Source organism: Streptococcus oralis, from assembly GCF_001075875.1.
Lineage (GTDB): Bacteria > Bacillota > Bacilli > Lactobacillales > Streptococcaceae > Streptococcus > Streptococcus oralis_I.
In genome coordinates this window covers 1-40,935 of the sequence record NZ_JUOS01000072.1, presented here as the reverse complement: position 1 = coordinate 40,935, position 40,935 = coordinate 1, and the positions used below count along the sequence as shown (strand labels likewise).

Sequence of the window (40,935 nt, the reverse complement as noted above, 5' to 3'; positions counted from 1 at the left end):
TTGGTAGTAGCGCATGACTGTTAATCATGATGTCGTAGGTTCGAGTCCTACTGGCGGAGTCGGATGAAAGGAACACTAATTTGGTGTTCCTTTTTTTGATTCTTTGTCCGATGTAATGAGGGGGGAGGCATACCTAACATACGGATAGATAATGATTTGTGTCCGAAAATAAAACTAAGGAAATTGTATTGCATTAGTATTAGCCTAATAAGAACAACAAAATAGGCTCCATAATATCCATAGGGGGTTGATTCTCTATAACTATTATAGAGCTTTTTATTAATTTGTATCCCCTAACATTTTCATTAAAAAGTCCGTGATTTCTTGTGGACTTTCTTTTTTTCCGTGGGCAATCCAGGTTTGACAGACTCCAAAGAGAGCATTTGTTAGGTAGACGCTACTGTATTCTAATTCTACTTCATTTAGTTTGAGTTGCATAAAACGTTTTTGAAGGTCTGTGCTCAGTAGGATGTGAAGTTTATTTCTCAAGAAATTTTGAATTTCCTTGGTTCCATTTTCAGATAAAAGAGCTGCTAGAAGTGGTTCTGATTCTAAGTATTCAAATACTTCTAGAATGGCATCTCGTTTGTGATTAGCATGTTTTTGAAAGATATATTCGAAGGTATGAAATAGTTTACTTTGGTAATGTTCAATCATATCGTATTTATCTTTGTAATGAGTATAGAAACTGGAGCGGCTAATTCCAGCTTTTTGTGCTAATTTAACAGTTGTAATCTGATCGAATGGTTGTTCCATCAATAATTCTACCATAGCATTTTCGATAATGCGCTTGGTTTTTAATCGTTTATTACTCTCTTGCATGTTCCCTCCAGATGAACATTTTTAGACAATGTGTTTAAAAATAGATTTTTTATCTTGTCTTTTTATTTTTTTTATGTATAATCTATTATATCAAAAATTTAGACAAGTAGTTTAAAAAAGGAGACAATATGTTTAAAGAATGGAAAGCAATCTTTAAAAAACCGACATTTATTATTGTCATGATAGGAATTTCCTTAATTCCAGCTCTTTACAATATCATTTTCTTATCATCAATGTGGGATCCATACGGTAAACTTTCGGAGTTACCTGTAGCAATTGTTAATAAGGATCAAGCTGCTACTTATAACGATGAAAAACTCACTATTGGTGAAGACATGGTGTCTAATTTAAAAGATAGTGATAGTCTGGATTTTCATTTTGTAGATGAAGGTGAGGGAGAAAGAGGACTGCGGGATGGAGATTATTACATGGTTGTAACGTTGCCAAGTAATCTTTCTGAGAAAGCTTCTTCTATCCTTACAAATCATCCTGAACAGATGACGATTGACTATCAGACATCAAGTGGTCATAGTTTTATTGCAAGCAAGATGAGTGATTCTGCCATGATACAAATCAAACAGACTGTGGCTACTAAAGTTACTCAATCTTATACCAAAGCTTTATTTGATAAGATGGGGGATTTAAAACTTGGTTTATCTCAAGCGGCAAATGCAAGTTTACAGTTGGCTGATGGTTCGAATCAACTTTCGGATGGGAGTCAAACCTTAACAACCAATCTTCAAACCCTAGCTCAATCGAGTCTCACATTTTCTAATGGTGCTGATCAATTATCTACAGGTTTAGGAACCTATACAGCTGGTGTAAATCAGTTAAATCTTGGTCTTGGTAATTTTAATACTGGTTTAAATCAATATACCAGCGCTATTTCACAAATTGATAATGGATTAAACCAACTGAATTCACAGACACCGGCACTGGTATCAGGATTGACTCAACTTGATGCAGGCACACAAGCCTATACAGGTGGTGTTTCTCAACTCAATTCAGGATTAAATCAATTTTCACTTGGTATTGATACTTATACAAATGGAGTTCAAAGTCTATCATCAGGTGCAAATCAGATTTCTACAAAATCAGAGACTCTACGTACAGGATTAACACAACTTAATCAAGGTATTCAAGAACTTTCTACTCAATTAGATGGTGCAAACCAACAAAAAGATCAGATTAAACAATTAGCAACTAGTTTAGAGCAATTTAATCAAGCTATTCAAAATATTCAAAATATTCAAACAGCAGATAGTGGAGAGATAACACAAGTAACAAACCAGCTTTCTAGTAGTCTATCAACGATTGCAAATTCAGCACAAAGCATCATTACTTCAAATCAAGCTGAAAAAGAAACTACTTTATCAGCTATTCAATCTACGAGTGCTTATCAAAGCTTAACTCCTGAACAACAGGCAGAGATAACTTCTGTGGTTTCTAATCCATCATCTTCTGCCAGTGAGTCAGCACGAACAATTTTAACTACAGTTCAAACGTTACAATCTTCTTTAGAAAATGTAACCACTCAAACAGATAGTCTAACTCAATTAAAGAATCACTCAAGTCAATTATTACCAACTGCTTCTTCAACATTGACAAGTTTGTCAAGCGGATTAACACAGGTTCAAACAGCAATTGACGGTCAGTTATTGCCAGCTAGTCAAACTCTTGCATCTGGTATTGACAGCTATACAAAATCTGTAGACCAAGTAGCTTTAGGAGCAAGTCAGTTGAGTTCGAAAAATTCGAACTTGACAGGAAGTTTCAATAAGTTGCTACAAGGCTCTAATCAGTTGACAGAAAAATCTTCTACATTGACAGGTGCTACTGCTAAATTAGCAGCGAATGGTCCAGAATTAGCAACAGGAATTGATAAACTTGCATCAGGTGTCAACCAAGTAAACAATAAAACATCAGGTTTAACTGCTGGATTTAATCAATTACAAGCGGGTTCTCAACAATTAGCTGATAAATCAGACCAGCTAGTTTCAGGAGCAAATCAACTGGCTAATGGTTCTGAAAAAATAGCTAGTGGAGCAGATCAACTTGCTCAAGGATCTGAAATTTTACAATTAGGACTTGGAAAATTAAGTGATGGTTCAAGTCAATTAAATCAAGGTTTGACAGAGGCTGAGGGGCAATTGCAACAGGCTTCAACTGAACCAACAAATGCAGACTTACTGGCTGCTCCCTTAAGTCTTTCAAAAACTGATACGGACCAAGTAGCAGTTAATGGAATTGCCATGGCTCCGTATATGATATCAGTTGCTCTTTTTGTTGCTGCTATTTCAACTAATATGATTTTTGCTAAATTGCCTTCTGGGCGCCATCCAGAAAGTCGCTGGGCTTGGTTTAAGTCTCGCTTTGAAATTAACGGTATCATTGCTGGTTTGGCAGGAGTATTAGTTTATGGTGGAGTACATTTAATTGGACTTACTGCAGTACATGAATTCAAAACCTTAGCTTTGATCATTTTAACCAGCCTTGCTTTCATGGCGATGGTAACAGCATTGACGACCTGGAATTCTCGCCTAGGCGCCTTCTTCTCTTTAATTTTATTACTCCTTCAATTAGCATCAAGTGCAGGAACTTATCCTTTAGCTTTGACGAATCAATTCTTTAAAACTATTAATCCATGGTTACCTATGAGTTATTCAGTTTCAGGTTTACGACAAACCATTTCTATGACAGGTAATATTCATAGTCAGATTATTTTCCTTATCTTTACAGTAATGATTTTTGTTGCTTTAGGAATGCTAGCCTATCAACCTAAAAAAGCTGAAGAGGACTAAAAACTATCGACCAATTCGGTCGATAGTTTTTTTATCTAGAATATTTTTTTCTTTGAATATCATAAAAAATAAAGACAATAATAGCAATAAGAGAACAACTTGCACCACCAACAAATCCTTTTGGTAAAAAGGAAAGGGTAATAGTTCCTTCACCTTCAGGAACATCAATTTTCATAAATCCAGTTTGTGCCTGTTGAATTTGTAATTTTTTACCATTTTGGTAAGCAGACCATCCTCGGTCGTAAGGAATTGTGAAAAAGATCGATGCCTCATTCTTTATCTTATAATTTACAGTGACTTTATTTTTATAAGAGCTCACTTCTACTGGATTTTCTTTTATTTTGCGTATAGCATCCGTATATTTCTTAGTATCTAAGCGATAGAAAGTTGGAGATTCAAATGATACTTGAGCATTTCCTGGGAACTTAATCTGGATATCAAAAGTTTGTTTATGTTCTGCATATCCAAGATTAAAAAATGTAAAAACATTATCTGTGGTAAAGGATTTTTTTTCACCATTGACAATGATGTCAACTTGCTTTTTCTTATCATTTGAAAAATTTAGCTTGGTCATGGAAAGGTAAACCTGACTATTATCAGGTACTTCAATGCTGTAGCTGATAGTTGCATCTTCAGTATCAGTTCTGTTTAGATTGACAACGTTGTCATCAGAGTCTGTATAATGATTTATCGGATAAAAGTACTCTTCATTTAAGCCGGCAATTTGATTTAAAAATTGAGTTTGGTTATCAAGAGTATGGTCATTAAAAGTGACATCTTTGTAAAGAGACTGTGTAGCAAAAGCAATTGGGAGAGCGAATTGATTTTTATAAAGGGTTAGATTATCTTTTTGATAGCTTGGATGAAAACCATATTTATCTGGATAGGTTTCAGAAATATTGTAGCTGATTCCAAATAAACTATCTGCAATGATAGTATTATTTGCATAACGAAGATTAAGGTTGGTACCTGAAGATTTAAAACCCAACTTATCTAACGTTGTACTTGCAGAACGATTACGAACAGATGAAAATTGTGAGATGCCATTGTAGTTAAATTTCATGCTATCGTTTCCAGTTTGAGTTTGTAACTTTTCAGTTCGTGTAAATGTATCTGGCTGCTGTTTGGTATACTCCAAAATAGCTTCCATACTTGGAATATCTTTATTATAGGTACTACGAGAAGCAAATCCCCATTCTTTCGTAATTCCATTTAATTGAGATGAAGCATTAAAACTAACTTCACTTACTGTAAAGATCAAAATAAGAATTGAAAAGATTTTTAGAGAAATCATTTTTCGGATAAGTGCTAATAACAATAGTAAGTATACCACTAAGAACTCAATCGTTAAGAGTATATTTAATTTAGTTAGAAATGAATAATGATTTTTAAAATAAATGGTTGTCAGATAGCCAAATAAAAGGAAGGTTATTGAGAATAAAATATTCCATAATTTGATATCTTTAAATCTATCTAAAACTTCCGCAGATATATAAATCAAAAGAGTAGAGAAAATCCACGCATAGCGATGAAGAAACATATTTGGCGCGTGCATTCCTTGCCAAAATAGATCTAAGGCTTCTAGATAAAAACTAGCAATGATGATAATGAGTAGAGTTGCATAGCATAGTTTCACGTGAAACTTAATTGATTTTAATGTAAAGAATACAATTGTTAAGATAAAAGGAAGGAGGCCTACAAAAATCATTGGGATGGAACCATATTTAGTTGTATCGAAAGCACCAATGAATTGTTTAGCAAACAGATCTAGATACCAACTGGCATCTGTTTTTATTTTTGTAATAGCGGTTAATTTTTCACCATGAGTTCTTAAATCAAACAAGGTTGGGAGTGTCATGATGAAACTTGTTAAACCAGCGAGTAAGGATGTTAGGAAAAAATCAAGGAAAGAATACTTGCGACTTTTAAAATCCCAGGAAAGTTGGCAAAAATACCAAACTACCAAAAACAGGGCAGTCATATAACCAAAATAGTAATTTTGGATAAATAAAATTGACAAACTTGTAAAGTATAGAATACGTTTTTTTTCCGTTATGAGTAGATGTAAACCAGTTAAAATTAAGGGAATTAAAATAAAAACATCTAACCAGGTTTTAATCTCAAGTTGACTAACTGTAAAGCTCATTAAAGCATATGAGGTAGATAGAGCTAATCGAAGTGGGGCTGGTATATTTTTAAATAGTTTACTCAAGCTAAAAAAGGTTGACAGACCTATCAAGCCAAATTTCAACAAGGTTGAAAGATAAACTGCATCTGGCATGCTTGACACATCAAAAAAATAAACAAGAGGAGATAGAAAACTACCAAGGTAATAACTGGACAAGGCATAAAAATTGAGACCTAGACCGCTGGTAAAAGTATAAAATAGACTATCACTCCCATGTAAAATATTACGAAGATTAAGATCGAAAATAACATATTGATGAAATCCATCCCCTAATAAAGGTGAAGTATCACTATTCCAGTAGATACCTTGAGAAAGATAGACTCCGAACATAATCACTAGGGGAATGATGAAAGAAATAAGATAGGTCCAATAGTTTCTGAAAAATGTTTTCATGTTACCTCATAGAATGTTAGAAAACTCAGTTGGTTAATCCAACTGAGTTTTAAAGTATTATTTAGTCTTTCCAAAGTTCTTTGACTTTTGCTTGTACTTCAGCATTTTCTAAGAATTCATCATAGGTTTCATCGATACGGTCGATTACACCGTTTTTAGATAGGATAATAATGTGGTTAGCCAATGTTTGAATGAACTCATGGTCATGGCTGGCAAAGATGATAGATTCTTTGAAGTTTTTCAATCCATCGTTCAAACTTGAAATAGATTCCAAATCTAAGTGATTAGTAGGATCGTCAAGTACTAGAACATTTGATTTCAAAAGCATGAGTTTCGATAGCATCACGCGCACTTTTTCTCCACCTGACAAGACATTTACAGGTTTGTTAACCTCATCTCCAGAGAAGAGCATACGACCAAGGAAACCACGCAAGAAGGTATTGTCATCTTCTTCTTTACTTGCGAATTGACGGAGCCAGTCAAGAATAGATTCACCCCCAGCAAAATCAGCTGAATTGTCTTTTGGTAAGTAAGAACGACTAGTTGTAACTCCCCACTTGACAGTTCCTTCATAGTCGATATCACCCATAATAGCACGGATGAGAGCAGTTGTTTGGATATCGTTTTGTCCGATAAGAGCTGTCTTGTCACCTGGACGCAAGATAAAGCTGATGTTGTCAAGAATAGTTTCGCCATCAATCTTGACAGATAGATTTTCTACTGTCAAGAGATCGTTACCGATTTCTCGTTCAGCTTTAAAGTTGATAAATGGATATTTACGACTAGATGGCACAATTTCTTCAAGTTCAATCTTATCAAGCATTTTCTTACGTGATGTTGCTTGTCTTGATTTAGAAGCATTAGCAGAGAATCGAGCAACGAATTCTTGGAGTTGCTTAATTTTTTCTTCTGCTTTTGCATTACGGTCTGCTAGCAATTTAGCAGCAAGCTCAGAAGATTCTTTCCAGAAATCGTAGTTTCCGACATAGAGTTTAATTTTTCCAAAGTCAAGGTCGGCCATGTGAGTACATACTTTGTTTAAGAAGTGACGGTCATGGGATACGACAATAACGGTGTTATCAAAGTCAATCAAGAAATCTTCTAACCAAGTAATAGATTGGATATCAAGACCGTTGGTTGGCTCGTCTAGAAGAAGAACATCTGGTTTACCAAACAAGGCTTTAGCAAGGAGAACTTTCACTTTATCTCCATTTGCTAGTTCACTCATATTTTGGTAATGAAGATCTTCAGGGATATTCAAGTTTTGCAAGAGTTGTGAAGCTTCACTCTCAGCTTCCCAACCACCTAGTTCAGCAAATTCTCCTTCAAGCTCAGCTGCACGAACTCCATCTTCATCAGTAAAGTCTGCTTTCATATAGATAGCATCTTTTTCTTTCATGATGTTGTATAGTTTTTCATTACCCATGATAACAACATCAATAACACGTTCATCCTCATAGTCAAAGTGATTTTGACGAAGCACAGAAAGACGTTCATCAGGTCCAAGAGAAACATGACCAGTTGTAGGTTCGATATCACCAGCTAAGATTTTTAAAAATGTTGATTTACCTGCACCGTTAGCACCAATTAAACCATAGGTGTTTCCTTCTGTAAATTTGATGTTGACCTCATCAAAAAGTTTGCGATCACTAAAACGTAGTGAAACATCAGATACTGTTAGCAATTTTTTTCTCCTATTATATGTAATACTCTAATTCTACTAGAAAATCAGCAAATATTCAAATTTTTATCTGTCAATTATTTGTAAATAATGTTTACAGATAGTTTACAGTTAAGGAGTTAAAATCGTAATTATTTGATAAAAAAAATTACCTGTCTTTTTATCAAAAAAATGCTATAATTGAAAGGACCATATCAAAGGAGAATAAGATGAATAAACCCATTATTTTAACAGGAGATCGTCCAACGGGGAAATTACATATTGGGCACTACGTTGGTAGCTTAAAAAATCGTGTCTTATTACAGCAAGAAGATAAATATGACATGTTTGTTTTTTTGGCTGACCAGCAAGCTTTAACTGACCATGCAAAAGATCCACAAACTATTGTAGAGTCTATTGGGAATGTTGCTTTGGACTATCTTGCAGTGGGATTGGATCCTAACAAATCAACGATTTTCATTCAAAGTCAAATTCCAGAATTGGCAGAGTTGTCTATGTATTACATGAATCTAGTGTCTTTGGCTCGTCTGGAGCGTAATCCTACTGTAAAGACAGAAATTGCTCAGAAAGGATTTGGAGAAAGTATTCCAACTGGATTTTTAGTTTATCCAATTGCTCAAGCAGCAGATATCACAGCTTTTAAGGCTAACTATGTTCCTGTAGGTACAGACCAAAAACCGATGATTGAACAAACGCGTGAGATTGTACGTTCATTCAACCATGCCTATAATTGTGATGTTTTAGTAGAACCGGAAGGAATTTATCCTGAAAATGAAGGAGCAGGTCGCTTACCTGGTCTTGATGGAAATGCCAAAATGTCTAAATCGCTTAATAATGGTATCTACTTGTCAGATGATGCAGATACTTTGCGTAAGAAAGTAATGAGTATGTATACAGATCCAGATCACATTCGTGTCGAGGATCCAGGTAAGATTGAAGGAAATATGGTTTTCCATTATTTAGATGTTTTCGGACGTCCTGAAGATGCTCAAGAAATTGCTGACATGAAAGAGCATTATCAACGTGGAGGTTTAGGTGATGTAAAGACTAAACGTTATCTACTGGAAATCCTAGAACGTGAACTTGGTCCAATCCGTGAACGTCGCCTTGAATATGCCAAAGATATGGGTGAAGTGTATAATATGCTTCAAAAAGGTAGTGAAAAAGCTCGAGAAGTTGCTGGCCAAACGCTATCAGAAGTAAAATCAGCAATGGGTCTAAATTACTTTCATTAATAGATAAAATACGAACTCTAAAACTATCTCTTCTTTAAAGTTAAAGGGATAGTTTTTTTACAGTATCTATTATCAATATAATTGACAAATTTTCATAGAATGGTATGATAGATACAATACAAAAAGCGTCAAGCTCAAAAAGAAAGAAAAGAGGAAACTTCAATGTCTAATTGGGACACTAAATTTTTGAAAAAAGGTTTTACCTTTGATGATGTATTGCTTATTCCAGCAGAGAGTCATGTATTGCCTAATGATGCGGATTTAACAACAAAATTGGCAGATAATTTGACTTTAAATATCCCAATTATTACAGCAGCCATGGATACTGTAACAGAAAGCCAAATGGCTATTGCTATTGCGCGTGCAGGTGGTCTTGGTGTTATCCATAAAAATATGTCTATTGAGCAGCAGGCAGATGAAGTTCGTAAGGTAAAACGTTCTGAAAATGGTGTTATCATTGATCCATTCTTCTTGACTCCAGAGCATACAATTGCAGAAGCAGATGAACTCATGGGACGTTACCGTATCAGTGGTGTTCCAGTGGTTGAAACTCTTGAAAATCGTAAATTGGTTGGTATTTTAACAAACCGAGACCTTCGTTTTATTTCAGATTACAATCAACCAATCTCAAATCATATGACCAGCGAGAATCTTGTTACTGCTCCTGTTGGAACAGATCTTGAAACAGCTGAGAGCATTCTTCAGGAACACCGTATTGAAAAACTTCCTTTGGTTGATGAAGATGGTCGACTTTCTGGCTTGATTACGATTAAAGACATTGAAAAAGTAATCGAATTTCCAAATGCTGCAAAAGATGAGTTCGGTCGTCTTCTAGTTGCTGGTGCGGTAGGTGTAACTTCTGATACTTTTGAACGTGCTGAAGCACTTTTTGAAGCGGGAGCAGATGCAATTGTCATCGATACAGCACATGGACACTCAGCGGGTGTACTTCGTAAAATCGCTGAAATCCGTGCTCATTTCCCAGACCGTACACTAATTGCTGGGAACATCGCTACTGCTGAAGGTGCGCGTGCCCTTTATGATGCAGGTGTTGACGTTGTTAAAGTCGGTATTGGCCCAGGTTCAATCTGTACAACTCGTGTTATTGCTGGTGTAGGAGTTCCCCAGGTAACAGCAATTTACGATGCAGCAGCAGTTGCTCGTGAATATGGCAAAACAATTATCGCTGATGGTGGAATCAAGTATTCTGGAGATATTGTAAAAGCCCTAGCTGCTGGAGGAAACGCAGTTATGCTTGGATCAATGTTTGCAGGAACAGATGAAGCTCCAGGAGAAACTGAAATCTTCCAAGGACGTAAGTTCAAGACATACCGTGGTATGGGTTCAATCGCTGCTATGAAGAAGGGTTCAAGTGACCGTTACTTCCAAGGCTCAGTCAATGAAGCAAACAAACTTGTTCCAGAAGGAATTGAAGGACGTGTTGCATATAAAGGAGCAGCAGCTGATATCGTATTCCAAATGATTGGTGGTATCCGATCTGGTATGGGTTACTGTGGCGCAGCTAACCTTAAAGAATTGCATGACAATGCTCAATTTATCGAAATGTCAGGTGCCGGTCTAAAAGAAAGCCATCCACACGATGTGCAAATTACAAATGAAGCACCAAACTACTCAATGTAATAAAAAATCTCCTGTAAAACAGGAGATTTTTTATTGTTTACGCCAATGTAAATATCAGTTTACAGATAATTGACCATTCTTTACAGTAAATATACTGAGATTATCAGGTAAGTTTTGAAGATGCTCTAAACTAGTTGTTGTAATAAAGGTTTGAATATTTTGAGATATAGTTTCTAATAATTTAAGTTGACGAGTATTGTCAAGTTCACTCATAACATCGTCAAGTAAAAGTATAGGCGATTCTTTTGTAATGCTCTCCATTAATTCGATTTCAGCTAGTTTAATAGAAAGAACAAGGCTACGATGTTGTCCTTGACTTCCAAAGCTTGCGTCCATTCCATTGATTAAGAAAATCATATCATCCCGATGAGGACCAACTCCAGTATTCTTTTTAAATAAATCTCTTGATTTACTTTTTTGAAGTGCTGCATAGAAAGATTCTGCTAGTTTTTCCTTGTCAGTGAAATTTACAGATGGTTGATAACGAATTGACAATTCTTCTAATTGGTCCGAAATATCAAAGTGTTTTTTACGACCAAAAGATTCCATTTTTTTTATAAATTCTTCTCTGTGGACCATCACCCGACAACCGTAGTCTACTAGCTGGTCATCTAGAACAGATAAAAATGTTTCGTCAATCTGATTTGCTGACTTTAAGTAGGTATTTCTTTGTTTAAGCACATGATTGTAGCTTGACAAATCTGACAAGTATATGGGTTTGATTTGTCCTAGTTCCATATCTATAAACTTACGTCGGATAGCTGGTGCTCCTTTGACAAGTTGTAAATCTTCGGGTGCAAATAGAACAACATTCATGTGTCCAATATAGTCAGATAGCCGAGCTTGCTTTAAGTGATTGACCTTAGTAATACGACCTTTTGTGGTCAAGTCAATCTCAAGTGGTACAGTAGCCGTTCGTTTTTGAAGAATTCCAGAAACTTGAAGCTGCTCTTCTTCAAATCGGATTAAATTCTTGTCTGTCTTTGTCCGATGACTTCTAGTTAAAGCTAAAAAGTAAATACTTTCCAGAAGATTGGTTTTTCCTTGAGCATTTCGACCCACAAATACATTTAATTTAGGATTAAATTCAATTTCGGTATCCTGATAGTTTCTAAATTGCTTGATGGATAAGTTTTTTAGCCACATACTTATCTACCTGGGAAACGTGGTGCACTTTTTGTTTTAGCTTTCGGGGTCTTTTTTGTTGGCTTTTTTTTGACCGTCTTATTCATTTCTTTGATAAGTTTAGCCACACGTTCTTTCTCAAGTTTTTCTTGGAGATATTCTTCCTGTTCTTCTAAGCTCGGTTGCGTCAGAATGATTTGGATTTTCATATCAGGAATGTCGATGGAGTCCCCGATTCTTACTTTTTTCCCACGACGATTTTCCAATTCGCCATTAAAGTAGACAAGATGGTCAGCTAAAAAGGATTTAATGGCTCCGCCACTGTGTATAATACCAAGTTCTTTCAAGAGAGCTTGGAGAGTGATAAATTCTTCAAATAATTTGTATTCCATAGTTCACCTCAATCTTTGGTATTATACCATATTTTACCTTGAAATGGCAGAGATAAATTCGTTAGAAATGAAAGCGATTTTAATTCTAAAAGGGGTAAAGAGAACAAGAAAAATTTCTCTTTTCATGGTATAATAGAACTCTATGTAGAAGGAGGTAAGCGATGGAGTTAGTACCTGGAATTGCAGTGCATTTTATCCAATCAAAAAAATTTAAAACTAATAAAATTACTGTGCGTTTCACAGCTCCATTGTCTTTGGATTCAATTTCAAGTCGCATGTTAAGTGCCAGTATGCTTGAAACTGCCAACCAAAGTTATCCAACTGCTCAACTGTTTCGAAAACGTTTAGCAACCTTGTATGGAACTGATTTGTCAGCGCACGCCTATCGAAGAGGACAAAGTCATCTTGTGGATTTGAGTATTTCCTATGTGCGTGATGAATTTTTAAGTAAGAAAAACGTATTAACTTCTCAAATTTTAGAATTATTGCACCAGGTTCTGTTTACACCATTGTCGGATGAGGATGGATTTGAGAAAAATGCTTTTGACATCGAGAAAAAACAGATCTTATCAAGGCTAGAATCAGAATTGGAAGACCCATTCTTCTTTGCACATAAAGAGTTAGATCAATTGTTTTTCCAAGAAGAATCAATGCAGCTAGTTCCTAAAGATTTGATTTCTAGAATTTCAGAAGAGACTCCAGAAACATGTTTTTCAAGCTATCATAAAATGTTAAAAGAAGACCAAATAGATATTTTCTTCTTGGGTGATTTTAATGAAATTGAAGTTTTAGAGTTTTTACATAAATTTCCTTTAATAGGTCGTAAATCAGCTGTAAACATTCAATATCAGCAACCCTATTCTAATATTCTTAGAGAAGGTATTGTTAGAAAGAGATTAGGACAGTCTGTTTTAGAGATGGGCTACCATAGTTCAGTGGCATACGGTGATGAAGCACAGATGGCAGTGCTTCTTGTCAATGGTCTTTTAGGAGCCTTTCCTCATTCGAAACTGTTTACCCAAGTGCGAGAAAAGGAAGGTCTGGCCTATACTGTATCGAGTCATTTGGATCTTTTTAGTGGATTTTTACGATTGTTTGCTGGAATCGATCGGCAAAATCGAAATAAAGTAAGAAAATTGATGAATCATCAGTTGCTTGATATAAAAAATGGCAAGTTTACAGATAAGGAAATTGATCAGACCAAACAAATGATTCGTCGATCCTTACTACTAGCTCAGGATAATCAAGATTCTATTGTCGATAAATATTATCTGTCAACTTTTTTTGGGAAAGCGAATCTTGATACAAAAACTTTAATCGATAAGCTTGAACAAATTGATAGAGAAGCCATTTGTGAAGCAGCAAATAGTTTTAAGTTGCAGGCTATTTATTTTATGGAAGGAGCAGAATGACCAGACCTACTTTTCAAAAGAAATATTATCCTGCTGTAAAAGAAACTTTGTATCAAACTAGATTAGAAAATGGTTTGACAGTTACTTTACTACCTAAAAAGGATTTTAACGAGGTTTATGGAGTTGTGAGTGTCCAAGTCGGTTCTATTGACACAAGGTTTACAGTAGATGATAAGGGCTTGCAACAATATCCTCAAGGGATCGCTCATTTCTTAGAGCATAAGCTTTTTGAAAGAGAAGATTCTGGAGATGTTATGGCAGCTTTTACAGAGCTAGGGGCTGAAAGTAATGCCTTTACGAGCTTTACAAATACTAGCTATCTTTTCTCGACTTCTGAAAATGTTCTAGAGTGCTTAGATTTGCTTGAAGAACTTGTCACTACTTTCAATATGACTGAAGAATCAGTGGAGCGCGAAAAGGACATCATTCAGCAGGAAAGAGAAATGTATCAGGATGATCCGGATTCTTGTCTATTTTTCAATACTCTCGCAAATCTCTATCCAGAAAGTCCTTTAGCTTCAGATATTGTTGGCAGTGAAAACTCTATTGATACTATTTGTTTGGAGGATTTAGAAGAGAACTTTAAAGAGTTTTACATACCTGTCAATAGTAATATCTTTTTAGTGGGGAATTTTGATTTTGAACTGCTTGAAGATTATTTTGCTAAGAAATCTCATCCTCAAGAAAAAAAACATGAGTTTAAGAGAGAAAAAATACCTTTACATCCTGTAAAGACTACTGAAAGTATACGGATGGACGTGGCTTCTCCAAAATTAGCGATTGGTATTAGAGGAAATAAAGATATTGGAAATCTAGATCAGTATCGTTATCATCTTTTATTGAAATTGTTGTTTACAATGATGTTTGGTTGGACTTCACAAAGATTTCAAAAATTATATGAGACAGGTAAACTGGATGCTTCCCTGTCTCTAGAAATAGAAGTTGATCCTCGTTTCCATTTTGTGATATTAACAATGGATACAAAGGAACCTGTGGCACTTTCTCATCAATTTCGTAAAGCTATTCGCAATTTTATGAAAGATGAAGATGTAACTGAGGATCACTTGGATATTGTAAAAACTGAGATGTATGGAGAATTTCTTCATAGTATGGATTCCCTAGAATACATTGCCACTCAGTATCACCCAACTGAGACAGGCTTGACCCTGTTTGACCTTCCTAAACTTTTGCAGGAAATTACTTTAGAAGATGTTCTAGAAGCAGGACATGATTTGATAGATAATAGCGATATGGTTGATTGTACAATTTTCCCGATATAATCGCTAGAAAATACACTAGAAAGAAGGAATGTTAAGTATGAGAAAAAAAACAATTGGTGAGGTCTTACGTCTTGCAAGAATTAACCAAGGACTGAGCTTAGAAGAATTGCACAGAAAGACAGATATTCAGCTGGATTTGTTGGAGGCAATGGAGTCAGATGATTTTGACAAACTACCGAGTACTTTTTATGCTCGTTCATTTTTGAGAAAGTATGCTTGGGCTGTTGAATTAGATGAAAATATCGTTCTAGATGCCTATGATTCGGGAAGTATGATTACTTATGAAGAAGTTGATGTAGATGAGATTGAACTTTCAGGACGTAGACGGTCTAATCGAAAGAAAAATTCATTTCTCCCGCTATTTTACTTTGTTCTTTTTTCTTTATCAATTTTAATTTTTGTAACCTACTATGTGTGGAATTATATTCAAACCCAACCAACTGCGTCTTCTGCAGCAACTTATAGTGTTGTGAGTTCAACAAGTAGCTCTAGTAGTGTAGCATCAAGTAGTAGTCAAGCTACTAGTTCATCAAGTTCGAGCGAGGCAACTACTTTGACTGTTTCAGGTCAGGGAGATGCTTTATCAGTGGAATATAAGACATCTAAAGATTCTGCGGAGCTTCAATTATCTGTTACAGATGCAACAAGCTGGATTAGTGTTTCGGATACTGATTTAGCAGGAGGAGTGACTCTTGAACCTAATAATAAAATAGCTAAAACAACCATTTCTAAAGGATCTCCAGTAACCATAACATTGGGTGTTGTTAAAGGAGTGTCAGTGAAAATTGATAATAAGGAAATTGACACTTCAAAATTAACTGGTCAAACTGGTTGGATTACTCTAACATTAAGTTCAAACTAAAGGAAGGATAACATGAAAAAAGAGAATATTCCTAATATGCTTACGCTTGGTAGAATTTTATTTATTCCGATTTTTATTCTCCTTCTATCAGTTGGACCATCTCCACTGTTACATAAAATAGCAGCAGTTATTTTTGCTATTGCCAGTATCACTGATTATCTAGATGGTTATTTAGCTAGAAAATGGCAAGTGGTTAGTAATTTCGGAAAGTTTGCAGATCCAATGGCTGATAAATTATTGGTCATGTCAGCCTTTATCATGTTGGTCGGTCTAAAGATGGCACCAGCTTGGGTGGTAGCAGTTATTATCTGCCGTGAACTTGCAGTCACTGGTTTGCGCTTGCTCTTAGTTGAAACAGGGGGTACCGTTCTAGCTGCTGCTATGCCTGGAAAAATCAAGACATTTAGTCAGATGTTTGCGATAATATTCTTGCTACTTCACTGGAATGTGCTTGGTCAGATAACTCTTTATATTGCCTTGTTCTTCACAGTTTATTCTGGTTATGATTATTTCAAGGGAAGCGCATATTTGTTTAAAGGAACCTTTCGTTAGATATGGAATCGATTATTGAGATAAAATACCTGTCTTTTAGATATCAGGCAGATCAAGAACATTATGATGTTCATAATATTTCGTTTCACGTGAAACGTGGAGAATGGTTGTCAATCGTTGGTCATAATGGTAGTGGAAAATCAACGACAGTTCGCTTGATTGATGGTTTGCTCGAGGCTGAATCCGGAGAAATTTGGATAGACGGTGATTGCCTAACTCCAGAAAATGTCTGGGAAAAAAGACGTAAGATTGGTATGGTCTTTCAAAATCCTGATAACCAATTCGTAGGAGCAACTGTTGAAGACGACGTTGCTTTTGGACTGGAAAATCAAGGAATCCCACTTGAAGAGATGAAGAAACGCGTTTCTGAAGCTTTATCATTAGTTGGGATGGCTGAATTTGCTAAAAAGGAACCAGCTCGCTTGTCAGGAGGTCAGAAACAGAGGGTAGCTATTGCAGGTGTTGTTGCTCTGCGACCAGATATTTTAATCTTGGATGAGGCTACAAGTATGTTGGACCCTGAGGGACGATTAGAGTTGATTAAGATAGTCCAGAAGATTCGCCATGACCATCAGATGACAGTCATCTCCATTACGCATGATTTGGATGAGGTGTCCATGAGTGATAGAGTTTTGGTGATGAAAAAAGGAGAAGTCGAGTCAACTAGCACTCCTAGAGAGTTATTTTCTAGATCAGATTTAGATCAAATTGGCTTAGATCAACCCTTTGTCAACCAATTAAAACAATCACTGCGTGATAATGGCTTAAAATTACCAGAGCACTACCTGACCGAGGAGGAGCTCGAGGAGGCTTTATGGGAATTATTCTAGACAATGTTAGTTATACATATCAGGAAGGGACACCCTTTGCTTCAGCTGCTTTGTCAGATGTCAGTTTGACCATAGAAGATGGTTCCTATACTGCTATTATTGGGCATACAGGAAGTGGGAAATCAACAATTTTGCAGCTTTTAAATGGTTTGCTAGTTCCCACAGAGGGAAGTGTTCGTGTCTTTGATGCTTTGATTACATCAACATCTGTTAATAAGCAAATTCGTCAAATTCGTAAACAAGTTGGGTTGGTGTTTCAGTTTGCAGAGAATCAAATTTTTGAGGAAACTGTCCTAAAAGATGTGGCTTTTGGCCCTCAAAATTTTGGAGTTTCTGTAGAAGAGGCAGAAGCTATTGCGCGTGAAAAACTAGCTTTAGTAGGAATCGATGAATCACTCTTTGAACGAAGTCCATTTGAACTCTCAGGTGGACAAATGAGACGGGTTGCTATTGCTGGAATTTTGGCAATGGAGCCTAGCATTTTGGTCTTAGATGAGCCAACAGCTGGTTTGGACCCAATTGGTCGAAAAGAGTTGATGACCTTGTTTAAAAAGCTTCATCAAGATGGCATAACAATTGTTTTAGTAACCCACCTTATGGATGATGTGGCCGAATTTGCTGACCAAGTTTATGTGATGGAAAAAGGGAAACTAGTTAAGGGTGGGAAACCAAGTCTTGTCTTTCAAAATGTCGAATTTATGGAAAAAATCCAATTGGGTGTTCCTAAAATCACACGATTTGCTCAAAGGCTAGTTGACAGAGGAATTTCTTTCGAACAATTGCCGATAACGATAGAGGAGTTTAAGGAGTTTATCAATGGATAATATGATTTTAGGTCGATACATACCAGGAAATTCGATTATTCATCGTCTAGATCCTCGTAGTAAGTTAGTAGCAATGATTTTATTGATCATCATCGCCTTTTGGGCCAATAATCCAATTACAAATCTCATACTCTTCATTGCAACAGGCATATTTGTCGTTTTATCAGAAGTTCCCTTATCTTTTTTTATAAAAGGTTTGCGATCTATGTTTTTTCTGATTGCTTTTACAACCCTTTTTCAACTGTTCTTTATCTCTGGTGGTCACGTCTTGTTCGAGATGGGATTTATAAAAATCACAAGCTATGGTATTGAGCAGGCAGGAATTATTTTTTGTCGCTTTGTGTTGATTATTTTTTTCTCAACCTTGCTAACCTTGACGACTATGCCACTAAGTTTGGCAACAGCAGTTGAATCCTTGCTTGGACCTTTAAAAAGATTTAAAGTTCCAGTTCATGAGATTGGGCTCATGTTGTCTATGAGTTTGCGATTTGTACCAACCTTGATGGATGATACGATTCGCATTATGAATGCTCAAAAGGCGCGTGGTGTTGATTTTGGAGAAGGAAATGTAATCCAAAAAGTTAAGGCTATGATTCCTATTCTGATTCCTTTATTTGCTACGAGTTTGAAACGAGCGGATTCTCTTGCTACAGCCATGGAAGCTAGAGGCTATCAAGGCGGGAATGGACGCAGTCAGTATCGACAGTTAAATTGGATGAACAGAGACAGTATAGCGCTATTATTTGTTTGTGTATTGGGTGCAATTCTATTTTTGCTAAAATCTTAGAATGTAATATAAGGTAGAGGTATGAACCGTTTTAAAAAATCAAAATATATCATTGTTCTATTTGTCGTTGTATTAGTAGTATCCGTTTTTTTAGTGACAACACAATCAAGTGCAGTTGTAACAAAAGCTGGAGATGGAATTTCATTAGTCGATAGAATAGTGCAAAAGCCTTTTCAATGGCTTTCTTCCGTAAAATCTGATTTAGGTCGTTTGACCAGAACCTATAACGAGAATGAAACTCTCAAAAAAGAACTCTATCAGATGAAGAAGGAAACGAATGAAGCAGACAGTCTGAAGGAAGAAAATGAGCAACTACGCCAGTTATTGGATATGAAGTCAAAATTGAATGCAACCAAGTTAATTGCTTCTGACGTCATCATGAGAACTCCTGCAACCTGGAAACAAGAGTTGACAATTGATGCAGGTTCTCAACAAGGCGTGACAAGCAATATGCTTGTTATAGCTGGTGGGGGACTGATTGGAAGCGTGGGAAAGGTTGAAGATAACTCTACTGTGGTCAACTTATTGACCAACGCGGAAAATACGGAGAAAATATCCGTTAAAATCCAACACAGTTCTACTAGTATATATGGCATTATCATTGGGTACGACAAAGAAAAAGACTTGCTTAAAATAAGCCAGTTAAATAGTAGTAGTGATATCAGTCAAGGAGACAAGGTAGTAACAGGAGGTCTGGGTAACTTTAAAACAACAGATATTCCCGTAGGAGAGGTTGTATCAGTTACCCATAGTAGTGATTATCTAACAAGAGAAGTTATGGTCAAACTCAATGCTGATCCAATGAACCTAAAAGTCGTAGAATTAGTGGGGAATCCATCATGAGACTGTTGAAGCAGATAGGGATGTTTTTACTCTTGCCTATAGTTGTCTTAATAGACAGTCATTTAGGGCAATTTGTAAATAGTTTTTTTCCACATTTTCAAATTGTGAGCCACTTTATCTTCATCTTCTTGTTGTTTGAAACTATTGAAGTATCGGAGTATCTATTTTTAGTTTATTGCTTATTTATTGGTCTTATATACGATATTTATTTTTTCCATTTAGTAGGTATTGCTAGTCTTCTTTTTGTGATTATTGGTGCAATTATTTATAAAAATAATGCGCTCATTTTATCAAATAGATGGACTAGACTATTAGCTATTTTAATGATGACTTTCTCTTTTGAATTTGGCAGTTTTCTTCTAGCGCAAATGATTGGCTTAACTGCTGAAAGTATAACAGTTTTTATCGTTTATGGTCTAGTTCCATCAATGATATTAAACTGTCTATGGATGTTAATTTTTCAGTTTATTTTTGAAAAAATATATCTATAAGAAAGAAACAAAACTGTAATAAAGGCGTAATATTTATTAGGCCTTTTTTTGATATACTAGTATTGTTTTAAAAGAAGGAGTATTCACACTTATGAAGAAAAAAATCCTAGCATCACTTTTGTTAAGTACAGTATTGGTCTCACAAGGAGCTGTTCTTTCAAGTGTTAAAGCAAATACAACAGATGAAAAGATTGCTGCTCAAGATAGTAAAATTAGTAACTTGACAGCTCAACAGAAAGAAGCTCAAAAACAAGTAGACGAAATTCAAACTAAAGTTTCAGCTATTCAATCAGAGCAAGAAAAATTACAATCTGAAAACGAAAAACTTCAAGAAGAATCTAAAAAACTTGAAGGTGAAATCGCAGAGCTTTCAAAAAATATCGTAGCACGTAATGAATCACTTGAAAATCAAGCTCGTAGTGCACAAACGAACGGAACTGCTACAAGTTATATCAATACGATTATTAACTCTGACTCAATTACAGAAGCTATTTCTCGTGTAGCAGCTATGAGTGAAATCGTATCAGCAAACAATAAAATGTTGCAGCAACAAAAAGAAGATAAGAAAGCTATTTCTGAAAAACAAGTTGCAAACAACGAAGCAATCAATACAGTCATTGCTAACCAACAAACGCTTGCTGACGATGCTCAAGCTTTGACAACAAAACAAGCAGAATTGAAAGTAGCTGAGTTAAATCTTGCAGCTGAAAAAGCTACAGCAGAAAATGAAAAAGCTAGCTTGTTAGAGAAAAAAGCAGCAGCAGAGGCAGAAGCCAAAGCAGCAGCAGAGGCAGAAGCAGCTTATAAAGCTAAACAAGCAAGTCAACAACAGACAGTTGCTGCTTCAGCAAATACAACCTTTGCTGCACAAGTACAAGCAACTTCAAGTTCTTCATCATCTTCATCATCAGATGATGACTCAAGTTACACACCTGCACCAACTCCTGTAAGCCAACGTCCTACATATAGTACAAACGCTTCAAGTTACCCTGTAGGTCAATGTACATGGGGTGCTAAGACTTTGGCTCCATGGGCTGGTGATTACTGGGGAAATGGTGGTCAATGGGCTGCAAGTGCAGCGGCTGCAGGTTTCCGTACAGGTTCTACACCACAAGTTGGAGCAATTGCTTCATGGGATGATGGAGGATACGGACATGTAGCAGTTGTTACAGCAGTTGAATCATCAACTCGTATTCAAGTTTCTGAATGTAACTATGATGGTAGTGGAACTCAACCAATCGGAAATTATCGTGGATGGTTTAATCCGACAGCATCAAGAGGTACTGTAAGATACATTTATCCAAACTAATATATTAATTATTATGAAATTTAGGGTGAGGTTTTATTAATCTCACCCTTTGTATAGTATTAATAAAAAATTTTCATCAGAATGTTTTTGTCATTATGGAATTAAAGATGGGATGAAAATTATCGGATATGTAGCTAGGATAAGTATGTTTATCTAACGAAATAATATGTTTTTAAGAGAGTTGGTACTGGAATTATGTTTACTTATAAAATGAATGTTGATGTTCAAGAGTGGGATTTATTTTTAGAAAATCATCCTCAAGGGAATTTATTGCAGAGTAGTGATTGGGCCAAGATAAAGGATACTTGGGGGAATGAGAGAGTTGGATTTTATAAAGAAAATCAACTAGTTGGAGTAGCGAATATCTTAATTCAGCCTCTTCCATTAGGATTTTCCATGTTCTATATTCCAAGAGGCCCAGTTATTAATTATGAAGATAAAGAACTTCTGAAATTTGTGATTTTAACATTGAAAAAAATTGCTAAAAAAAGCAATGCAATAATGGTTAAATTTGATCCAAGCCTTTTTATCAGTCGAAGTCTGATCGACCAAAAAACTATTCAAAATTCTAAAACTTTTGAAATTGTTGAGGAATTGCAAAAAAATAAAGTTCATTGGACAGGATTGACAAAGGATATGGCAGAAAACATACAACCTCGTTTTCAAGCTAATATTCATAAAGAAAACTTCTCGCTGGATCAACTGTCCAAATCTACTCGACAGGCAATCCGAACTGCAAGAAATAAAGGATTGGAAGTGAAATTCGGTGGACTTGATTTATTAGATGAATTTTCATTTTTAATGAAGAAAACAGAGTCTCGTAAGAATATCAGTTTACGAGGAAAAGATTATTATCAGAAGTTATTGACTACTTATCCTGATCATTCCTTTATCACACTGAGCTATTTAGATTTACCTAATAGACTGAAAGAAGTTGAGCAGCAACTCGAAAAAAATCTTAAAATAGCGCAGAAATTCACTGATAAAACGAAAGAAGGTAAAATAAAAGAGAATCAGCAAGAGAGAAAACGATTAGAGGAAGAAATTTCTTTTCTTAAGAGTCATATTGATAGAGGGAACAGTGTCGTTCCATTGTCTGGAACTTTGACCATCGAATTTGGGAAAACTTCTGAGAACTTATATGCTGGAATGAATGAGGAATTTAGACATTATCAACCTGCTATTCCAACATGGTTTGAGACTGCTCAACATTCATTTGAACGCGGGGCAGAGACTCATAATATGGGTGGAATTGAAAACAACTTAGAGGGTGGGTTATTTAATTTTAAATCTAAGTTTAATCCCACTATCGAGGAATTTGCTGGTGAGTTTAATTACCCAACTAGCTCATTGTATTTCTTATTTAATATAGCCTATAAAATCCGTAAGAAACTTCGAAGTAGCAAGTAGAAAGTCAAAGACTTATTGGCAAGTTTAATCTTTAGTAATTGTTTTTTTGATAACATAGAGTATGAAGATATGATACTTGCTATAAAAAAATATAAAGTAGATTCTTTCATATCAAAACATTTAAGTTATCAACTCGAAATATTTTGTATTTATCTGAGTCTCAACATAAGCGGTTATTGCACATTTAGCAGTAACCAATTTATGTTGGGATGTTTTTTATTTAAAGTTGATAAATTTTTTTAAAATTTCAGTTGGGAAGTTACGTTATGAAGGAAAAACTAGCACAATTACTTGAAAAAAAGGTTCAACTATGATATAATGTAACTTGTCGTGTAAACGATAATACTCATTCTTGATGAATTGTGAAGCTGTTGCCTTCGGGTCGTTTTGCAAGCTGAAATCAAGAAGAGGAAAAAAACAAAAAGGAGAAATACTCATGGCAGTAATTTCAATGAAACAACTTCTTGAGGCTGGTGTGCACTTTGGTCACCAAACTCGTCGCTGGAACCCTAAGATGGCTAAGTACATCTTCACTGAGCGTAACGGAATTCACGTTATCGATTTGCAACAAACTGTAAAATACGCTGACCAAGCATACGACTTCATGCGTGATGCTGCAGCTAACGATGCAGTTGTATTGTTTGTTGGTACTAAGAAACAAGCAGCTGACGCAGTTGCTGAAGAAGCAGTACGTTCAGGTCAATACTTCATCAACCACCGTTGGTTGGGTGGAACTCTTACAAACTGGGGAACAATCCAAAAACGTATCGCTCGTTTGAAAGAAATCAAACGTATGGAAGAAGATGGAACTTTTGAAGTTCTTCCTAAGAAAGAAGTTGCACTTCTTAACAAACAACGTGCACGTCTTGAAAAATTCTTGGGTGGTATCGAAGATATGCCTCGTATCCCAGATGTAATGTACGTAGTTGACCCACATAAAGAGCAAATCGCTGTTAAAGAAGCTAAAAAATTGGGTATCCCAGTTGTAGCGATGGTTGACACAAACACTGATCCAGACGATATCGATGTAATCATCCCAGCTAACGATGACGCTATCCGCGCAGTTAAGTTGATTACAGCTAAATTGGCAGACGCTATCATTGAAGGTCGCCAAGGTGAAGATGCTGTTGCAGCAGTTGAAGCAGAATTTGCAGCTTCAGAAGCTCAAGCAGACTCAATCGAAGAAATCGTTGAAGTTGTAGAAGGCGACAACGCTTAATTCATAATAAATAGTAATTACCTAGGAGGGCGGGGCTTAGCCCGGCTCTCCTATTTTTAAAAAATATAGGAGAATCAAAATGGCAGAAATTACAGCTAAACTTGTTAAAGAGTTGCGTGAAAAATCTGGTGCTGGTGTTATGGACGCTAAAAAAGCATTGGTTGAAGTGGAAGGCGATATCGAAAAAGCGATTGAATTGCTTCGCGAAAAAGGTATGGCAAAAGCAGCTAAGAAAGCTGACCGTGTTGCTGCAGAAGGTTTGACTGGTGTTTATGTTGACGGTAACGTTGCAGCAGTTGTTGAAGTAAATGCTGAAACTGACTTCGTTGCGAAAAACGCTCAATTTGTTGAGTTGGTAAACGCAACAGCTAAAGCAATCGCTGAAGGAAAACCAGCTAACAACGAAGAAGCTCTTGCTTTGACAATGCCTTCAGGTGAAACTCTTGAAGCAGCTTATGTGTCTGCAACAGCGACTATCGGAGAAAAAATCTCATTCCGTCGCTTTGCTTTGATTGAAAAAACAGATGCACAACACTTCGGAGCATACCAACACAACGGTGGACGTATCGGTGTTATCTCTGTAATCGAAGGTGGAGACGAAGCACTTGCTAAACAAATTTCAATGCACATCGCTGCTATGAAACCAACAGTTCTTTCATACAAAGAATTGGATGAGCAATTTGTTAAAGATGAGTTGGCACAATTGAACCACGTTATCGACCAAGATAATGAAAGCCGTGCTATGGTTGGTAAACCAGCTCTTCCACACTTGGCATACGGATCTAAAGCTCAATTGAGTGATGAAGTAATCGCTCAAGCTGAAGAAGCTATCAAAGCTGAATTGGCTGCAGAAGGTAAACCAGAAAAAATCTGGGATAAAATCATCCCAGGTAAAATGGATCGCTTCATGCTTGACAACACTAAAGTTGACCAAGCTTACACACTTCTTGCACAAGTTTACATCATGGATGACAGTAAGACAGTTGAAGCTTACCTTGAATCAGTTAACGCTTCAGTAGTTGAGTTCGCTCGCTTTGAAGTTGGTGAAGGTATCGAAAAAGCTGCAAACGACTTTGAAGCAGAAGTTGCAGCTACAATGGCAGCAGCCCTGAATAACTAATAAAAAAGTAAGGAAGCAAATCAGCTTCCTTTTCTTTTGGTGGAGGGGGATTCAGAGGTTTATTTTAAAAGGTGAACAAAAAGCCCTATACAAGGGCTTTTTGTATTTAGGAGACTATACTTCAAACTCATAGAGAGCTGTAGATAGGTAACGCTCACCGTTATCTGGTGCGAGAGCAAGGACTTTTTTTCCTGCTCCAAGTTTTTTAGCAACTTCAATTGCTGCATAGATAGCTGCTGCAGAAGAAATACCTACCAAGAATCCTTCTTTTCCGCCAATCTCACGACCAAGTGCGAGAGCATTGTCTGAGGTTACGCGAACGATACCATCATAAGCTTCTGTATCAAGTGTTTCTGGGATGAATCCAGCAGAGATACCTTGAATTTTGTGAGGTCCTGGTTTTTCACCTGATAAGATTGCTGATTCATCTGCCTCAACTGCAAAAACTTGAATGTTTGAATTAGCAGCCTTAAGAGCGTGAGAAACGCCAGAAATAGTTCCTCCAGTACCTACACCAGCAACAAAGGCATCTAAACCATCAGCTCCGAAATCAGCTAGAATTTCAGCTCCTGTTGTTCTTTCGTGAACTTCTGGGTTAGCTTGGTTAATAAACTGTAATGGTAGGAAACCATCACGCTCAGCAGCAATTTCCTGCGCTTTTGCAATCGCACCTTTCATTCCTTCGCTACCAGGAGTGAGGACTAGTTCAGCTCCATAAGCTTGGATAATTTTACGACGTTCGACACTCATGGTTTCAGGCATAACGATAACAACTTTATAGCCTTTAGCAGCACCAACCCATGAAAGTCCGATACCAGTATTTCCACTTGTTGCTTCCACAATAGTAGAACCTGGTTTAAGTTTACCTTCTTGTTCTGCTTTTTCAATCATACTTAGGGCGATGCGGTCTTTAACGGATGATCCTGGGTTAAAAGCTTCAAGTTTTACATAAACATCTGCTGCACCTTCGGGTACGATGTTGTTTAATTTAACAATCGGTGTTCTACCGATGAGTTCTGTGATGTTGTTATAAATAGCCATATAAGCACCTCTTTATATAAGATGCTACTAGTATAACGCTAACTTTAACTTTTGTAAAATATAGAAATCCTATCGGAGTGATAGGATTTCTTTATATCAGTGATTCAAACCGTTAATATTCAAACGATTGTGATAAGCTAATTCAAACAGATAAGTGTATAGAGGTATGATATCTGTTTTTTTTTGGAAATTCAAATTTGTGAGAATTAAAAAGTTCATTGTGAGATTTTAAAAAGGCATTTTCTAAATAAGTAATCGTAATCTCGCTATCATCAATCCCAAGTCCAGCAGTTTCCATCTCAACATTAACGATGTTCATGAGGAAAATTGATTTGATAGACATCTTCCGTCCGGTTGCCCCTTGTTTATCTGTAAAGATGATTCGGATATTTGTAAAGATAATTGAGTCACGAATGAGTTTATATCCGCTTTGAATTTCTTCATTTTCTAATAAATATTGTCCAAACTCCTTGGTAAGAGCTTCTTTACTTTGCTCACTGAAGTTTCCAGCGAGTCCCTGAATTAATCTTCCAAAAGCCATATGATATTTCCTTTCTTTACGATAGGTTTACAGGTACTTCAACTTCACGTAAACCTTTGTCAGTTAGAGTAACTTTTCCATTGAAAAATTCAATGAGATCAGCCTTGATACCGTCTTTCTTTTCTTTATCAATGAAAATCATAGTGTCAACTTGATCTGTAAAGTTTGTCTCTAATTCTATGAGATTATGCTCTTTAAGAAAATTCCCATATTCTTGATACTGGGTATAGGTCATGTGAATCTGTATCCCTGCCTGCTCTTTGATTTCAATAATGCCAATTTCTTTAACTGCTAGGGCAACACTACCAGCATAAGCGCGTATCAAACCACCAGCACCTAGTTTAATACCCCCAAAATAACGAGTAACTACCACACAGACATTAGTAAGGTTGTGGTTTTCCAGAACTCCTAGCATAGGAATACCAGCAGTTCCACTAGGCTCTCCGTCATCACTGGTTCGCTTGATTTCACTACGTTCACCGACAATAAAGGCAGAGCAGTTGTGGGTCGCTTTATAGTGTTCTTTTTTGATAGCTGTGATAAAATCACGAGCCTCTTCTTCACTATAGACACGCTTGGCATGACAGATAAAGCGTGATTTTTTAATTTCTTCTTGGACTTGACCGTCCTCTTTTATAGTTCTATATTCCATATTTTTATTGTACTAAAAAATAGCGTAAAGTTCTACATTTTACGAATAAAGAAATATGAAAGTCAATCCAAATTACCTCGGTCGCCTTTTTACGGAACAAGAATTAAGTCTTGAGGAGAGACAACGAGCAAAACAAATTCCATCCATAAAAAAAGAGAAGGGCCAACAATATTGTCAGCGTTGTGGTAGTCAGATAAAAGAAGAATGGCATTTGCCTGTTGGTGCTTTTTATTGTCGAGAATGCTTGATTATGAAGCGAATAAGAAGTGATCAAAAACTCTATTACTTTCCGCAAGAATGTTTTCCCAAGCAAGATGTACTCAAATGGTCAGGTCAACTGACTCCATTTCAAGAGCGGGTATCACAAGGACTCCTTCAGGCGGAAGATAAGAAGGAGGCCACCTTGGTACATGCAGTGACAGGAGCTGGTAAGACAGAGATGATCTACCAAGTTGTCGCTAAGGTGATAAATCAGGGTGGAGCTGTTTGTCTGGCCAGTCCACGAATTGATGTTTGCCTAGAGCTCCATAAACGATTACAAAATGATTTTGCATGTGAGATTGCACTACTACATGGGGAGTCGGATCCCTATTTTCGTACACCTTTAGTTGTAGCAACCACTCACCAACTATTAAAATTTTATCAAGCTTTTGATTTATTGATTGTGGATGAAGTGGATGCCTTTCCTTATGTTGATAATCCAGTGCTTTACCATGCAGTCAACAATTGTGTAAAGGAAAATGGATTGAGAATATTTTTAACAGCAACGTCAACAGATGAGTTAGACAGAAAAGTTAAACAAGGGGAGTTAAAGCGTCTCAGTTTGCCACGTCGCTTTCATGGAAATCCTCTCATTGTTCCCAAGCCAATCTGGTTATCGCATTTTAATAGATATTTAGAAAAAAATGGCTTACCTCCAAAATTAAAACTTTACATTGAGAAACAGAGAAAGACGGCATATCCCTTACTAATCTTCGCATCTGAAATAAAAAAGGGAGAAAAGCTAAAAGAAATTTTGCAGGAGAAATTTCCAAATGAGAAAATAGGATTTGTATCCTCAATCACGGAAGACCGATTAGAGCAGGTACAAGCCTTTCGAGATGGAGAGTTGACGATATTAGTAAGCACAACTATATTAGAGCGTGGAGTTACCTTCCCTCGTGTAGATGTTTTTGTGGTGGAATCCAATCATCAACTCTTTACAAAGTCAAGTTTAGTACAAATTGGTGGGCGAGTTGGAAGAAGCCTGGATCGTCCTACTGGAGAACTTATATTTTTCCATGACGGACTCAATCAGTCTATTAAGAGAGCCATAAAGGAGATTAAACAAATGAATCAGGAGGCAGGAGTATGAAGTGTTTATTGTGTGCTAAAAGCTTGCAAACGGAGATAAGCTTTACTAACCTGCTCTGTTTTAAAAAGGAGGAGGAACTAGTATGTGAATCCTGTATTTCGTCTTTCGAGAGTATTGGTGGTAATCATTGTCCTAGTTGTTTTAAAAAAGGAATGTCAATCATCTGTCAAGATTGTCAATTTTGGTGTAAAAAAGGTGTAAAGGTTGATCATGTAGCTCTTTATTCCTATAATCAGGCCATGAAAGAGTATTTTAGTCGCTATAAATTTGATGGTGATTATCTTCTTAGAAAGGTATTTTCTGATATATTACAAAAAGAGTTAAAGAAGTATAAGGACTATCAGATTGTGATTGTTCCTCTGAGTGGCCAGCGTTTTAAAAGCAGAGGCTTTAATCAAGTTGAGGGTTTGATAAAGGATACTGGGTTATCATATCTGGACATTTTGATTAAAAACGAAGTTGAAGCTAGCTCTTCAAAAAATCGAGCAGATCGATTACTTACAGTATTTCCCTTTTTGCTGAAAGATGGCGTGAAGCTTCCAGAAAATATCTTACTATTTGATGATATCTATACGACTGGTACCACGCTGAATCGTCTTAAAAGTATGTTATTAGAGGCTGGGTGTCAGAATATTAAAACTTTTTCCCTCGCAAGATGAGGAAAAAGTTTGCAAAAAAAATATGAAAGCGTTATAATATAATTAGAAAAACAAATATGTTTAGAAAGAAGGTACTTATATGATTAAATATAGTATCCGTGGTGAAAACCTAGAAGTAACAGAAGCAATTCGTGATTATGTAGTTTCTAAACTCGAAAAGATCGAAAAATACTTCCAAGCAGACCAAGAATTGGATGCGCGAGTTAACTTGAAAGTTTACCGTGAAAAGACTGCTAAAGTAGAAGTAACCATTCCGCTTGGATCTATTACTCTTCGTGCAGAAGATATTTCTCAAGATATGTACGGTTCTATTGATTTGGTGACAGATAAGATTGAGCGTCAGATTCGTAAAAACAAAACTAAAATTGAACGTAAGAACAGAAATAAAGTATCTACAAGTCAACTCTTTACAGATGCTTTAGTTGAGGACTTAGATGTAGCACAACCAAAAGTTGTTCGTTCAAAACAAATTGATTTGAAACCAATGGATTTGGAAGAAGCTATCTTACAGATGGATTTATTGGGACATGACTTCTTTATCTATGTAGATGTTGAAGATGAAACAACAAATGTTATTTATCGTCGTGAAGACGGAGATATCGGTCTTCTAGAAGTTAAATAATCTTAAAAATTAGTCTGTAAAAGTGGTTTACACTAGTGTAAACCACTTTTTAGTTTGGATGTTTTACTATTATTTGAAAATAGTGTTTCCTCTTTAAAAGTCGCATTTTGGCTACAATTATGGTATAATAATGCGCAAGAGGTTTGTAATGAAAAAAAATGAAATAAATCCCTTTTTTATGTATCTGATTGCTATGGTAACCTTTACGATTATGACCATTTTGATTGTGTTAGTAAAGGATAATCTTATCACTATAGCAAGTCTATTTTTATTTATCGTATTCTATGTTCTGCTATTTAATTTCCAGAAAAAATATTACAAAAAAACAGATATCGAGCAAATCCAGTATGTCAATCATCAGGCTACGGATAGTTTGAGTGCTCTGTTGGAGCAAATGCCTGTCGGGGTTGTTAAATTAAATATGGACAGCAGTGAGATTGAATGGTTCAATCCCTATGCGGAATTAATTTTGACAACTGAGGATGGAGAAATTGATTTTCCTCAATTTCAAAAGATTTTAAAGAGTTCGATTTCTACTCCAGGGGCTTATGCCATTGTTGGGGAGAAACGTTATGCAGTGCATTTAGATAGAAATTCAGGTGTCTTATACTTTTTTGATGTTTCTGGTGAGTATGAGGCGACTGCTGAATTGGTAACAAGTCGTCCTGTAATTGGAATTATCTCAGTTGATAACTATGATGATTTGGAAAATGAAACGTCTGAATCAGACATTAGTCATATCAATAGTTTTGTTGCAAATTTTGTTTCAGAATTTGCTGGGAAACATGCCATGTTTTCTCGTAGAGTGAGTATGGATCGGTTTTATCTATTTACTGACTACACTGTACTTGATCACTTGATGCAGGATAAGTTTTCTGTGATTGATACCTTTCGTGAAGAAGCCAAGCAACGGAATTTACCACTAACGATGAGTATGGGAGTTTCCTATGGTGATGGGAATCATGATCAGATTGGGAAGGTGGCTCTTCTTAATCTCAACTTAGCTGAAGTTCGTGGTGGTGACCAAGTTGTCGTAAAAGAGAATGATGAAACTAAAAATCCAATCTACTTTGGAGGAGGTTCAGCTGCATCTGTTAAACGTACTCGGACACGAACTCGTGCCATGATGACAGCTATTTCAGATAAACTTAAAAGTGTCGATCGAGTTTTTGTGGTTGGTCATAAGAATCTGGATATGGATGCTCTCGGCTCAGCGGTTGGAATGCAGTTGTTTTCGAGTAATGTACTGGAAGATAGTTATGTGATTTATGATCCTACACAGATGTCTCCAGATATTGCTCGAGCGGTTAACTATTTGGAAGAGGAGGGTGTTTCAAAACTTCTTCCTTTAGACCAGGCTATGACAATGGTTACCAAACGCTCCTTACTGGTGATGGTTGACCATTCTAAGACAGCTTTAACCTTATCCAAAGAGTTTTATGACTTGTTTACCCAGACGATTGTCATTGACCATCATCGTCGTGACCAAGATTTTCCAGATAATGCGGTCATTACCTATATCGAGAGTGGAGCTAGCAGTGCTAGTGAACTTGTAACTGAGTTGATTCAATTTCAAAACTCTAAGAAGAAACGTTTGAGTCGCATTCAGGCTAGTGTTCTTATGGGGGGAATGATGTTGGATACTAAAAATTTCACCTCTCGGGTAACTAGTCGAACTTTTGATGTTGCAAGTTATCTCAGAACGAGAGGGAGTGATAGCATTGTCATTCAGGAAATTTCAGCCACTGATTTTGAAGAATATCGATTGGTAAATGAACTCATTTTGCAGGGGCAAATGGTGCAGCCATCAATCCTGGTTGCTCAAGCTTTGGAGGATAAAGAGTACGATACGGTTGTTATTAGTAAGGCTGCTGACGCTATGCTTGCTATGTCTGGTATAGAGGCCAGCTTTGTACTTGCTAAGAATAGTCAAGGAGCAATCTCCATTTCTGCGCGAAGCAGAAGTAAGATCAATGTCCAACGAATTATGGAAGAGTTAGGTGGCGGTGGTCACTTTAACTTAGCTGCGGCACGTTTGACAGATATTAGCCTGCAAGAAGCAGGAGATAAACTGAAAACAGTTATTTTTAATGAAACAAAAGAAAAGGAGTCAGAAGAATGAAAGTAATCTTTTTAGCAGATGTTAAAGGTAAAGGAAAAAAAGGTGAAATTAAAGAAGTGCCAACTGGATATGCACAAAACTTTTTAATTAAGAAAAACCTTGCTAAGGAAGCTACAGCTCAAGCCATTGGTGAGTTGCGTGGTAAGCAAAAATCAGAAGAAAAAGCACATGCAGAGATGCTTGCAGAAGCTAAGGAAATTAAAGCGAAACTGGAAGCAGAGGAAACCATCGTTGAGTTTGTTGAAAAAGTTGGTCCAGATGGACGTACATTTGGATCTATTACCAACAAGAAAATTGCAGAAGAATTGCAAAAACAATTTGGTATTAAAATTGATAAACGCCACATTCAAGTTCAATCACCAATCCGAGCAGTTGGTTTGATTGATGTTCCGGTGAAGATTTATCAAGATGTGACAAGTGTAATCAATCTTCGTGTCAAGGAAGCTTAATTTACGATTGGTTGACAACATTGTAAAAGGAAGGAAAGTCTGATGGCAGAAGTTGAAGAACTGCGTGTTCAGCCTCAAGATATTCTGGCAGAACAATCTGTTTTGGGAGCCATTTTTATTGATGAGACTAAACTCGTCTTTGTCCGAGAATATATCGATTCACAGGACTTCTTTAAGTATGCTCACCGTTTGATTTTTCAGGCTATGGTTGATTTGTCTGATCGTGGAGATGCTATTGATGCAACCACAGTTCGGACTATACTAGATAGCCAAGGTGATTTACAAACTATCGGAGGCTTGTCTTATCTGGTTGAGATTGTCAATTCAGTGCCAACCTCTGCTAATGCGGAATACTATGCTAAAATTGTAGCAGAAAAGGCTATGCTTCGACGCCTGATTGCTAAGTTGACAGAGTCTGTAAACCTAGCCTATGAAGCTTCTCAACCTGCTGACGAAATTATTGCTCGTGCAGAAAAAGGCTTGATTGATGTCAGTGAGAATGCCAATCGAAATGGTTTTAAAAATATTCGCGATGTATTGAATATTAACTTTGGAAATCTAGAAGCTCGTTCGCAACAGACTTCAGATATCACGGGTATTGCGACAGGCTATCGAGATTTAGATCATATGACGACAGGTCTGCATGAGGAAGAATTGATTATTTTGGCAGCTCGTCCTGCGGTTGGTAAGACAGCCTTTGCTTTGAATATTGCGCAAAATATCGGAACTAAACTAGACAAGACAGTTGCTATTTTCTCTCTGGAAATGGGTGCTGAAAGTTTGGTCGATCGTATGTTGGCTGCGGAAGGCTTGGTAGAGTCACATTCTATCCGTACGGGTCAATTGACCGAGGAAGAATGGCGTAAGTATACGATTGCTCAGGGAAATTTAGCCAATGCAAGTATCTATATTGATGATACACCTGGGATTCGGATCACAGAAATTCGATCTCGTTCTCGTAAACTGGCTCAGGAAACAGGTAATCTAGGCTTGATTTTGATTGACTATCTTCAGCTTATCACAGGGACTGGTCGAGAAAATCGTCAACAAGAAGTATCTGAGATTTCCCGTCAGTTGAAAATCTTAGCAAAAGAACTCAAAGTTCCAGTTATAGCTCTTAGTCAGCTTTCTCGTGGTGTAGAGCAACGTCAAGATAAGAGACCAGTTTTGTCTGATATTCGTGAATCTGGATCTATCGAGCAAGATGCTGATATCGTAGCCTTTCTCTATCGTGATGACTATTATGAGCGTGGTGGTGAAGAAGAGGAAGGCATTCCAAATAATAAAGTAGAAGTGATTATCGAGAAAAACCGTAGCGGTGCTCGCGGAACGGTAGAATTGATTTTCCAAAAAGAATATAATAAATTTTCAAGTATTTCGAAGATGGAGGAACCAAGATGACAGACGCATTTACAGATGTGGCTAAAATGAAAAAAATCAAAGAAGAAATTAAGGCGCATGAGGGACAAGTGGTAGAAATGACCTTAGAAAATGGTCGTAAACGCCAAAAGAATCGTTTAGGAAAACTAATTGAGGTTTATCCATCGCTCTTCATCGTTGAGTTTGGAAATGTTGAAGGAGACAAACAGGCTAATGTTTATGTTGAATCTTTCACCTATTCAGATATTTTAACAGAAAAGAACTTAATTCATTATTTGGATTAAGGATAATCATGAAAGTGAGAAGAGCTCTCACTTTTTTCATTTTCTTTCGAATGATATAGATGAGGTCAACCTCAAAAATCTAATTATTTGAAGGAGAATGAATGACATTTACTAAAGCAGGAAATAAAAAGAGAACTTTTCTCAGAAAGACAGCTGTAGGATCAGCTTCACTATTACTAGCAGGAGCTTTTTTGTTTGGTGGAGGAACTGTTCATGCCAACCAGGCAAACAATGGATCACTGGCACGAGGAGATGATTATCCCTATTATTATAAAAATGGAAGTCAAAAAATTGATAAGTGGCGTATGTACTCGGGACAGTGCACCTCTTTTGCTGCTTTTCGTTTAAGTAGTGTCAATGGTTTTGAACTACCAGCTGCTTATGGGAATGCCAATCAATGGGGTTATCGAGCCCAAAAGGAAGGATATCGTGTGGACCAGCAACCAGCAATTGGTGCGATTGCTTGGAGTACAAGAGGGCAATATGGTCACGTAGCTTGGGTATCTAATGTGATTGGAGACATGATTGAAATCGAGGAGTACAATTATGATTATACAGAAACGTATCATCGTAGAATTGTAAAGGCGAGTTCTATGACTGGTTTCATTCACTTTAAAGATGTTGGGAATGCTAGTGTAGGGTCTCATCAGTCTCTACTATTATTCAGTGGTATTCATCACTTCACAGAAAAATCAGCTATTATGGATCAGCCAACATTGTCATCTACTATTATCGATTACTACGAACCTGGAATGAGTGTTCATTATGATCAAACCTTTGAAAAAGAAGGCTATAAATGGATTAGTTATATTTCACGAAGTGGAAATAGACGCTATATCCCCTTGACTAAAACAAGTAGCTCTAAAAATGGTTGGGAAAAAGAAGGAACAACTTGGTACTACTATGAAAATGGTCAGAAAGCAGTCGCTTGGAAGAAGATAAATGGTAGTTGGTATCATTTACAAGCTGATGGTACAATGACGACAGGCTGGTTAAAAGAGGGTTCTAGTTGGTATTACTTGAAGTCATCTGGTGAAATGCAGACAGGTTGGTTGAAGGATAAGGGCATTTGGTATTACCTTGAAAGTTCAGGAGTTATGAAAACCAGTCAGTGGTTCCAGGTTTCAGGAAAACATTATTATGTAAATGCATCTGGAGAATTGGCAGTAAATACTACTATCGATGGATTTCAAGTTGATGCTGATGGAGTTCGAGTAGAAAAACCAGCCTCATAAGTGTTATTCAGCATTTGGGCTCTTCCTAATGGTATTTTTCCCTGCTTTCCTTTATAATGGGTGTATGGACAAGAAAAAATTACTACTAATTGACGGTTCTTCAGTTGCTTTCCGAGCATTTTTTGCACTTTACCAGCAACTGGATCGTTTTAAAAATGACAATGGACTACATACCAATGCAATCTACGGATTTCATCTGATGTTAAATCACCTACTGGAGCGTGTTCAACCGAGTCATATCTTGGTTGCTTTTGATGCGGGGAAGACGACTTTCCGTACAGAGATGTATGCAGACTATAAGGGGGGGCGTGCCAAGACTCCGGATGAGTTTCGTGAGCAATTTCCTTTTATTCGTGAGTTGCTAGACCATCTTGGGATTCGCCACTATGAGTTGGCCCAGTATGAGGCGGATGATATCATTGGTACCTTGGGTCGTTTGGCTGAAAAAGATTCATTTGATGTAACTATCGTCAGTGGAGACAAGGACTTGATCCAGTTGACAGATGAACATACAGTGGTTGAGATTTCTAAGAAAGGTGTAGCTGAGTTTGAGGCATTTACGCCGGCTTATCTCATGGAAAAGATGGGCATCACACCAACTCAGTTCATTGATCTCAAGGCCCTCATGGGGGATAAGTCAGATAATATCCCTGGGGTCACTAAGATTGGTGAGAAGACTGGTATCAAGCTTTTGCTTGAACATGGCTCGCTTGAAGGCATTTATGAAAATATTGATAGCATGAAGGCCTCTAAGATGAAGGAAAATCTCATAAATGACAAGGAACAAGCCTTCCTGTCAAAAACACTAGCGACCATTGATACGAAAGCGCCGATTGAGATTGGACTGGATGATTTGGTTTATAGCGGTCCAGATGTGGAAAATCTTGGGAAATTCTACGATGAGATGGGCTTCAAACAACTCAAGCAGGCTTTGAATGCTTCTCAGACTAACCAAGCTGAGAGTTTAAATTTTACCATGGTTGACAAAGTGACTGAAGATATGCTGAGTGCCGACTCTATCTTCCACTTTGAACTTTTTGGTGAAAATTACCATACTGATGATTTGGTTGGTTTTGCTTGGTCTTGTGGGGACAAGCTATACGCTACAGATAAGTTGGAACTTTTGCAGAATCCGATTCTCAAGGATTTTCTGGAAAAAACACCTCTGAAAGTGTATGACTTTAAGAAAGCTAAAGTTCTCTTAAATCGCTTTGGTTTGGACTTGCAGGCTCCTGCTTTTGACAGTCGCTTGGCCAAATACCTTCTCTCTACTGTCGAGAATAATGAAATTTCAACCATCGCTAGTCTCTATGGTCAAACTTACCTAGTCGATGATGAGACCTTCTACGGTAAGGGAGTCAAGAAAGCTATCCCTGAGAGAGAGACCTTCTTGGAGCACTTGGCTCGCAAGGTTGCTGTGCTAGTTGAGACAGAGCCTGTTTTACTTGAAAAATTAAGTGAAAACGGACAGTTAAACCTTCTCTATGATATGGAGCAGCCTCTGGCCTTTGTTCTTGCTAAGATGGAAATCGCTGGGATTAAGGTTAAAAAAGAAACTCTACTCGAGATGCAAGCTGAAAATGAGCTTGTCATTGAAAAGTTGACTCAAGAGATTTATGAATTGGCTGGTGAGGAGTTTAATATCAACTCACCTAAACAGTTGGGCGAACTACTTTTTGAAAAGCTAGGCCTCCCTATAGAATACACCAAGAAAACCAAGACAGGTTACTCAACAGCAGTGGATGTGTTAGAGCGCTTAGCTCCTATTGCCCCAATCGTAAAGAAAATTCTTGATTACCGTCAAATTGCTAAGATTCAATCGACTTATGTGATTGGTCTGCAGGATTGGATTTTAGCGGATGGCAAGATTCACACGCGCTATGTGCAGGATTTGACTCAGACAGGGCGTCTGTCTAGTGTCGATCCAAACTTGCAAAATATTCCTGTTCGCTTGGAACAAGGGCGCCTCATTCGTAAGGCATTTGTGCCAGAGTGGGAGGATAGTGTCCTTCTCAGTTCGGACTATTCACAGATTGAGTTGCGAGTTTTGGCGCATATCTCTAAAGATGAGCACTTAATCAAGGCCTTCCAAGAAGGAGCGGATATCCATACCTCGACAGCCATACGTGTCTTTGGAATTGAACGTCCTGAAGATGTGACTCCAAACGATCGTCGCAATGCCAAGGCTGTCAACTTTGGAGTGGTTTACGGAATTTCAGACTTTGGTTTATCGAATAATCTGGGCATCAGTCGTAAAGAGGCTAAGGCCTACATCGACACCTACTTTGAACGCTTCCCAGGTATTAAAAACTACATGGATGAAGTGGTTCGTGAGGCGCGTGATAAGGGTTATGTAGAGACTCTCTTCAAACGTCGCCGTGAGTTGCCAGATATCAATTCGCGTAACTTTAACATTCGTGGTTTTGCGGAACGTACAGCCATCAACTCACCTATCCAAGGATCAGCTGCAGATATTCTCAAAATCGCTATGATTCAGCTGGATAAAGCATTGGTAGAGGGTGGTTATCAGACTAAGATGCTTCTGCAAGTGCACGATGAAATCGTTCTTGAAGTTCCTAAGTCAGAATTAGCTGCTATCAAAAAACTCGTCAAACAAACCATGGAAGAAGCCATTCAACTCAGTGTACCCCTGATTGCTGATGAAAATGAAGGTGTGACTTGGTATGAAGCCAAATAAAAAATAGACTATTAGACAAAAAGAAATCCCCTTGAACGCTACTGTTCAAAGGGATTTTTCTTTCAGGAAAAGACAAAAGTGAAACTATCTAGCTAGTAGTAGAATTTATTTGATTTGTTTCTTTTGTTCTTTTTTGGCAAGTACTGGTAGAATAACTCCTAAACCAATCAGAATAATTGGTGTCAAGATATTTGTAAGCAGAGAGAACTGCCAAGCAGTTGGATTTTCAGCATAGCTAATTTTTGGAACCATACCAAGGATACAAGCAAAGGCAGTAAAGAGGAAGCACCAAGTACCGATAACAAAGCCAATTTTAGGATTATTCACAAACTTGTATTCGGCATTTTTGTATGTTTTCCAAGCGCGATTGAGCATCATATAGGCAAGGAATACCCAGAGATAACGCATTGGCATTACGATAGAATTGAGGTTAGTCATCCATTTTACAAGTCCGTCAATTTCCTGAATACCAAAAATTGGAAGGATGATGATAAGGCTAACGAGGACACCTGTAAGGAGGTAACCGTTAATGAGGACACCTTTTTCAGTACGTTTACGAAGCCAGCTTGGGATATAGTTTTCATCAGCGTTATTGAGAAGGATTTGCAATGGTGCGTCAATAGAGAAGGCAAGTGCCGCTATTTGTCCGACCATATTTGTAAGAGCGTAAATCACGACAAATAGGTTTCCAACTCCCCAAGAATTTCCTAACATTTGGAAGGCTTGATAAGCGCCATTACGCATGAGGTCTTCAGGGATATTATTGCCATCAAATAACATTCCCATGGCAACTGACCCGAGGATAGCAGAGAGACCTACCATGATTGCCATCACAATCATACCTTTTGGAAATTCTTTTGCAGGATTGCGAGTTTGATTCACATAAGGGGAAATTTTTTCACAACCACCAACTGCAAAGACCAGTAGTGAGATGGTTGTAAAATAAGAAAAATCAAAGTTTGGAATGTAAGTGCTCAGTTGATCCATGTGTGGTGTCGCAAACTGGATGTCTGGTTTGATGAAAGGCAGACCGACAGCCAAAAGCACAAAGAGTAAAGACATAATCAACATGGCACTTCCTGCCAAGCTACCGATGACTTTCAGTGTTGTCAATCCTTTTGTAGAAAGGTAGAGGAAAAGTCCAAAGATTAGTAAACAGAGAATAACAATCCAGTGGATGTCAATCTGTTTTAGAAACTGTCCGTTACCTTGTAAGGCCCATCCAAGCGGAATCAGGATTCCTTGAGGTTTTTGTGCGAGATAAGGGATATGCACAATCCAGTAGGTCCAAGCGGCAAAGTAGGCGAGACGTTTGGTTGATGTTTTTTCAACCCAGTCACTAACACCGCCTCCGCTTTCCTTGAAGGTAGAACCTAGTTGTCCGACGATGAGTGAATATGGGATAAAGTAGAGTGCGAGGATTAAAATCCAAGATACGACTACTGAAATCCCCTGTTGAGAATAGTTGTTGACGACGTTTCCTAGCCCCCAAACCATGTTGAAAGCAATCAGAGAAACCATCAGCCAATTAAGTTGGTGTTGATCTTTTTTCATAATGTCTCCTTTTCTTATAATTTCAGTATATCATGATTTTTTGAAAGCGCCTAACAAAATTTGAAATTTACTATAAAAAATGTAGGGGGATTTATCAGATGGAGTTTGTACTTGAGTAAAAGTTATACACAATCTGTGGATAACTTTGTGAAATAAAAAATTGTTTTCCAAATGTTAGTTTAGGAAAAAGAGATAGAATGTGTGAGTTGGGTACTAAGCTAGTCGGTTATAAAGACTGATAGAACAGTCTATTGAGGGTGTTTTACTTTAGAATGTCAAAAAAAATAATTGAGAGAAATCGTTTGTAAATACATGAAATTGATTTGAAAGTTGATTGAAAGTTATGCACAATCTGTGGATAACTTTGTGGAAGATTTACTATAAATCAGAAAATCCCCTTGTACATGACAAGGGGATTTGATCGATTATGTGACTTTCAGTCCGTCTCGCTCCGTGAGATGCGAGACAAATAAACCACCCGCTATGCGGGTGCGCATCGAAGGTTATACCAAAAAACTCCAAACGCGATACAATAAAGGTGTTCAAGCCAATTGTAAAGCGAAAGGAGAAAACCATGGCACAAAAGACACATAGTTTATCACACACAAAGTGGCACTGTAAGTATCACATTGTGTTCACCCCTAAGTATAGACGAAAAGTCATTTATAATCAATATCGAAGTAGTTTGGGAGAAATATTCCGCCGATTATAGTTATAAAGGTGTTGAGATTATCGAGGGCCATTTAATGCCTGATCATGTACATATGTTAGTCAGTATTCCACCGAGGATAAGTGTTTCAAGTTTCATGGATTATTTAAAAGGTAAAAGTGCACTCATGATGTTTGACAAACACGCCAATCTCAAGTACAAGTTTGGGAATCGGCATTTCTGGGCAGAAGGCTACTATGTGAGTACAGTAGGGCTTAATGAAGCCACAATTAGGAAATATATCCAAGAACAGGAAAAGCATGATATAGCACTAGATAAATTGAGTGTAAAAGAATATGAGGATCCCTTTAGGGATAGTGGTAAGTAATACTCACGCCTCTTTAAGAGGCAAGTGACGAGTCAAGAGCAATGAGGCTTGAACAACGTGAAAGCCAGCGTCTTTAGGCGCTGGCTGGTA

33 protein-coding genes and 2 pseudogenes are annotated in these 40,935 nt (G+C 37.1%); 26 read left to right on the top strand and 9 right to left on the bottom strand.

The features are described 5' to 3' along the window. Positions 1–279 precede the first annotated feature (279 nt). A complete protein-coding gene (locus ADM33_RS04270; RefSeq protein WP_001158257.1) occupies positions 280–822 on the bottom strand; it encodes a TetR/AcrR family transcriptional regulator in 543 nt (180 codons plus the stop codon). 128 nt (positions 823–950) lie between these two features. On the opposite strand from ADM33_RS04270, the gene ADM33_RS04265 reads away from it, so the two are divergent. Then, complete coding sequence (locus ADM33_RS04265) at positions 951–3,623, top strand: YhgE/Pip domain-containing protein (protein ID WP_049503311.1); 2,673 nt, start codon at positions 951–953, stop codon at positions 3,621–3,623. A 31-nt stretch (positions 3,624–3,654) separates the two neighbouring features. Here the strand turns inward: ADM33_RS04265 and ADM33_RS04260 are convergent, their stop codons facing one another. Then, positions 3,655–6,204 carry a YfhO family protein gene (locus ADM33_RS04260; RefSeq protein ID WP_049503310.1) on the bottom strand — a complete coding sequence of 850 codons (2,550 nt, stop codon included), beginning with the start codon at positions 6,202–6,204 and terminating at the stop codon, positions 3,655–3,657. A gap of 61 nt (positions 6,205–6,265) precedes the next feature. Then, positions 6,266–7,888, bottom strand: coding sequence for an ATP-binding cassette domain-containing protein (locus ADM33_RS04255; RefSeq protein WP_049503309.1), 1,623 nt, complete (start codon positions 7,886–7,888; stop codon positions 6,266–6,268). 206 nt (positions 7,889–8,094) lie between these two features. Between ADM33_RS04255 and trpS the strand changes: the two genes are divergently transcribed. Next, positions 8,095–9,120: a tryptophan--tRNA ligase gene (trpS, locus tag ADM33_RS04250; RefSeq protein ID WP_001039667.1), complete on the top strand. Its 1,026-nt coding sequence runs from the start codon at positions 8,095–8,097 to the stop codon at positions 9,118–9,120. A 162-nt stretch (positions 9,121–9,282) separates the two neighbouring features. Next, on the top strand, positions 9,283–10,761 hold the full coding sequence (guaB, locus tag ADM33_RS04245; protein ID WP_016466527.1) for an IMP dehydrogenase: 1,479 nt from the start codon (positions 9,283–9,285) through the stop codon (positions 10,759–10,761). 54 nt (positions 10,762–10,815) lie between these two features. Here guaB and recF read toward each other — a convergent pair whose 3' ends face one another. Continuing rightward, entirely contained in the window at positions 10,816–11,907 is a 1,092-nt protein-coding gene (gene recF / locus ADM33_RS04240; protein WP_049503308.1) for a DNA replication/repair protein RecF, read from the bottom strand. A gap of 2 nt (positions 11,908–11,909) precedes the next feature. After that, complete coding sequence (gene yaaA / locus ADM33_RS04235) at positions 11,910–12,278, bottom strand: S4 domain-containing protein YaaA (protein WP_049503307.1); 369 nt, start codon at positions 12,276–12,278, stop codon at positions 11,910–11,912. Between the two features lie 161 nt (positions 12,279–12,439). Here yaaA and yfmF point away from each other — a divergent pair, with 161 nt between their 5' ends. From yfmF to tsf, 13 genes are all read left to right on the top strand, one after another. After that, positions 12,440–13,690, top strand: a complete 1,251-nt coding sequence (gene yfmF, locus ADM33_RS04230) for an EF-P 5-aminopentanol modification-associated protein YfmF (RefSeq protein WP_049503306.1) — start codon at positions 12,440–12,442, stop codon at positions 13,688–13,690. Beyond that, positions 13,687–14,970 (top strand): EF-P 5-aminopentanol modification-associated protein YfmH, encoded by a 1,284-nt coding sequence (gene yfmH / locus ADM33_RS04225; RefSeq protein ID WP_049503305.1) that lies wholly within the window; start codon positions 13,687–13,689, stop codon positions 14,968–14,970. Before yfmF ends, yfmH begins: the two co-directional genes overlap by 4 nt. Before the next feature lie 37 nt (positions 14,971–15,007). Then, on the top strand, positions 15,008–15,832 hold the full coding sequence (rodZ, locus tag ADM33_RS04220; protein WP_001227968.1) for a cytoskeleton protein RodZ: 825 nt from the start codon (positions 15,008–15,010) through the stop codon (positions 15,830–15,832). Between the two features lie 12 nt (positions 15,833–15,844). After that, the gene (pgsA, locus tag ADM33_RS04215) at positions 15,845–16,384 is read left to right on the top strand and encodes a CDP-diacylglycerol--glycerol-3-phosphate 3-phosphatidyltransferase (protein ID WP_049503303.1); all 540 of its coding nucleotides are present in this window, start codon (positions 15,845–15,847) and stop codon (positions 16,382–16,384) included. A gap of 2 nt (positions 16,385–16,386) precedes the next feature. Beyond that, on the top strand, positions 16,387–17,214 hold the full coding sequence (locus ADM33_RS04210) for an energy-coupling factor ABC transporter ATP-binding protein (RefSeq protein WP_049503302.1): 828 nt from the start codon (positions 16,387–16,389) through the stop codon (positions 17,212–17,214). Continuing rightward, positions 17,199–18,038: an energy-coupling factor transporter ATPase gene (locus ADM33_RS04205; RefSeq protein WP_049503301.1), complete on the top strand. Its 840-nt coding sequence runs from the start codon at positions 17,199–17,201 to the stop codon at positions 18,036–18,038. The genes ADM33_RS04210 and ADM33_RS04205 overlap by 16 nt, the downstream gene beginning before the upstream one ends. Further along, a complete protein-coding gene (locus ADM33_RS04200; RefSeq protein WP_000369587.1) occupies positions 18,031–18,825 on the top strand; it encodes an energy-coupling factor transporter transmembrane component T family protein in 795 nt (264 codons plus the stop codon). Before ADM33_RS04205 ends, ADM33_RS04200 begins: the two co-directional genes overlap by 8 nt. Positions 18,826–18,846: 21 nt before the next feature. Next, entirely contained in the window at positions 18,847–19,668 is an 822-nt protein-coding gene (gene mreC / locus ADM33_RS04195; protein WP_049503300.1) for a rod shape-determining protein MreC, read from the top strand. Beyond that, the gene (mreD, locus tag ADM33_RS04190; RefSeq protein ID WP_049503299.1) at positions 19,665–20,159 is read left to right on the top strand and encodes a rod shape-determining protein MreD; all 495 of its coding nucleotides are present in this window, start codon (positions 19,665–19,667) and stop codon (positions 20,157–20,159) included. The genes mreC and mreD overlap by 4 nt, the downstream gene beginning before the upstream one ends. A 91-nt stretch (positions 20,160–20,250) precedes the next feature. Continuing rightward, a complete protein-coding gene (pcsB, locus tag ADM33_RS04185; protein WP_049503298.1) occupies positions 20,251–21,468 on the top strand; it encodes a peptidoglycan hydrolase PcsB in 1,218 nt (405 codons plus the stop codon). Positions 21,469–21,663: 195 nt separating this feature from the next. After that, positions 21,664–22,878 (top strand): aminoacyltransferase, encoded by a 1,215-nt coding sequence (locus ADM33_RS04180; protein ID WP_049503297.1) that lies wholly within the window; start codon positions 21,664–21,666, stop codon positions 22,876–22,878. A 436-nt stretch (positions 22,879–23,314) separates the two neighbouring features. Further along, on the top strand, positions 23,315–24,097 hold the full coding sequence (gene rpsB / locus ADM33_RS04175) for a 30S ribosomal protein S2 (protein ID WP_000268462.1): 783 nt from the start codon (positions 23,315–23,317) through the stop codon (positions 24,095–24,097). A gap of 79 nt (positions 24,098–24,176) precedes the next feature. Beyond that, positions 24,177–25,217 (top strand): translation elongation factor Ts, encoded by a 1,041-nt coding sequence (gene tsf / locus ADM33_RS04170; protein WP_049503296.1) that lies wholly within the window; start codon positions 24,177–24,179, stop codon positions 25,215–25,217. Positions 25,218–25,331: 114 nt separating this feature from the next. Here the strand turns inward: tsf and cysK are convergent, their stop codons facing one another. The 3 genes and pseudogenes from cysK to ADM33_RS04155 form a co-directional block, all read right to left on the bottom strand. Then, the gene (gene cysK / locus ADM33_RS04165) at positions 25,332–26,258 is read right to left on the bottom strand and encodes a cysteine synthase A (RefSeq protein WP_049503295.1); all 927 of its coding nucleotides are present in this window, start codon (positions 26,256–26,258) and stop codon (positions 25,332–25,334) included. A 96-nt stretch (positions 26,259–26,354) separates the two neighbouring features. Beyond that, a pseudogene (locus ADM33_RS04160) lies at positions 26,355–26,799 on the bottom strand (PH domain-containing protein). 16 nt (positions 26,800–26,815) lie between these two features. Continuing rightward, entirely contained in the window at positions 26,816–27,451 is a 636-nt protein-coding gene (locus ADM33_RS04155; protein ID WP_049503294.1) for a YigZ family protein, read from the bottom strand. Between the two features lie 55 nt (positions 27,452–27,506). Here ADM33_RS04155 and ADM33_RS04150 point away from each other — a divergent pair, with 55 nt between their 5' ends. From ADM33_RS04150 to polA, 9 genes are all read left to right on the top strand, one after another. After that, positions 27,507–28,805, top strand: coding sequence for a DEAD/DEAH box helicase (locus tag ADM33_RS04150; protein WP_049503293.1), 1,299 nt, complete (start codon positions 27,507–27,509; stop codon positions 28,803–28,805). Then, positions 28,802–29,464: a ComF family protein gene (locus tag ADM33_RS04145; protein ID WP_049503292.1), complete on the top strand. Its 663-nt coding sequence runs from the start codon at positions 28,802–28,804 to the stop codon at positions 29,462–29,464. The genes ADM33_RS04150 and ADM33_RS04145 overlap by 4 nt, the downstream gene beginning before the upstream one ends. A gap of 79 nt (positions 29,465–29,543) precedes the next feature. Beyond that, positions 29,544–30,086 carry a ribosome hibernation-promoting factor, HPF/YfiA family gene (hpf, locus tag ADM33_RS04140; protein WP_045762429.1) on the top strand — a complete coding sequence of 181 codons (543 nt, stop codon included), beginning with the start codon at positions 29,544–29,546 and terminating at the stop codon, positions 30,084–30,086. Positions 30,087–30,234: 148 nt separating this feature from the next. After that, on the top strand, positions 30,235–32,208 hold the full coding sequence (locus ADM33_RS04135; RefSeq protein WP_049503291.1) for a DHH family phosphoesterase: 1,974 nt from the start codon (positions 30,235–30,237) through the stop codon (positions 32,206–32,208). Next, complete coding sequence (gene rplI / locus ADM33_RS04130; RefSeq protein WP_000864204.1) at positions 32,205–32,657, top strand: 50S ribosomal protein L9; 453 nt, start codon at positions 32,205–32,207, stop codon at positions 32,655–32,657. The genes ADM33_RS04135 and rplI overlap by 4 nt, the downstream gene beginning before the upstream one ends. A 42-nt stretch (positions 32,658–32,699) precedes the next feature. Further along, positions 32,700–34,058, top strand: a complete 1,359-nt coding sequence (gene dnaB, locus ADM33_RS04125) for a replicative DNA helicase (protein WP_000852500.1) — start codon at positions 32,700–32,702, stop codon at positions 34,056–34,058. After that, on the top strand, positions 34,055–34,321 hold the full coding sequence (locus tag ADM33_RS04120) for a Veg family protein (protein ID WP_000128621.1): 267 nt from the start codon (positions 34,055–34,057) through the stop codon (positions 34,319–34,321). Before dnaB ends, ADM33_RS04120 begins: the two co-directional genes overlap by 4 nt. Positions 34,322–34,422: 101 nt before the next feature. Beyond that, positions 34,423–35,556 carry an SH3 domain-containing protein gene (locus ADM33_RS04115; RefSeq protein ID WP_049503290.1) on the top strand — a complete coding sequence of 378 codons (1,134 nt, stop codon included), beginning with the start codon at positions 34,423–34,425 and terminating at the stop codon, positions 35,554–35,556. Between the two features lie 64 nt (positions 35,557–35,620). After that, the gene (polA, locus tag ADM33_RS04110) at positions 35,621–38,254 is read left to right on the top strand and encodes a DNA polymerase I (RefSeq protein WP_049503289.1); all 2,634 of its coding nucleotides are present in this window, start codon (positions 35,621–35,623) and stop codon (positions 38,252–38,254) included. Positions 38,255–38,359: 105 nt separating this feature from the next. On the opposite strand, the gene ADM33_RS04105 is transcribed toward polA, so the two are convergent. After that, positions 38,360–39,808, bottom strand: coding sequence for an APC family permease (locus tag ADM33_RS04105; RefSeq protein ID WP_049503288.1), 1,449 nt, complete (start codon positions 39,806–39,808; stop codon positions 38,360–38,362). A gap of 574 nt (positions 39,809–40,382) precedes the next feature. Between ADM33_RS04105 and tnpA the strand changes: the two are divergent. Then, positions 40,383–40,845 (top strand): annotated as a pseudogene (gene tnpA, locus ADM33_RS04100) (IS200/IS605 family transposase). Positions 40,846–40,935: the final 90 nt, after the last annotated feature.

Excerpts from the sequence above, each read along its gene's own strand:
- ADM33_RS04270 (WP_001158257.1), bottom strand. The coding sequence starts at position 822 with ATGCAAGAGAGTAATAAACGATTAAAAACCAAGCGCATTATCGAAAAT.
- ADM33_RS04265 (WP_049503311.1), top strand. The coding sequence starts at position 951 with ATGTTTAAAGAATGGAAAGCAATCTTTAAAAAACCGACATTTATTATT.
- ADM33_RS04260 (WP_049503310.1), bottom strand. The coding sequence starts at position 6,204 with ATGAAAACATTTTTCAGAAACTATTGGACCTATCTTATTTCTTTCATC.
- trpS (WP_001039667.1), top strand. The coding sequence starts at position 8,095 with ATGAATAAACCCATTATTTTAACAGGAGATCGTCCAACGGGGAAATTA.
- guaB (WP_016466527.1), top strand. The coding sequence starts at position 9,283 with ATGTCTAATTGGGACACTAAATTTTTGAAAAAAGGTTTTACCTTTGAT.
- recF (WP_049503308.1), bottom strand. The coding sequence starts at position 11,907 with ATGTGGCTAAAAAACTTATCCATCAAGCAATTTAGAAACTATCAGGAT.
- yaaA (WP_049503307.1), bottom strand. The coding sequence starts at position 12,278 with ATGGAATACAAATTATTTGAAGAATTTATCACTCTCCAAGCTCTCTTG.
- yfmF (WP_049503306.1), top strand. The coding sequence starts at position 12,440 with ATGGAGTTAGTACCTGGAATTGCAGTGCATTTTATCCAATCAAAAAAA.
- yfmH (WP_049503305.1), top strand. The coding sequence starts at position 13,687 with ATGACCAGACCTACTTTTCAAAAGAAATATTATCCTGCTGTAAAAGAA.
- rodZ (WP_001227968.1), top strand. The coding sequence starts at position 15,008 with ATGAGAAAAAAAACAATTGGTGAGGTCTTACGTCTTGCAAGAATTAAC.
- pgsA (WP_049503303.1), top strand. The coding sequence starts at position 15,845 with ATGAAAAAAGAGAATATTCCTAATATGCTTACGCTTGGTAGAATTTTA.
- ADM33_RS04210 (WP_049503302.1), top strand. The coding sequence starts at position 16,387 with ATGGAATCGATTATTGAGATAAAATACCTGTCTTTTAGATATCAGGCA.
- ADM33_RS04205 (WP_049503301.1), top strand. The coding sequence starts at position 17,199 with ATGGGAATTATTCTAGACAATGTTAGTTATACATATCAGGAAGGGACA.
- ADM33_RS04200 (WP_000369587.1), top strand. The coding sequence starts at position 18,031 with ATGGATAATATGATTTTAGGTCGATACATACCAGGAAATTCGATTATT.
- mreC (WP_049503300.1), top strand. The coding sequence starts at position 18,847 with ATGAACCGTTTTAAAAAATCAAAATATATCATTGTTCTATTTGTCGTT.
- mreD (WP_049503299.1), top strand. The coding sequence starts at position 19,665 with ATGAGACTGTTGAAGCAGATAGGGATGTTTTTACTCTTGCCTATAGTT.
- pcsB (WP_049503298.1), top strand. The coding sequence starts at position 20,251 with ATGAAGAAAAAAATCCTAGCATCACTTTTGTTAAGTACAGTATTGGTC.
- ADM33_RS04180 (WP_049503297.1), top strand. The coding sequence starts at position 21,664 with ATGTTTACTTATAAAATGAATGTTGATGTTCAAGAGTGGGATTTATTT.
- rpsB (WP_000268462.1), top strand. The coding sequence starts at position 23,315 with ATGGCAGTAATTTCAATGAAACAACTTCTTGAGGCTGGTGTGCACTTT.
- tsf (WP_049503296.1), top strand. The coding sequence starts at position 24,177 with ATGGCAGAAATTACAGCTAAACTTGTTAAAGAGTTGCGTGAAAAATCT.
- cysK (WP_049503295.1), bottom strand. The coding sequence starts at position 26,258 with ATGGCTATTTATAACAACATCACAGAACTCATCGGTAGAACACCGATT.
- ADM33_RS04155 (WP_049503294.1), bottom strand. The coding sequence starts at position 27,451 with ATGGAATATAGAACTATAAAAGAGGACGGTCAAGTCCAAGAAGAAATT.
- ADM33_RS04150 (WP_049503293.1), top strand. The coding sequence starts at position 27,507 with ATGAAAGTCAATCCAAATTACCTCGGTCGCCTTTTTACGGAACAAGAA.
- ADM33_RS04145 (WP_049503292.1), top strand. The coding sequence starts at position 28,802 with ATGAAGTGTTTATTGTGTGCTAAAAGCTTGCAAACGGAGATAAGCTTT.
- hpf (WP_045762429.1), top strand. The coding sequence starts at position 29,544 with ATGATTAAATATAGTATCCGTGGTGAAAACCTAGAAGTAACAGAAGCA.
- ADM33_RS04135 (WP_049503291.1), top strand. The coding sequence starts at position 30,235 with ATGAAAAAAAATGAAATAAATCCCTTTTTTATGTATCTGATTGCTATG.
- rplI (WP_000864204.1), top strand. The coding sequence starts at position 32,205 with ATGAAAGTAATCTTTTTAGCAGATGTTAAAGGTAAAGGAAAAAAAGGT.
- dnaB (WP_000852500.1), top strand. The coding sequence starts at position 32,700 with ATGGCAGAAGTTGAAGAACTGCGTGTTCAGCCTCAAGATATTCTGGCA.
- ADM33_RS04120 (WP_000128621.1), top strand. The coding sequence starts at position 34,055 with ATGACAGACGCATTTACAGATGTGGCTAAAATGAAAAAAATCAAAGAA.
- ADM33_RS04115 (WP_049503290.1), top strand. The coding sequence starts at position 34,423 with ATGACATTTACTAAAGCAGGAAATAAAAAGAGAACTTTTCTCAGAAAG.
- polA (WP_049503289.1), top strand. The coding sequence starts at position 35,621 with ATGGACAAGAAAAAATTACTACTAATTGACGGTTCTTCAGTTGCTTTC.
- ADM33_RS04105 (WP_049503288.1), bottom strand. The coding sequence starts at position 39,808 with ATGAAAAAAGATCAACACCAACTTAATTGGCTGATGGTTTCTCTGATT.